This window comes from Nocardia sp. CY15 (assembly GCF_009829295.1).
In the GTDB taxonomy this organism is placed as follows: domain Bacteria; phylum Actinomycetota; class Actinomycetes; order Mycobacteriales; family Mycobacteriaceae; genus Nocardia; species Nocardia sputi.
In genome coordinates, this window is record NZ_VUOT01000045.1 from 1 (window position 1) to 43,103 (window position 43,103).

General features: G+C 67.8%; 44 protein-coding genes and 1 pseudogene. 23 read left to right on the forward strand and 22 right to left on the reverse strand.

All coding sequences use genetic code 11. The features are described from left to right. Positions 1 to 295: 295 nt before the first annotated feature. Positions 296 to 871, reverse strand: coding sequence for an EF-hand domain-containing protein (locus GVY39_RS30630; protein WP_201295411.1), 576 nt, complete (start codon positions 869 to 871; stop codon positions 296 to 298). 370 nt (positions 872 to 1,241) lie between these two features. Beyond that, positions 1,242 to 1,649 (reverse strand): RidA family protein, encoded by a 408-nt coding sequence (locus tag GVY39_RS30635; protein ID WP_159930482.1) that lies wholly within the window; start codon positions 1,647 to 1,649, stop codon positions 1,242 to 1,244. A gap of 65 nt (positions 1,650 to 1,714) precedes the next feature. On the opposite strand from GVY39_RS30635, the gene GVY39_RS30640 reads away from it, so the two are divergent. Further along, positions 1,715 to 2,344 (forward strand): TetR/AcrR family transcriptional regulator, encoded by a 630-nt coding sequence (locus GVY39_RS30640; RefSeq protein ID WP_159930481.1) that lies wholly within the window; start codon positions 1,715 to 1,717, stop codon positions 2,342 to 2,344. A gap of 145 nt (positions 2,345 to 2,489) precedes the next feature. Then, the gene (locus GVY39_RS30645) at positions 2,490 to 3,065 is read left to right on the forward strand and encodes a dihydrofolate reductase family protein (RefSeq protein WP_159930480.1); all 576 of its coding nucleotides are present in this window, start codon (positions 2,490 to 2,492) and stop codon (positions 3,063 to 3,065) included. Here the strand turns inward: GVY39_RS30645 and GVY39_RS30650 are convergent. Then, the gene (locus GVY39_RS30650; RefSeq protein ID WP_159930479.1) at positions 2,997 to 3,758 is read right to left on the reverse strand and encodes a helix-turn-helix domain-containing protein; all 762 of its coding nucleotides are present in this window, start codon (positions 3,756 to 3,758) and stop codon (positions 2,997 to 2,999) included. The two genes, GVY39_RS30645 and GVY39_RS30650, sit on opposite strands and share 69 nt — an antisense overlap. A gap of 164 nt (positions 3,759 to 3,922) precedes the next feature. Here GVY39_RS30650 and GVY39_RS30655 point away from each other — a divergent pair, with 164 nt between their 5' ends. Next, the gene (locus GVY39_RS30655; protein ID WP_159930478.1) at positions 3,923 to 4,342 is read left to right on the forward strand and encodes an ATP-binding protein; all 420 of its coding nucleotides are present in this window, start codon (positions 3,923 to 3,925) and stop codon (positions 4,340 to 4,342) included. A 176-nt stretch (positions 4,343 to 4,518) separates the two neighbouring features. On the opposite strand, the gene GVY39_RS30660 is transcribed toward GVY39_RS30655, so the two are convergent. The 3 genes from GVY39_RS30660 to GVY39_RS30675 form a co-directional block, all read right to left on the reverse strand. Next, complete coding sequence (locus GVY39_RS30660) at positions 4,519 to 5,688, reverse strand: FAD-dependent monooxygenase (protein WP_201295409.1); 1,170 nt, start codon at positions 5,686 to 5,688, stop codon at positions 4,519 to 4,521. Between the two features lie 1,111 nt (positions 5,689 to 6,799). Further along, positions 6,800 to 8,050, reverse strand: a complete 1,251-nt coding sequence (locus tag GVY39_RS30670; protein ID WP_159930475.1) for an MFS transporter — start codon at positions 8,048 to 8,050, stop codon at positions 6,800 to 6,802. 338 nt (positions 8,051 to 8,388) lie between these two features. After that, on the reverse strand, positions 8,389 to 9,798 hold the full coding sequence (locus GVY39_RS30675) for a PLP-dependent aminotransferase family protein (RefSeq protein ID WP_159930474.1): 1,410 nt from the start codon (positions 9,796 to 9,798) through the stop codon (positions 8,389 to 8,391). Between GVY39_RS30675 and GVY39_RS30680 the strand changes: the two genes are divergently transcribed. Both GVY39_RS30680 and GVY39_RS30685 read left to right on the forward strand, forming a co-directional pair. Further along, the gene (locus GVY39_RS30680; RefSeq protein ID WP_159930473.1) at positions 9,797 to 10,735 is read left to right on the forward strand and encodes a DMT family transporter; all 939 of its coding nucleotides are present in this window, start codon (positions 9,797 to 9,799) and stop codon (positions 10,733 to 10,735) included. The two genes, GVY39_RS30675 and GVY39_RS30680, sit on opposite strands and share 2 nt — an antisense overlap. A gap of 211 nt (positions 10,736 to 10,946) precedes the next feature. Then, a complete protein-coding gene (locus tag GVY39_RS30685) occupies positions 10,947 to 11,114 on the forward strand; it encodes a hypothetical protein (protein ID WP_159930472.1) in 168 nt (55 codons plus the stop codon). A 144-nt stretch (positions 11,115 to 11,258) separates the two neighbouring features. Here the strand turns inward: GVY39_RS30685 and GVY39_RS30690 are convergent, their stop codons facing one another. Next, complete coding sequence (locus GVY39_RS30690; protein ID WP_159930471.1) at positions 11,259 to 12,494, reverse strand: glycosyltransferase; 1,236 nt, start codon at positions 12,492 to 12,494, stop codon at positions 11,259 to 11,261. An 87-nt stretch (positions 12,495 to 12,581) separates the two neighbouring features. Continuing rightward, the gene (locus GVY39_RS30695) at positions 12,582 to 12,890 is read right to left on the reverse strand and encodes a hypothetical protein (RefSeq protein ID WP_159930470.1); all 309 of its coding nucleotides are present in this window, start codon (positions 12,888 to 12,890) and stop codon (positions 12,582 to 12,584) included. Positions 12,891 to 13,731: 841 nt separating this feature from the next. On the opposite strand from GVY39_RS30695, the gene GVY39_RS34820 reads away from it, so the two are divergent. Then, on the forward strand, positions 13,732 to 14,034 hold the full coding sequence (locus GVY39_RS34820) for a hypothetical protein (protein ID WP_159930469.1): 303 nt from the start codon (positions 13,732 to 13,734) through the stop codon (positions 14,032 to 14,034). A gap of 33 nt (positions 14,035 to 14,067) precedes the next feature. Here GVY39_RS34820 and GVY39_RS30705 read toward each other — a convergent pair whose 3' ends face one another. Continuing rightward, on the reverse strand, positions 14,068 to 14,232 hold the full coding sequence (locus GVY39_RS30705; protein ID WP_159930468.1) for a hypothetical protein: 165 nt from the start codon (positions 14,230 to 14,232) through the stop codon (positions 14,068 to 14,070). Between the two features lie 218 nt (positions 14,233 to 14,450). On the opposite strand from GVY39_RS30705, the gene GVY39_RS30710 reads away from it, so the two are divergent. Together GVY39_RS30710 and GVY39_RS34830 are read left to right on the forward strand one after the other, a co-directional pair. Then, a complete protein-coding gene (locus GVY39_RS30710; RefSeq protein WP_159930467.1) occupies positions 14,451 to 14,591 on the forward strand; it encodes a hypothetical protein in 141 nt (46 codons plus the stop codon). Between the two features lie 894 nt (positions 14,592 to 15,485). Further along, complete coding sequence (locus GVY39_RS34830) at positions 15,486 to 15,734, forward strand: SCO4226 family nickel-binding protein (protein WP_159930466.1); 249 nt, start codon at positions 15,486 to 15,488, stop codon at positions 15,732 to 15,734. Between the two features lie 70 nt (positions 15,735 to 15,804). Here GVY39_RS34830 and GVY39_RS30725 read toward each other — a convergent pair whose 3' ends face one another. After that, positions 15,805 to 16,233: a substrate-binding domain-containing protein gene (locus tag GVY39_RS30725; protein WP_236565768.1), complete on the reverse strand. Its 429-nt coding sequence runs from the start codon at positions 16,231 to 16,233 to the stop codon at positions 15,805 to 15,807. Next, positions 16,230 to 16,490: a hypothetical protein gene (locus GVY39_RS34835; protein ID WP_236565767.1), complete on the reverse strand. Its 261-nt coding sequence runs from the start codon at positions 16,488 to 16,490 to the stop codon at positions 16,230 to 16,232. The genes GVY39_RS30725 and GVY39_RS34835 overlap by 4 nt, the downstream gene beginning before the upstream one ends. A 535-nt stretch (positions 16,491 to 17,025) precedes the next feature. Here GVY39_RS34835 and GVY39_RS30730 point away from each other — a divergent pair. Then, entirely contained in the window at positions 17,026 to 18,021 is a 996-nt protein-coding gene (locus GVY39_RS30730; RefSeq protein ID WP_195071504.1) for an alpha/beta hydrolase family protein, read from the forward strand. Positions 18,022 to 18,217: 196 nt separating this feature from the next. Here the strand turns inward: GVY39_RS30730 and GVY39_RS30735 are convergent, their stop codons facing one another. After that, complete coding sequence (locus GVY39_RS30735) at positions 18,218 to 19,033, reverse strand: SDR family oxidoreductase (RefSeq protein ID WP_159930465.1); 816 nt, start codon at positions 19,031 to 19,033, stop codon at positions 18,218 to 18,220. 420 nt (positions 19,034 to 19,453) lie between these two features. Here GVY39_RS30735 and GVY39_RS34130 point away from each other — a divergent pair, with 420 nt between their 5' ends. The 10 genes from GVY39_RS34130 (at position 19,454) to GVY39_RS30780 (ending at position 28,740) form a co-directional block, all read left to right on the forward strand. Continuing rightward, positions 19,454 to 19,621 (forward strand): hypothetical protein, encoded by a 168-nt coding sequence (locus tag GVY39_RS34130; protein WP_195071480.1) that lies wholly within the window; start codon positions 19,454 to 19,456, stop codon positions 19,619 to 19,621. 374 nt (positions 19,622 to 19,995) lie between these two features. Then, on the forward strand, positions 19,996 to 21,276 hold the full coding sequence (locus GVY39_RS30740) for a CdaR family transcriptional regulator (protein ID WP_159930464.1): 1,281 nt from the start codon (positions 19,996 to 19,998) through the stop codon (positions 21,274 to 21,276). A 163-nt stretch (positions 21,277 to 21,439) separates the two neighbouring features. Further along, a complete protein-coding gene (locus GVY39_RS30745; protein WP_201295406.1) occupies positions 21,440 to 22,243 on the forward strand; it encodes an aminoglycoside adenylyltransferase domain-containing protein in 804 nt (267 codons plus the stop codon). 150 nt (positions 22,244 to 22,393) lie between these two features. Then, positions 22,394 to 23,128 (forward strand): CoA pyrophosphatase, encoded by a 735-nt coding sequence (locus GVY39_RS30750; RefSeq protein ID WP_304654143.1) that lies wholly within the window; start codon positions 22,394 to 22,396, stop codon positions 23,126 to 23,128. 174 nt (positions 23,129 to 23,302) lie between these two features. Further along, positions 23,303 to 23,833, forward strand: coding sequence for a biotin transporter BioY (locus tag GVY39_RS30755; protein WP_159930483.1), 531 nt, complete (start codon positions 23,303 to 23,305; stop codon positions 23,831 to 23,833). Continuing rightward, entirely contained in the window at positions 23,826 to 24,947 is a 1,122-nt protein-coding gene (locus GVY39_RS30760) for a class I adenylate-forming enzyme family protein (protein WP_159930463.1), read from the forward strand. The genes GVY39_RS30755 and GVY39_RS30760 overlap by 8 nt, the downstream gene beginning before the upstream one ends. Beyond that, the gene (locus tag GVY39_RS30765; protein ID WP_159930462.1) at positions 24,944 to 26,071 is read left to right on the forward strand and encodes a thiolase family protein; all 1,128 of its coding nucleotides are present in this window, start codon (positions 24,944 to 24,946) and stop codon (positions 26,069 to 26,071) included. Before GVY39_RS30760 ends, GVY39_RS30765 begins: the two co-directional genes overlap by 4 nt. Further along, entirely contained in the window at positions 26,068 to 26,748 is a 681-nt protein-coding gene (locus GVY39_RS30770; protein ID WP_159930461.1) for an energy-coupling factor ABC transporter ATP-binding protein, read from the forward strand. The genes GVY39_RS30765 and GVY39_RS30770 overlap by 4 nt, the downstream gene beginning before the upstream one ends. Next, a complete protein-coding gene (locus tag GVY39_RS30775) occupies positions 26,745 to 27,347 on the forward strand; it encodes an energy-coupling factor transporter transmembrane protein EcfT (protein ID WP_159930460.1) in 603 nt (200 codons plus the stop codon). Before GVY39_RS30770 ends, GVY39_RS30775 begins: the two co-directional genes overlap by 4 nt. Beyond that, complete coding sequence (locus GVY39_RS30780; protein WP_159930459.1) at positions 27,340 to 28,740, forward strand: AMP-binding protein; 1,401 nt, start codon at positions 27,340 to 27,342, stop codon at positions 28,738 to 28,740. Before GVY39_RS30775 ends, GVY39_RS30780 begins: the two co-directional genes overlap by 8 nt. A gap of 62 nt (positions 28,741 to 28,802) precedes the next feature. Here GVY39_RS30780 and GVY39_RS30785 read toward each other — a convergent pair whose 3' ends face one another. Both GVY39_RS30785 and GVY39_RS30790 read right to left on the reverse strand, forming a co-directional pair. Then, entirely contained in the window at positions 28,803 to 30,155 is a 1,353-nt protein-coding gene (locus GVY39_RS30785) for a DUF5933 domain-containing protein (RefSeq protein ID WP_159930458.1), read from the reverse strand. A gap of 116 nt (positions 30,156 to 30,271) precedes the next feature. Further along, a complete protein-coding gene (locus GVY39_RS30790) occupies positions 30,272 to 31,492 on the reverse strand; it encodes a CdaR family transcriptional regulator (protein WP_159930457.1) in 1,221 nt (406 codons plus the stop codon). Between the two features lie 279 nt (positions 31,493 to 31,771). On the opposite strand from GVY39_RS30790, the gene GVY39_RS30795 reads away from it, so the two are divergent. Next, entirely contained in the window at positions 31,772 to 32,755 is a 984-nt protein-coding gene (locus tag GVY39_RS30795; protein WP_159930456.1) for an AraC family transcriptional regulator, read from the forward strand. Between the two features lie 125 nt (positions 32,756 to 32,880). Here GVY39_RS30795 and GVY39_RS30800 read toward each other — a convergent pair whose 3' ends face one another. Next, positions 32,881 to 33,759: a sigma-70 family RNA polymerase sigma factor gene (locus GVY39_RS30800; protein ID WP_159930455.1), complete on the reverse strand. Its 879-nt coding sequence runs from the start codon at positions 33,757 to 33,759 to the stop codon at positions 32,881 to 32,883. Positions 33,760 to 33,859: 100 nt separating this feature from the next. Here GVY39_RS30800 and GVY39_RS30805 point away from each other — a divergent pair, with 100 nt between their 5' ends. After that, positions 33,860 to 34,207, forward strand: coding sequence for a DoxX family protein (locus GVY39_RS30805; protein ID WP_159930454.1), 348 nt, complete (start codon positions 33,860 to 33,862; stop codon positions 34,205 to 34,207). Between the two features lie 19 nt (positions 34,208 to 34,226). Here GVY39_RS30805 and GVY39_RS30810 read toward each other — a convergent pair whose 3' ends face one another. Beyond that, the gene (locus GVY39_RS30810) at positions 34,227 to 35,813 is read right to left on the reverse strand and encodes a GMC family oxidoreductase (protein WP_159930453.1); all 1,587 of its coding nucleotides are present in this window, start codon (positions 35,811 to 35,813) and stop codon (positions 34,227 to 34,229) included. 112 nt (positions 35,814 to 35,925) lie between these two features. Here GVY39_RS30810 and GVY39_RS30815 point away from each other — a divergent pair, with 112 nt between their 5' ends. Next, positions 35,926 to 36,675, forward strand: coding sequence for an SDR family oxidoreductase (locus GVY39_RS30815; protein WP_159930452.1), 750 nt, complete (start codon positions 35,926 to 35,928; stop codon positions 36,673 to 36,675). A gap of 5 nt (positions 36,676 to 36,680) precedes the next feature. On the opposite strand, the gene GVY39_RS30820 is transcribed toward GVY39_RS30815, so the two are convergent. From GVY39_RS30820 to GVY39_RS30845, 6 genes are read right to left on the reverse strand one after another with little or no spacing between them, the layout of a single operon-like run. Further along, on the reverse strand, positions 36,681 to 37,259 hold the full coding sequence (locus GVY39_RS30820; RefSeq protein WP_159930451.1) for a TetR/AcrR family transcriptional regulator: 579 nt from the start codon (positions 37,257 to 37,259) through the stop codon (positions 36,681 to 36,683). Positions 37,260 to 37,291: 32 nt separating this feature from the next. Further along, the gene (locus GVY39_RS30825) at positions 37,292 to 38,761 is read right to left on the reverse strand and encodes an FAD-dependent oxidoreductase (RefSeq protein WP_159930450.1); all 1,470 of its coding nucleotides are present in this window, start codon (positions 38,759 to 38,761) and stop codon (positions 37,292 to 37,294) included. A 14-nt stretch (positions 38,762 to 38,775) separates the two neighbouring features. Then, the gene (locus GVY39_RS30830; protein WP_159930449.1) at positions 38,776 to 39,180 is read right to left on the reverse strand and encodes a carboxymuconolactone decarboxylase family protein; all 405 of its coding nucleotides are present in this window, start codon (positions 39,178 to 39,180) and stop codon (positions 38,776 to 38,778) included. Further along, positions 39,177 to 40,055 (reverse strand): NAD(P)-dependent oxidoreductase, encoded by an 879-nt coding sequence (locus tag GVY39_RS30835; RefSeq protein WP_159930448.1) that lies wholly within the window; start codon positions 40,053 to 40,055, stop codon positions 39,177 to 39,179. Before GVY39_RS30835 ends, GVY39_RS30830 begins: the two co-directional genes overlap by 4 nt. Next, a complete protein-coding gene (locus GVY39_RS30840; RefSeq protein WP_159930447.1) occupies positions 40,052 to 40,804 on the reverse strand; it encodes an SDR family oxidoreductase in 753 nt (250 codons plus the stop codon). Before GVY39_RS30840 ends, GVY39_RS30835 begins: the two co-directional genes overlap by 4 nt. A gap of 39 nt (positions 40,805 to 40,843) precedes the next feature. Next, a complete protein-coding gene (locus GVY39_RS30845; RefSeq protein WP_159930446.1) occupies positions 40,844 to 42,313 on the reverse strand; it encodes an aldehyde dehydrogenase in 1,470 nt (489 codons plus the stop codon). A 298-nt stretch (positions 42,314 to 42,611) separates the two neighbouring features. Here GVY39_RS30845 and GVY39_RS30850 point away from each other — a divergent pair. Further along, positions 42,612 to 43,103: pseudogene (locus GVY39_RS30850) on the forward strand (cytochrome P450); the annotation flags it as partial.

The following is a 43,103-nucleotide window of genomic DNA, read 5'->3' on the forward strand; positions in this document are numbered from 1 at the left end:
CCGGCGCCTGGTCGACGTGCTGTGGGCACTGCTGCGCGACAACCGCCCCTTCGACACCCAGCCCCCGAGCATCAACGGAATCCGAGCTGCGGCTTGACATGGTCATTGAGATTCCTTCTCAGGCCGCGAACGCGGTACCGAACTGGAGACGAGACGGGCCGTCGGGGTGTGATGGGGCCTCGCGTGTGATCTGGGCAACATACCCGCGTCCGGAGGCGGCGAACGCGGATGAAGCCGCGCGATCGGTCGGTCCGATCGACGACTTGAAGGCGACGGCGATCGGCGAGAATTGCCGTCAGCCGCGAAGTTTGCCGAGCAACCAGCTGCCGACACCTTCCGGATTCTCGTCGAAGTAATAGTCGTGGATGGCTTGCAGCAGATCCTCGGTGGTGACGAAGCCGTCGCCGTCGGTGTCGAGCCTGCGGTGGATTTCGCGGGCATCGCCGGCAGGCAGGTGCATGAGCGCCCCCGTCCAGCGGGCGTAGTCCTCGGCATTCAGTTTGCCGTCGCCGTCGCCGTCGGCGATCGCCATGATCGCCGAGAGGAACGGTCGATAGCCCTGGTCGAATGATTCCTCGGTCACCAGCAGGCCTTCCGCGAAAGCCTGCTTGTACTCGGCGAGATCGACCGATCCGTCGATGTCCACATCGCCCACCGATGCCAGGCGGCCCCACAGCTGCAAGCTCAGTTGCAGCAACTGGTGCGCGGCAGGCGAATCCGGTTCGTGGCCGAACTCCGCGGCCACCGCGCGCGCCGAACTCTCGAAATCGCTGCGCTCGATCCGGCCGTCTCCGTCGAAATCGAACGTCTCGAACCGCCGCTCCAACTTGCGCGTCAAGAACTCGCTGATCTCCATGCCTGTCCCGTCCACTCGAGTCCATCATCGCCACCGTGGCCGGTCGGCCACCAGCGGAATTCTCCGCTGATTCCGACCGCGCCACGCCACGAAACCGTTTTCCCGGTGGACATTTCGTGATCAACTCTCGCCGGTGGGACCGTGGTCTACGGACGGACATCATTGAATCAGGCGCGCCTGGCCGCCCTGTCGTGGTCTCCCGCCGCGCGGGAACCGGGTACCTGTAAGGCGAAGTGGCAACTGCCGCAGACGGTAATGGCCGCAGCGGCAAGCGATCTCGGCATCCGATCCTCGGGCTGGTCTGCTCCGGCTTCGGAGGGAGCCTCGAACTCCGCACGGCGAGCAGACTCACCGCCGCCGAGGTCGCCCTGCGGTGCGTGGCATGTCAGTCGATAACAGCGGTGGCCTCGACCTCCACCAGCAGGTCGGGCTCACCCAGCGCAGCGACCCCCAGCAGGGTGATCGGTTTGACTGGATCGACACCCAACTTCGCGGCCGCCCTGGCCACGCCTTCGCCGAGCAACGGCATCTTGTCGGGGGACCAGTCGACTACATAGATGGTCAGTTTCGCCACATCATCGAACGATCCGCCGATCCCGGCCATGGCCGTACCGACATTGAGATAGGCCTGCTCGACCTGTGCGGCCAGATCTCCCTCGCCGACGGGCTTTCCGGTAGCGTCGCGGGCCACCTGCCCGGCCAGGAACACCAGCCTCGAGCCGGTGGCGATCGATAACTGCCGGTACACCTCGGGTTTCGGCAATCCGTCCGGGTTGACCATTTCCACGGCCATAACGCACTCCTCACTCACGCAAGATCGACGATTCTGAACATAGCATCGCTATGTAATGTGGTGCCGTGGTCAGAACGAAAGATCCGGCGGTCCGCACCCAGCTGATCGAGCGGGCGGCGCGCATGCTTCGAGCCCGGGAACCGATCACTCTGCGATCGGTCGTCGCGGGAACCGGTTTGTCGACCATGGCCGTCTACACCTACTTCGGGGGGATGGAGGGCCTGTGGCAGGCGATGCGCCAGGAAGGGTTCACTCGCCTGGCGGCCGAGCTCAACGCGGTCACCCTGACGGCGGACCCGGTCCGAGACCTCGCCGCCCTCGGGGCCGCGTACCTCTCCAACGCCCTTGCCGGTCCGGACCTCTACCGGGTCATGTTCGACGCCGACTTCGCACTCGAAGACCCCGCCGCCGCCGACGAAACCCTGCACTGCCTGGTGCGCGCCGTCGAACGGGCGAAAACCATCGGACGGTTCCGCTCCGACGTCGACCCCCAGGCTCTCGCTACCCAGAGTTGGGCCATCGGCCATGGACTGGTGTCCCTCGTGGCAACCGGCCCCTTACCGCGCGAAGCGCTCGATTACGGCGCACCCATGCTCACCGCTCTTTTCACCAGCTGCGGCGACGACCCCGACACCTGCCACCGATCAGTCGAACTCGGCTGGACCCCGAGCCACCCCCGGAATGACTCCCGCTGACGGGAGGAAGGCGGCGATGCGGTCGATGCCGCGAGTGGCGTGGGTGTCGGTTTCGTCCAAGACGGCAGAGCTCTCCGCCCGTAGGCTCCGAGCCGGTATCAACTGACCACCGGCGATCTCCGCCGTCCGTTCTCTGGAGGATTTTGTGACACGCGAACTGGTCTACACGGGCTTCATGTCGCTCGACGGAGTAGTCGACTCGCCAGGCGGCGCGGTCGAGGGACATCGCAGCGGCGGCTGGGTGATGGACACCGAGTTCGTGCCCGAGGCCTACTCGCTCAAGGGGGAGGAACTCGCCGAGACCACGGCGCTGATGTTCGGCCGACGCAGCTACGAGGCGTTCGCCCCGATGTGGCCCGCTTCGGAAGATCATGTCGCGTACAAGGAACTCCCCAAGTACATCGTCTCGACCAGTCTCACCGACGACGCCCTGATCGACGGATGGGGTCCGATCACGATCCTGCGGTCGATCGAGGATGTCGCCGAACTGAAGCAGGGCGACGGCGGCGCGATCTTCATCCACGGCAGCGCCGAACTGGCCAGGCGCCTGTCGGACGCCGATCTGATCGACCGGTACAACCTGCTCGTGTTCCCGGTGCTACTGGGCGCGGGCAAAAGCCTGTTCAGCACAGCGGACCGGGACAAGCAGCAGTTACGCCTCGAGGAGTCGGCGACCTATTCGAACGGAGTGGCCAAACTCGTCTACGAAGTCGTTCGCTGAGGCGGGATCGAGCGCGATCGCACCGCCGACGCCCCCGCGCAGCTGCCGTGCCGTGCGCCCGACGTACCGTCGCAGCGCGCGGGCAAGATGGGGTTCGTCGTAATACCCGAGCAGTCCGACGACATCGCTGTCGGCCTCACCCGAGCTCAGCAGTGCCGCGGCGGTGCGGGCGCGCGCGATTTGCCGCACCGCGCCTCGGGTGAGGCCCGTCGCCGCTCGGAAGCGGCGCTCGAGCGTCCGATCGGAAACCGCTGGACGGTGGCCTCGCAAAGCCTCCGTGACCAAGCGATCGTGGATCACGACTCCGCCTCGGACGAGTCGGTCGACGAGCGCCTCGGCATCGTCCGGGTGCGGCGTCTCCCAGCGAGCACCGTCGAGCCAGAAGGTCCGGGCGGTCACCTCGGGCAAGACGATCCCCCTGTCGAGCAGGGAAGGAGCGGCCACCGCGCGAAGGGACGTGCCGACCGCGAACTGGATACCGACAAAGCTCGCGCCTTCAGGCACAGGGGCAGTGCCGGTGCCGCTCTCGGGACCTGTGACGCACGCGTACGCCGTGCCCTCCTGTTCCCAGAACACCAAACCCCAGGTCTCGGTCGCCACAGCAGTCATCTCCGCCACCTGCTCGCTGCGGCAGGTCCACACCGACGCGATCCACGGCGAATCCGACGCGCGTGTCTCGAACAGCAATCCCACCACGGCATCCTAATCCGAGGGCAGGGCCGCACCCGAAGCGATTCGTGACGGTCCCGATGTGTGGTTCCTCGGCGGTTTTCGGGGGTCCAGCGGGGGTATGTCGCCGAAGTAATGGCTGTCCCCGCGGAGGTCGGGGCACTGGGCGAGTGAGAGGAGGGTGCAGGGTGGGCGTTTCGATATTGAATCCGGCACGCGCCGGTCGATCCGTGGGCCGCGGTGTTGTCGAGTTGGACCTCGAGGCCGTGCCGTTGAGGCAGGTCCGGGCGGAGGTACGGCGTCTGCTCGCGCCGCTCGCCGGTGTCGGGGTGGAGGACGCGGTACAGGTGTGTGACGAGTTGGCAGGCAATGCTGTCGTGCATGCGCGGGCACCGCGTGACTGCCGGTTGATCGTGGCCGGCCGCGACCGGTTCCGCGTGGAGGTCGATGACGGCTCGCCCGCGCCGGCGCGGATCCGTCGGCCCGATCACACCGGCGGGCGCGGGTTGCTCCTGGTCGACCAGCTCGCAACCTGCTGGGGTGTCGACTACCACGACGGCGGCAAAACGGTGTGGGCCGAACTCGGCCCGCGCCGCGGGGGCTGGTGAGGTTCTGCGGCGTGGGTGGACTTGTCGGGACAGTTCGGCGTCGAAGACCTCCGCCGGGCTGGACTTCCGGATTGATGAGCGCAGTCGACCTATCTGGAACAACGTGGTTACCGGCGCAATCGCCGTGCTGCTCGGTCTGGGCGCGATGTTCCTCGAAATGAGCCGGACCGGACGAGTCACCGGCCAGGCACCCCCGGCGGCTGTGCCATCGCGAGTTCCCCCCGTCGGGCAGCGCGCCACCACCGCTGTCCGGAGTCGATGCCACGCCGGATCTTGCGCACAGCGGATACCTGCGTGAGCAGGTGTAGCTGATATCGCCACGGCATTTGCAGCCCGTGTCGAGCCGCCATCGCATAGGCGAACTGCACGGCGCTGCGGTCGAGGTACCGGTCGGCGTGTTCGAACCAGGCCATGCTGGAACGGGCGGCGGCCTGTATCGGGCGCAGTGCAGCGCGCCGCTGCGCATCGTAGTTCTCCAGCGCGTCGGCTACCTCGGCATGCTCGTACAGGTTCTGTGCGAGGACGACGGCGTCGATGATCGCCAACCGGGTGCCCGAACCGATGGTGAAGTGCGTGGTGTGCGCTGCGTCGCCGAGCAGCACCACGTTGTCGTGATACCAGGTCTTGTTGGTTACCTCGGAAAATCGGCTCCACCTAGCGAACTCGCCTCGTGTCTTGCTGAGCAACGAGTGACCGTCGAGAAGGCGCGTGAATATGTTCTCCAAGACACGCAGGTTCTCCAGGTTGTCCAACGAATCGAATCCCAGTCCATGCCAAGTCTGCGGTTGGCACTCGACGATGCAGGTGCTGATCTTTCCGGCGACCGACGGGTAGGCATGGAACCAGATCCAACCGGCCGCGGTGTGTTCGAAGGCGAAGGTGAATCGGGTGAAGACCTTGTCCGTACCGAGCCAGAGATACCGGTTCTCGCCGAGTGTGACCGACGTGCCGAAACGATGATCACCCAGCTGCCGTACCCGGCTGTTCGCGCCGTCGGAGGCGACGATGAGATCGGTGTCGTCGAAGCCGGACAGATCGTGGACCTCTCGCCCGTGCTGAACATCGACGCCCAGGTCGCTCGCCCGTCGGGAAAGTACGTCGAGCAACGCCGCCCGCCCCATGCTGAATCCGTAGCCCCCGAAGTGCGCGGTCTGGTTGTCGCGCACGTGGATTGCCTGTTCACGCCAGATGACGGACCCGGCACGCACCGCCTGGGCGCTGTCGGGGTCATTCCGATACAGAATGTCGAGCAGGTCGTCCCAATACACGACGCCCCAGCCATAGGTGGACCCGGGGGGATCGCGGTCGATCACCGTGATGTCATGGGCGGGGTCGCGCCGTTTCATCGAGATAGCGAAGTACAAGCCGGCCGGCCCACCACCGATACACACGATCTTCATCTCGTCACCAGCTGCAGCACGGTCGGTCGAACCTGGCTTCACATGATCGGTCCTCGATGCAACCGAGCCCGGCACGCTGTGCGTGTCCGGGCTCGGTCACCGGCGCTAGAAGCTGCCCCAGCCGCCCCAGCCACCCCAGCCGGGTGGGTTCCACCAATTCCCCCAGCCGGGATTCCATCCCCAACCAGGGCCATTACCCCAACCGCGCCCGTCACCCCAACCGGGGCCGCGACCCCAGCCTTGGCCTCGACCCCAACCCCAACCTGGGCTGTTACCCCAGCCGGGGCTGTCGACGAGTTGGGTTGCGGACGTGGGCGTCGTTGCTTGCGCGGTAGGCGCTTGCGCCGCGGCTGCGACGACCGGAATCGCAGCAACTGCGGCCATACCGGCGGCGGCCGCCAACCGGGCTAACTTCGTGTGTGAATTCTTTTTCTCGAACATGATAGGGCTCCAGAGACAGTCCCGACCTGCCCGAAGTCTACGCGTTTTCGGCGGACTCCAGAAGCCGCCGCGTTGACAAATATATATTGCTCGCCACATTTCCCACGCGGCCTAATCCGAGGATGCCCGTGTACTCCGTGGCGACGGTAGCCGGCGGTGAGGGGAGCCCGCGACGGCGGCCGTCCGACTCGGATGAGCCGCGGACGGCGGCAGGGAAGATCACATAATCGGCAACTGGATCCGGAAAACCGGGAAACGAAAACATCGTCCAGATTTCGGATCGCAGGCCAACGAATTCACCAACCGCAACGTGCAGTGGAACGGACACCCGTCTTTCATGGACGCGCTCGTCAGGGCATACCCCGGCTCGGCTTTTTGCCAAGTCCTTTGTACATCACTGTTCCAGTGGCCAGGCGAAGCGCAAGTCGGGGTATGCAGCGACGGAGTTGATAGCGGGGCTGGGCCAGAACGGACTGTCTCCAATACGCTCGACGAAAATTGACTGAGGGGCAGCCGGTCCGCTGCCTCTCAGCGAGTTCCTACACAACCGACCAGGTCAAGCGCTTGGTCCGCCGCTGACCACGTTCCAGCCGGCGATGGCATGGACTGATCAGGATCAGGACGCCGGACGCTGCGTGGTCCGCGAGTCACCCCCGCGCGTGGGCGTGGCTCGGGCCTGCCGCGCTCGGTCGAGGAGGATGAGCGGGACGGCGAGCGTGGCGAGTGCGGCTCCGAACCAGTACACCGACGTGAGAGCGGCACCGTGGGTGAGTGTCGCCGCCGCCAGCACGGGGGTGATGCTGATGCCCAATTGGAAGGCCGACACCGTTGTGGCACCCGCGATCGTGGGCGCATCGGCTGCGATCGTGAAGACGCGACCGTATATCGCGGGATTGAGCACGAACGCCGCGATACCGGTCAGGAACACCGCGGCCACCATTGCCCAGATCCGCTCGACCACGACGACACTGACCACAGACAGCGTGACTACGCCGACCACTCCCATGATCAGCGCGAAGTGCGGGCGCTGATCGGAGATCCGGCCGCCGATGGAAAGCCCGATGAAGGCGCCTGCCCCGAAGAGCGCGAGGATCGCCGGAATCCAGACCTCGGGGACTCCGGTGATGTCGGCGAGTATGGCGGCAAGGTAGTTGAACGAGATCATGTATGCCGCGGTAGTAAGGATGGTGATCCCGTATAGGCCCCACAAGGAGGGTTCCCGCATCGTGGCGATTTCCCGCGACAGGCTGGTCCCCGACGCCGGGCCGGCGCCCGACTTGCCGGCGGGGAGACCGAGCACGCAGGTGATGGCTCCGACGAGGGTCAGCACCGCGACAGCCCAGAATCCGCCACGCCAGTCGGTGAAGTGACTGAGCAGAGTACCCGCGGGGCCCCCGGCGATCATGGCGATGGTGAGACCGCTGACCACGACGCCGGATGCGCGGGCATTGCGGTCGGTGGTCACCAAGCTGATCGCGGTCACCGACGCCACAGCGAAGAAGCCGGCATAGGCCAGGCCGGAAACAAGCCTGGACAGCAACATCACCGGGAAGTTGCCCAGCAAACCGACGACAACGCTGACAGCGAAGACCACCTGAGTGACCACCAAGGCGGTGCGTCGCGGCCAGCGCAGGCTGATCACGGCGAAAAGCGGCCCGCCGACGACGACACCCGATGCGAACGCGGTGATGAGCATTCCGGCCGAGGAGAGCGCGACATCGAGGTCGGTGGCGACCGCGGGCAGGACCCCAGCCATCAGGAACTCAGCGCTACCCATCGCGAACAGGCTGAAAGCCAGCAGATACACCCCGGCGGGCAAGCGTTCGAGACGACCGCCCCGCGGCGACTCCGAAATGACGGTAACCATCAGCGGGCACCTCCGACATCGAGCGGGTTCCGGGTGATACGAGCGGACAGATCTCTTCCGACAACGATCGCGTCCCAAAGGCCTTCTGGCAGAGATATATTCGTTTCATGCGTGCTTGTGTTCAATGCGATCACCTCCGATACGAGCATCGGAGATGGCACCCGAAACCCACAAACACTGTTGCCGAATCCGGGACGCATTGGTCAATGGACCTGAAGGAGCATCAGCCCCAGCGGCTGGCTCGGACTTCTCCTACCGATCACCGCCGCCCTCGGCATCGTTCGGCCACGCGCAGTCGGCGGCTCTGACGGAGCGATAGGCCAGATGGTGGATTTCCTTCACCATTGGGAGGCGAGCGCCGCGCTGATGGTCCGGGCTGCTGCTGGGAAGCCATTCGGGTTGGGGCCGGTGAAGTTCAGGCGCAGGAAAGGGCCCGAAGGCTCAGCCGGGAACCACTCGTGACCGGATGCGACGTACACCCCTCGGGTCTCGCAATCGCGCACGAGTCGGTCGGTATCCGTGCCGTCGGGCAGCCGTGCCCAGAGGTGGAGTCCCCCCTCGGGAACGTGGTCGACATGGAGCCGAGGGGCGTGCTCGCGCAGACTGGCGACGAGCAGGTCCCTGCGTTCCCGGAGTTGGACACGAAGCCTGCGCAGGTGAGTCTTCCAGCCGGGATCGGCGACGACCTCGAGAGCCGCTTGTTGCAGAAGCCCGCTCACGTACATGGACTCCGCGGATCGGTCGGCGAGGAGTCGATCGCGCACGGGCCCGCGGGCAACGAGCGCGCCGATCCGGATAGCGGGTGACATGCTCTTGGTCAGCGAACGGAGGTAGACGACATGGCCGGCGGTGTCGTGGGCAGCGACCGGCCTCGGCTCTGTGTCGATCCCGAAGTCGTGTGCCCAGTCGTCCTCGACGAGGAACGCACCGTGCGCACGGACCAGGTCCAGCACAGCCTCGGCGCGGTCCGGCGACCACTGAGCCCCGGTAGGGTTCGCGTAGTTCGGTTGGACGTACAAGGCTCTCGCCCGACTCTCACGGAAGAACCGGTCGAGTTCGTCCGGGTCGGGCCCATCGGCGTCGCTCGGAACGGGGACCAGGCGCGCACCCGCCTGATGCGCGGCGAGGATCGCGCCCCAGTACGTCGGGGACTCGATCAACAGCGGTTGTCCCGGCGCGACCAGTGCACGGAATATCGACGTGAGCCCGCTCTGGCTTCCCGGGACGATGACGACATCGTTGGCCGTGGGCACGGCGAGACCGGCGGGCGTCAGGCCGGCCAACTCGGCCGCGAACCAGGTCCGGAGATCGTGCAGCCCGGCAGGGGCCGTGCGTGACGTCGCCGAAGCGCCTCTCGCCGCGCGGATGAGGGCCGCGCGGACCAGCCGCCCAGGCAGCAGGTCGGCCTCGGGATAGCCGGAGTGGAGTTCCTGGGCATCGGGCGCAGCGCCGCGCAGGGCGCCTGCCACGCTCGGCAGGGTGCTGCGCGGGGAGCCCAGTGCGGCTGTCTGCCAGCCGTAGTCCTGCGGACGGGTGGAACGCGGAGCCCGGACGAAGTTGCCGACGCCCGGGCGGCACTCGATGAGGCCTTCCGCGGCGAGTGACCGGATGGCCTTCTGCACTGTGACCGGACTGGCTGCGTAGTCGGTCGCCAACTGTCGTGTGGACGGTAGGCGCGCACCCGGGGCAGCCGTCGCCATCCAGGCGCGAATCCCGTCAGCCAAGCGGCTACTGCTATCGTTGGACATGTCAGTTCAGAGTAGCGCTACTGTCAAATCCAGAACTCCGCTATCTCCCGAATCGACCGGATTGACCTGGGGGCTCGTGGGTGTCGCGGCCTTCTCGTTGACGATGCCGTTCACCCGTGTCGCAGTGGGCGGACTCTCACCCCTGTTCATCGGATCCGGTCGCGCGGTGGTCGCAGCTGTGCTGGCGGGAGTGACCCTGGCGGCCACGCGGCAGACGGTCCCGGGGAGCAGGCAGTGGCTGCGGATCGCTGTCGTCGCGGCGGGGGTCGTCGTCGGCTTCCCGATTCTCACGTCGTACGCCCTCAGCGTGACACCAGCGAGTCACGGTGCCATCGTCGTCGCCCTGCTGCCCGCCGCCACTGCGGTGACGGCGGTGCTGCGTACCGGCGAGCAGCCGACACGCGCGTTCTGGCTCTTCTCACTCGCGGGCGCGATCGCCACTGTCGTGTTCGCTCTGCTGCAGAGCGGGGGCATCGGCCGGGTCCACTGGGCCGACCTGCTTCTCTTCGGTGCTGTGCTGGCGGCCGCGGTGGGGTATTCCGAAGGTGCCCTACTCGCGCGCGAAATCGGGTCCTGGCAGACCGTGTCGTGGGCCCTGATTCTCTCCTCGCCGCTGATGCTCACACTGACCGTCGTCGCGTTCGGGCGTCAGGCACCGTCGGGGTCGGCTGTCGAATGGGCTTGTTTCGCCTACCTTTCGGCCGTCAGCATGTACCTCGGCTTCTTCGCCTGGTACCGAGGGCTCGCCATCGGTCCGATGTCCCGGGTCAGTCAGGTCCAGCTCGTGCAGCCCATCATGAGCCTCTGCTGGGCGGCCCTGCTGCTCGGGGAACGCATCGGCTGGCTCACGTTCGTGGGCGGACTCGTGGTCATCGCCTGCGCGGGCGGTGCGGTTCGAAATCGGCTCGGCGGTGTCGACACCACCCCGAAGGAGTGACCGAAGTGGACACCGCGCTGCTGCGTGACGACGGCACGAGATCCGGTTGATCAGACACGGCCGGTGCGGCTGATTCGATCACCGTGGGTGAGCTGACCGTAGCTTCGTCGGCGGTGAGCCATCGCGCTACCGGCTGAACCGTGTCGATTGGCTGAACTGGACCCACAAGCTAGAACATGTATTTTCAGTGAGTAAATGCGCGGACGGCGAGGTGGATCCCGCCTTCCTGCCGGTGCGCGATGTGTTCGAGGCAAGCTTCGCCGGCGGCCGGAACGCCGGAGGGGCGGCGATCGCGTTTCGTTCCGAACCTGCGCGCGACTGGCTGTCCGGCGACCGCCGCGCCTACGACCTCGTGGCCGCGACATACAACGCGTTGTGACCGCCGATATCCTTCCGGCGATCATTGCCACATGACTGATCGGCCCGGAATCGGACCCGCGGCAGAGCTGCCGTGCATTCATCAAGCGGCAGCTCGCAGTCCGCTCGTTCCGCCGTCACGCCCCGAGTCCGACACCGACCGGGCTCACACGGTTACGGGTGGCTTCGGCCGGCTCGCTGCCTCGAGGAGCAGTTTCGCGGCCACCGTCGCCCCGTCGGCCCGGATCGCACCGGCCACGGTCCTGGCTCGTGTTCGGGTCTCGGGGGCCAGGGCCGTGGCGAGCGCGGCGGGCAGGGAGTCGACGGTCGGCGTCGAGCCCTCGTGTGCCACACCGATGCCCAGCTCGGCCACTCGTGTGGCCCAGTACGGTTGGTCGGCGATCTGGGGCACGATCACCTGGGGCGCGCCGGCTCGGGCTGCCGTGGTGGTGGTGCCCGCGCCGCCGTGGTGCACGACCGCGGCCACCCTACCGAACAGTGCCTGCTGGTTGATCTCGCCGACGACGAAGCAGTCGTCCACGTCGTCGATCGGGGCCAGCTCCGCCCAGCCGCGGGCGAGGAGCACTCGGCGGCCCTGCGCGCGGACCGCCTCGATGGCCACCCGGGCGATGTCCTTCGGTGCGTGTGCGGCCATGCTGCCGAAGCCCACATATACCGGTGGCGCGCCGGCGTCCAGGAACGCCTCCGTGCCGTTCGGGAGCGGGCGGTCGTCGGGCAGGATCCACGCCCCGGTCTGTACGACGTCGAGGTCCGTCATGCCCTGCGACGGACACAGCGTCGCGTCCGCCGCCAGCCACGGCCTGCCGGTCAAGACGTGGTCGCGGACGTTGTCCACCGGCGGCAGGCCGATCGCCGCCCGATGGCTGTTGAGCGCCTCGCCGTACAAGGCGTTCACCCGCTGGGCGTCCTGCTGCCACAGCACCCGGTTGTCGGTCTCATCCGGCGGGGACGGTGTGCCCGGCCGTCTCCCCGGAGGGAGATGTCGCGACGGCAGCCCGAGCAGGTGAAAGCACGCGAACACGTAGTGCATGCCCAGCTTCTCGGCCACGTCTCGTGCGCCGGCCGGCATCAGGCCGGTCGCCAACAGCGCGTCACATCCCTCGGCCACCGCGGTGAGCGTGTCGAACCGCGCGGCGACCAGCGCGGGAGCGAGCGCGAACGCGTCTCGCGCCGTCGGTGGCTTCGGGTTGGCGACGACCGAGTGCACCGTCGGGCCGAGCGGCACCAGCGGCACGCCGACACGCTCGAGCAGCTTCGCGAACTCCTCGTCGGGCGGCGCGCACACCCGCGCCTCGGCGCCCAGTTCCCGCAACGCCTCCGCGAGCGCCGCCAGCGGTTCGACATCCCCGCGTGACCCCCACGTCGTCAACAACACACGCACTTCGCAACTCCCCATCTCCGCAGGTTCTGGCTCTCGGCCGGTGATTCTGCGCTGCGACCCGGGTCTTGCCGCAAGCCCCCCCGTCCGCTATATGTTGAAAGTGGCGGGAAGTGTTGTCTTCTCGCCTTCGGTACTTCTCCTTTGCATGAGCGCCGCACTGGGCACGACACCGAGTAACAGCCCTCCAACGATGGTGCCAGCGATCGACCCGGCGGCCATCTCGTCATGTGCCCGCTGTTCAGCCTCCTTCATCGCTGCCGCCTCTAGCTTGGCGAGGTCGTTACGCCGTTTGAGAGCTTTCTCCCGTGCGGACTTTTCCTCCGAGGTCTGGCGCGGTGTCTGCCATCTCTCGCGGGCGGCTAGGTAACGCCGTCGAAGTTCGTCGCGGTCGCTCATCCCTCCTACTCATCCCTTCACTACTCACGCCGACACGAAAGTCATCGCTTCGCCCTGGCCAGCCAGTCTGTTGTCCTACTCCGCCGCCACTCGAGTGGTAGAAGTACTGTGCCGCAGCGGTACTCGACATCGAAATCCCAGGCATGGGGACTGGCCGTGGGCGGGATCTCGATGCCCTCGGGGACGCGAAGACCGTGTTGCTGGGCGCCTCGAGGTTCATGAAGCCGCCGAATGTGCCGGGATCCCTACCGATCCCCACGAACGGATCTACACCCGATCGGAGATCGAAGGCTTTCATGACCGTGCGGACAACCGCCACTGGACCCGCATGGAGCGGCCATACCCAGCAGCGGGCGGGGTCAGCAGACGCTGGAGGACAGTCACGTTCGCTTTTCCGTACCATCACGCGTACAGGTCTCGGCGAGCCCCGCCAGTGCTGCCGCGTGGCTGTGGGCGCCGGTATCCGAGCTGGTCACACGGTGTCCCGGGTAGGGCGGTGGGTGGTCACGGTGTCCATGTGCGGCTCCTTCGTGAACGCGATCCAATGTCACTGAGCCGGCTACGGCCCATGTCGGTGCCCTGCGCCCCTGTTCAGCGTCACTGGTGTCGCCGTGAAACTGTCCGCTGAGTTCCGCTTTGAATTCCCCTGACCATGACGTTACCGACCACCGCCGAGAACCCCCATGGTCGAATGCATGTTCGCTATCGGCGGTACCCTGTGCCGCCCTTCCCTGCTGCCCATTTCGCTCGGCTAACAATCAGCACCTGAACACGATAAGATATGCGAATTCGACAATATGTGCTGCCCGAAAGTGGGCACGCCGGAATCGAGGAGGATCGCATGACCGCTGCGCTGCATCAGGAACACACCGGCCACGACCACGTTCACGGTGAGGGGTGTGGGCATGTGGCGGTCCCGCACGCAGATCACGTCGACTATGTGCACGACGGGCACCTTCATCGTGCCCACGAGGGGCACTTCGACGAGTGCGAGCCTGCCACCGGTCACGCCACCCACGCCGGCCACGACCATACCCACGGCGCGGGCTGCGGACATGTGGCGGTGCCGCACGGTGATCACATCGATTACGTTCACGATGGCTGCCGTCACGCCGCTCATGAAGGCCACTACGACGAACACTGACCCATCGGAGGCGAACCTTGCGGCGAGTGTCTTTCAGGCGGGGGCGTGGGCGATGACGAGATCGTCATCAATGGTGACGATGTCGGCCCCGGATTGATGGAGTTCGTCGGCGAGCTCGGAGGCCGACGGCGTCCACCAGTCGTATTCCGTGGTCGCGCGGGCGATCTCGGCGCCGTCGAGCATGGTGCGGTATGTCATCGTCCAGCGCAACCGGTCCGCGGCAACCGGCTGGGCATGCCCGCGGCCTTCGTAGTCCAGACCGACCGGCGGCGCGCACGATGTAGGGGTCGACCTGTACCGGCTCGGTCGCGGCGGCCGGCGGCTGGACGTTGAACACTACCGGCGCGCCCGGCGCCAGTCGCGGGAGCAGCGCGACGAACAAGCCTCGCCGCCGGGCCGGATCGAGGTGGCCGATCATGTGCATCCCCACGGCGGCGGCGGCGGCGATCCGGTCCGGCAGAACGAGTTCGGTGGCTGCGCACGGAACGCAGGGTGACTCGGTCGCCGTCGGGGCGGTCGTGCAGCCGCGCCAGCAGCACTGCCCGCAGGTGCGGTGAAGGCTCCGCCACCAGGATCGGTGCGGGTGTCAGAGCGTCGAGCAGCACGTCGGTGCCCAGGCCCACCCCGGCGAGACTCGACTACGAGCCAACCATTGCTGGACCCTATTTTCAATAGCATCCCGGCCGCGATCCGCGACGAGATCGAATCCCGCGTCGGGAATCTGATCGCCGAACTGCTGCCCGCCCGGGCCTGAGCTGCCGGGCCTTCTGCTTGATCGCAGCGGGCTGTTCTCGCGGTAGCGGCGGTGCGCTCCAGGCTCACCGCACACCCGCTCGGTGGTGGGGATTGATGGGTGGGATCTCACCGCTTCCCGGGATAGCTTGTGGGTCAAGCAGATTCGTGAGTAGACGTCAGCCGACTGGTCGCAGGTCCGGCCGATCGTCCGCGACATCGTGCGCTCCGGCGAGACGTTTACCTACGACCTGGCGATGACCGAGGAGCAGGCGCGCGACATCTGGGTGATGGGCCGCCCGCGATGACCGTCGTCGCCGTGACCGGGGGCCGGGTGGCCGGCACCGCGAACGCGTATGCCAATCGGCCGGGCGCGCGCGCACATATCGACCGCAAGCTTCATGGTCGACGCCACGGCGCGCGGTCAGGGCATTGGTACAGCTTTGTGCCGGCATGTGATGGAGTGGGCGAAGGAAAAGGCTTCGCCGCTATGCAATTCAACGCGGTGGCCGATCCCAATCGCAGGGCTGTTGATGTCTACCAGCGGTTGGGCTTGGAGATCTGGGTACCGTGCCCGGAGCGCTTCACCATCCCGCGCTCGGCCGGGTCGGCGTGCACGTCATGTACTGCGGATTCTGAACCGTCCCGAATCTGATCCGCCATGGCGGCGCGGCGGACAAGGGAGGATAGTGGGAAGTCTCAGAGAAAGGGGACGTGTCATGCCTGAGTTCATGGATGTGCACACGACGATGAAGGGAGTTACTCCCGAAGCCCTCACTGAAGCCCACAACGCCGACCTCGCGATCCAGGACGACGAGCAAGTGAACTTCAAGCACGCCTGGGCGGACCCCGAGTCGGGGATGGTTTTCTGCCTGTCCGAGGCACCCGATGCCGGAGCGGTGCAGAGGATTCACGAGCGCGCGGGACATCCCGCCGACAACATTTACCAGGTGCCGGTCCAGGTTTGACCGCACCGGCCGCCTCTCCGCGCCATGGCCCGGAGAGGGCATCACTCCGCATAGGGCCCCGGCTTCCTTGTCAGGCGGAGGCGCGGTCGATGAGGTAAGCGATCGAGGTGCCGAGGGTGTGCGCTGGGGGCGGGGCGAAGCCGAGTTCGGCCATCATCGCCGAGACCGACAGCTCGATGATTGTTCCGGCGTCGAAGCCGATGGAGGTCAGGGGTGGGGTGCTCACTGCGCCGAGGGGGATGGCGTCGACGCCGATGGCCGCCATGTCCTGGGGGCAGTGCAAGCCGGCCTCGCGCACGCCGTGCAGGACGCTGAACGCGGTCTCGTCGTTTTGGGTGCATACGGCGGTCACGCCGTCGCGGGCCCAACCGGTGATGATGTCGGCGGCGTGTCCGTCGGAGGCGAGCGTGTCGAGCGGGATCGGAGGCACGCCTCGGCGTCGCGCCGCGGTGTGTAAGCCGGCCGGCCAGTAGTCGCCGATCATGTGCAGCTTCTTCATCGGGGATCGTGCGAAGGCCAAACGTTGGTGGCGTTGGCGGTCAGCCGGTCGGCCCCATTTCGCCTACGGTCAGGTTCAGTTCGTCCAAAACACCCAATTGCACTGCCCCGATGGATTTGGGCGATTCCGGCGGCGGCCACCGCGTCCAGCGCCGCTCCTTCGAGCGGTAAGACGCTGGCAACCGCCATCGGATTCAGGTTTTCGATCGCGTCGACGGTATCGGCGCCGTCTTCGGTTTCGAATTGCAGCGACAGCACGAGGCCACGTCGGACCCGGGATCGCGAGTCCGGGCGGCCTCGAGGCGGCCTCCCGAGTGGGTTGGCCGGGTTCAGTCAGATCATGGGATGTCGGGGGCGCTTGTGTCGGGCGCCGTCTGGCCGTTGGGTCCTGGCTCGGGAAGGGCGGCGAGTGCCGCGACGGTCGCGAACTCGCTGTCGGTGTTGTGACAGTCGGCCTGGAAGGTCAGGGTGTGCGGGTCGCCGGCTGGAGTCGTGACGGTGGCAGCGGTGGCGAGGTCGGCGGGTCTGCTTGTGTCGCGCCCTCAGGGGATCAGCGCCGATTCGTGAGGTATCCAGACCCGTCGAACCGAGAAAGTGCCCCGCCTTCTCCGGCTTTAGCGTTGGCGGAACGTGTGAGTCGTCAAGCAGTTGCATCAGTGGCCGGCAGGCGAACGCGACGGTTGGAGGAAAGCAAGCGATGAAACGAAGTTCCGACGTCGACGCCGGACGTGCCGCCACGCCTGTTGCCGATTCGGCAGGAGTACGCGCGGGAATCGGAATGGCCTGCCGTTCGATGTTGTACGTGCTCGTCGTCCTGGCGGCAGTATTCGCCGTGCTGACGGGCACGGTCGCGGCGTCACCGATCGCGAGTGCCGACGCGCCGTCGATCACCGGGTCCTGGGCGGAGGACGACCGGACCGTCCAGCTGCGGGTGCATTCCGCGGCGATGGGCCAGGACATCATGGTGAAGGTGCTGCGCCCGGCCGACCGTTCGGTGCCACGGCCGACGCTGTATCTGCTGAACGGTGGCGGTGGCGGGCAGGACAGCGCCACCTGGCAGAAGAACACCGACGTGCTGCGCTTCCTCGCCGACAAGGACGTCAATGTCGTGCAGCCGGTCGGTGGGCGCTGGAGTTACTACACCGACTGGCGGGCACCTGATCCGAAACTCGGTGTGTACAAGTGGAAGACGTTCCTCACCGAGGAGCTGCCGCCGCTGATCGATGCGGAGTTCGCCACCACGGGGGTGAACGCGATCGCGGGTCTGTCCACCTCTGGCACCTCGGTGCTGCAACTGCCGATCGCCAAACCGGGCCTGTATCAGGCGGTCGCGGCCTACAGCGGGTGTGCGCAGGTCAGTGACCCGATCGGCCGTGAGTTCGTGAAACTCGCCGTCGAGAGCTGGGGCGGCGGCGACACCGAGAACATGTACGGCCCACCCGAGGATCCGATGTGGGCCGCCAACGACCCGTACCTGCACGCCGACCAACTCCGCGGCATCCGCCTGTTCCTGTCGACCGGAACCGGCGTCCCGGGCATGTTCGACACGTACAACGGCGAGTATGCCCAGCCAGGGCCGCGTGGCTATCTGAACCAGCTGGTGTTGGGCGGGTTGATCGAGGCTGCGGTGAACTGGTGCACCCACAACATGCGCGAGCGGCTCAACACTCTCGGGATCCCCGCCACCTACGACTTCCAGCCCACCGGGACCCACTCGTGGGGATATTGGCAAGGGGCTCTGAAGAATTCGTGGCCGGTCTTGGCCGACGGCCTCGGGTTGTCGTATTGAGCGTTCGGTGACGAGCGAGTTCTCGTCATGACGGAAAGAGTCGGACCAGCTGAACAACGCAGGCCCCGTTTGTCCTGACCGTGGGCTGTACCTCCACGGTCCGCTGAGGCTGACGCCGGCCTGCGCCGCCACCCCCAGCGACTTCCTGACCTCGCCGATGAACCGGTCTCGGCACTCCCGCTGACCGGCCGAAGTTTCAGTCGGCGGCGAAGCGCGCGGCGTTGGCGGTGGCCCACCGGGCGAAGGTCGTCGCGGATCGGCCGGTGATGTCTTGGACGCTGGTGACGGGCAGGGTCGCGGGGTCCGGGTCGAAACCGCACAGAACGTTGTCGACATACCAGGTCGCGGTGTCGCCCATAGTGGGGGTCAGCGCGGTGACGGTGTCCTCGCGCGAGGACCGGTGCACGACGATGTCGCGGCCGAGTGCGTCGGCGAGGTGCCGGACCAGGTCGGTGCGCGTGAGGATCTCCGGCCCCGCCAACGGGAAGGCCCGGCCGAGATGGCTGTCGCTGAGCAGGGCGGTGGCGGCGACGGCGGCGATGTCGTCCATGGCGATCGGCGCGCTCGCGGCTTCGGGCCGCGGATCCCGGACGGCGCCGGACGCACGGATCTGGTGTGACCAGACCAGGGTGTTCTCCATGAAATCGCCGGGCCACAAGTGGGTCCAGGCCAAGCCACTGTCCTCGACAGCCGTGCAGACGCTGCCCCACCAACTCTCCGGTTCGCCGGACAGATCGACGATATGCCGCACACCGGCCGCGCGGGCCAGCGCGAGCACCTCGGTGACACTGTCCGGTGTCGGCGCCAGGTACATCCGCTCCACTTCCGCGAACGCCGCGGGCAGCGTGTCCGGTCGACGCAGGTGGCCCTCGGCCACCTCGACTCCGGCGGGCAGCGCTGCCTTCCGCGGATTGCTGGTCAGCGCGCGAATCTCGGTGACTCCCTGGGCGAGTAGGTGGTCTACGACCTTGCGGCCGATGTTCGCGGTGGCTCCGGTTACCAAGATGGTCATCTGTCCCCCTCCGGCGTGATGTTGAACAACCCATCCTGCCAGTTGATTCCAGATCATGGTGCCGGCCAAGGCCGGATGATCTTGCGTCGCCGCCGGTCTTCACCGTGCGCCGCTGGATGGTGCGTCCGATCCGATAACGGCTGTTCGATCCCGCTCGATGTCTTGTCACCGAGAATGTCTCGTCGGCAGGGCGACACAGTACGCACTGGTATCGAATGCCGAAACGGAAGACGCAATCAATCGACAGAATAACTGTTCTTATTCAAGTCGATATTTTTGTGAATATCCACGACAAGGTGACAAACAATCATCCGAAAGCCTCCAAATCGGCGTGAACAGTGAGCTGGAGCCCACGGTCCGTGATCTGATCGACTCGTCCCGAACCCGGGACGCGTCAAAATGCACAACCGAGGAATACGTATGAACCGCAGAATTATTCGTCCGCTCACCGTCGCCGCGTTCGCGCTGTCCGCCGTCGCCCTCGGCACCACCTCCGCGGCTGCCACCACGGCCACACCCGTGTCGGGCTCGGTGGAAGTGTGCACTGGCATCCCGGTCGGCCCGGTCGAGATCAGCTTCTGCCTGTAAGCGGCCTGCCCAGTTGGACACGGCGGTGGCGAGGCCGTTCGGAATCGTCACCGCCGCGCGGCAGGTCGATCGTCGGCAACCCATCCGTGCCCTGGTCGTCGGCGATGTGGTCCTCCGGCGCAAGATCACATGTCAGGTCGACGGCTCACAGCTGTTTGGACGCAAAAGGATCCGGGTGCACGCAGTGTCAGCGGCGCTGAGTTGGGACAGCTGCTCGGCCGACTACCCGAATCCCGTCCGGCGTTCGTTGTCGGAATCCCTAAACCATGCCGAAATCCGTTCCTCTTTGTCACAAGCGAAGGTCGAACGGCGAGATCGGCGGTCGAGGTAGCGTATGTCCCTGCCCAGTGGCCTTTGGGTGGTAAGGAGTCACAATGTCTGTCGCTACCTCTGCTGAGCCGTTTCTGACCTCCTCGGGTCAGCCGGTTTCGACTCCGCTGAAGGATGTGCGGACCATCTCCCGCCAGATGGTGGGCCATTTCATCGAGAACGTCGTGCCGTGCGCGACGTTGCCCGGCGAAGCTCTCGATGGCGATATCACCACCGTCACCCGGGTGTGCTTGGAATTGACGAAGAGCATGCTCGATGGTCGGGACCTTCCGGGGCGGACCGAGCGAGTGCGGGATGCCGCCGGCGACTGGGCACGGGAGGGCATCCCTATCGACACCATCCATCACGCTATCCACGAAGGCTTCAAACTCGGATTCGACCTCCTGCTGGCCGATGCCACCACCCATGACTACGCCACGGTCGCCGGGATCGCCCGACGTCTGATGGATGCCCTGGGCATGATCACCTCAGCGGTATCGGTGGCCTACGTTCGTGAACTACGTTCGGCGGTCAGCGAGCATCACACCGCCGTCCACACATTGACCTCGGCGCTACTGGGCGGACAGAACCCCTCGACCATGGCCCGGGAGTGCGGCATCGAGGTAGCCGACCGCTATCACGTTATGGCATTGGAACTGCCACCACATCCCGAGGAACTCGATTCCTCGCTCGACGCGAAAGTGGTCGCCCGCCGCAAGTTGCGGCGGGTTCAGGCGGAATTGGCCAACCGGTGCGGCGGTAAAGTGTTGTCTTTGTTGAGCGTCGACGGCGGTACGCTGCTGTTACCCTTCTCGGAATTCGCCGACCCAGATCTGGACCAGTTGATCGTTCATTTGTCCGCCGCAGCTCAGGTGCCGGTCAAAGCGGTTGTCATGGCAGCGGCGCCCGCGGAGATCCCGCGCGCCGCCGAGCAAGTTCATGAACTCGTCGATATCGTGCACCGGCTCGGTGGCGAAAGCAAACTGTATCGCCCGCACGAATTGGCATTCGAGTACCAGTTGACCCGGCCCGGCCCGGCCCGCGACTACCTGAGTGCTGTTCTCGATTCCCTCGAAGAGCACCCGGAGCTGCTGCAAACGCTCGAAGTGCATTTGGCGACGAACATGCAGCGCTCACGGACCGCTCGCAGACTGTACGTGCACACGAATACGGTGGATTACCGGTTGAAACGGATCGAGCAGATCACCGGATTCGGCACGAGCGACGTCACCGGCCTGTGCTATCTGAGGGCGGCGCTGCTGATCCGGGCGCATCGCGGACCGAGCGCGGCCGCCACAGCTGCCGTGGCCCGGGGCGCAGGTGGGACTCCTTCCTACGCAGTGTGATACGCGGGCCTCGCGGCGGGATCGTGCGCGTCGGCGCTGGAGTGAACGCCACTTCCATACCTACTCGGGGCCCGGTTCGCCGGCTTCAGGCGAATGTCGCTGTCGAGCTGTGGGAAGCAAGCGTGTAATCGGCCGCATGGCCGACGTGTCGGATACTGGCCGCATGACCCACGCCTGGATGGATATGCGATCCTTGCCGATCGAGTTGCGTTCCTACCTGGAAGATCTCGTGCGACGCGCTCACACCGTCTGTGGCCGTCACCTGGTCAGCGTCATCGCGGTGGGGTCGGTCGCCCTCGACGACTATCGACACGGACGCAGCGACGTCGATGTGGTGATCGTCGCCGCCCCGTTACTCCCCGCGCGGGCTCTGGGTGAACTGGCCGAGTCACTCGCTCACCCCGCGCTGTCCTGCCCGGCGGCCGGGCTGGAGCTGGTGGTCTACGATGCGGACTTCGTCGCCGTTCCGTCCGGCGAGGCCGGTTATCTCATGGACCTCAATACCGGCCCGATGCTGCCGGACCGCGTGAGTTTCGATCCGACGGAATCATCGGCCTTCTGGTATGTCATCGATCGTTCCATCGCCTGCCAGGCGGGGCGTGTGCTGTACGGGCCCCCGGTGCGCCAGGTGATCGCGGCACCCTCGCGGCGCGACCTGCTCGCGGCGATCCTGGCCTCCGTCCGGGAGCATGCTGGGGGAGAGGGGCACCTCGCCGACAATCAGGTGCTGAACGGCTGCCGGTCGGTGGCATTCTGCCGCACGGGTCGCTGGATACCCAAACGTCGAGCGGCGCAGATGATCTCGATATCCGAGCCGGAATTCCGGTTCCTTATCGAATCGGCTCTGCTCAGCTTCCAGCGTCCACGCTCGGAAGCGTTCCCGCTGCCTGGCAATGATGTTCGCGACTTCCTGGCGTGGGTGGGGGAGTGCGTCGGTGAAGCCCGCGACACGGGCGGCGATCGGTGATCGACGGGTAGGTACGTGCGACGGCGACAGCTTCTCGTCGAAGCCTCCGACCGCAGCTGAGAAATACCCGGCTCGCCGGGCGCAGTCTCAGCCACGGATGTAAAAAATGCGCTTACATAGATATGCGCATCAAACCATAGAATTCATCGCGTGTGCCGTTCACAGCGCTCGGGCAAGATCGAAGCCATGGACCCGACCCCGAGTGCGCCTCTGCCCAGGAGTATCGATGAATTCCGCGTGCTCGCGCACTCTCGCCTGGCCGGGTTCCCGCGTATCGAGGTCCCGGATGCGCCCGGTATACGTCGCGCGGCGGTCGTTCTGTGCGTGGTCGAGGAGCCCGATGAGTCGCTGTCGGTGATCGTCATCAAGCGGGCCTATCGAGGCCGCAACGCCGGGCAGTGGGGGCTGCCCGGCGGACGGCTGGACGAAGGCGAGACCGTCGAACAAGCCGCCTTACGGGAACTGCACGAAGAACTGGGCTTGTGCGCGCGTCCGGATGACTTGCTCGGCGCGCTCGACGACTTCCCCGCCGCGTCCGGATTCACGATCACTCCTCTGGTCCTGGCGCTGGCCGACGCCACGCAGCTGCGGCCCAATCCGGACGAGGTCTACTCGGTCCACCTGGTCGACCTGGCCCGGCTCGCCGCCGAGGACACCCCGCGCTGGGTTCGGGCCGAAGACGCGGTGCGGCAAGCGGAACTGCGCGATGACGCCGCGCCGGCCGGTGCGGCGGGCCTCCTGCAGATGCGGCTCGGCCCGAAGATGACCATCCACGCACCCACCGGCGCGATGCTCTGGCAGTTCCGCGAAGTCGTCCTGCTCGGCACAGACTCTGCGGCGGCCAGGGTGGCTCACTTCACCCAGCCCGATTGGACTCACCGCTAGGCACGGTCGACGGACTCACGTCCGGGGGCGGGGACCGGCGTCACCAGGCGGCCCGACCCGTGCGGCATCGCAATTGTCCTGCTACCTTGAACACCGTTCAAGTTCGATGCGGAGGTCGTCGTGGAGGATGTCGAGAACTCGCGGGAGCCGAGGTTGGGCGTTCCCGCGCGGGACATGGCGCAGATCGCCGTCTTCGCTGCCCTCATCGCGGCGCTCGGCCTGCCCGGCGCCATCACGGTCGGGTTCAGCGGCGTGCCGATCACGGTGCAGACTCTCGGCGTGATCCTGGCCGGTGCGGTGCTCGGGGCGCGCAAGGGGACGGCCGCGGTGCTGGTCTTCTTGACACTCACGATGATCGGCCTGCCGCTGCTGTCCGGAGGCCGCACCGGTTTGACGGCGCTGGCGGGCCCCAGCGCCGGGTACCTCGTCGGGTGGATTCCCGCGGCGCTGTTCATCGGACTGTGCACTGCCCGAATCCTGCCGAAATACCCGCTCGCGCTCGGCCTGCTGATCAACGCCGTCGGCGGCCTGCTGATCATCTACGCCTTCGGCACCGCGGGCCTGCTGCTGCGCACTGATCTCGGCGTCGCGGCCGCGGTCACCACCAACTGGGCGTTCATTCCCGGTGACCTGCTCAAAGTCGTTGTCGCGACCGTGGTGGCCAAGGGAGTGCACCGCGCGTATCCCGGTGTGATCGGTGCCTAGTCCAGAACTCGGCGGCGCGGACGACGAACCTGCCCTCGACTTCGGCGGCCGCACTCACACCTACGGCGAACTCGACGGCGCGATCGAGCGATGGAACGACCGGCATTCGAGCGCCTCCGCCTACGACGCGTCGGCCCTCCCGGTGCCGGACGCGCTGATCTGCGCCTGCGCGGCGGCGCGGCGCGGTATCCCGGTACTGGTGGAGAATCCCGCGGCCCGGCCGCACCGTACGGAACTCCCGCCGACGGCGTTCCTTCTGGTGGCGACCTCGGGCTCCACCGGTCGTCCCCGGCCGCTCGCGCGGACGGCCGCTTCCTGGTACGACAGCTTTCCCGCGTTCACCGCGATCACCGGCGTCGTGCCCGCCGACCGCGTACTGATCACCGGGCCGCTGCACGCGACGATGCACCTGTTCGGTGCGCTGCACGCGTTGTGGCGCGGCGCGTGCGTCACCGACGACCCGGCGCGAGCCACCGTGGTGCACGCGGTTCCCGCGGTACTGCGTGAGGTGGTGCGCGCCTGTCCGCGCTTGCGCACCGCGATCGTCGCGGGCATCGCGCTGGACGAGGGTGCGCTGGCGGCAGCCGGGCACGTCGAGGTCGTCGAGTACTACGGGTCCTCGGAAGTCTCGCTCGTCGCGGCGCGGCGCGTACCCGAGCCCTTGCGGCTGCTCGACGGCGTCGAGGCCGAAGTGCGCGGCGGGTTGCTCTACGTTCGTTCGCCTTATCGCGTGCTCGGCGCGCCCGAATGGTTCGGAGTCGGCGATCTCGCCGAACTCGGCCCCGACCGCGAGCTGACGGTACTGGGCAGAGGCGACTGCGCGATCAATGTCGGCGGCACCATGGTGGTGGCCGAGGACGTCGAGCGCGTCCTCGAGTCGTTCGACGGTATCGCCGCGGTAGCGGTGATCGGCTCGCCGCACGCTGTGTTCGGTGAAACTGTCACGGCGGCAGTGCAGTTGGACGGTGGCGCCCGGCTCGACGAGATCCGGTCGCGCGCCCGTCGCGTGCTGGCGAAGGAGGCGATGCCGCGCCGATGGGTGCCCCTGCCCGCCCTGCCCCGCACCGCCGCGGGGAAAGTCGCGAGGCCTCAGCTGAAAGACTTGCTGACATGAGCCCGGTCCCCGTTCTGATAGCGCCCCGTCGTACGCCGATCGGCAACGCGGGGCACGGATTGGCGAACGTGACCACCACCGACCTGGCCGCTCCCGTGCTGGGTGCCGTGCTGGCGTCGCTGCGCGGCGCTGGTATCGACGCCGAAGTGGACGACGTGGTCCTGGGGAACTGCCTGGGCCCGGGCGGCGACCCGGCCCGGGTCGCCGCGCTACGGGCGGGGCTGGGCGTGCACGTCCCGGGAGTCACCGTCGACCGGCAGTGCGGCTCGGGCCTGGACGCGGTGATGCAGGCGGCGTTGCGGGTGCGCAGCGGCGCGGACGAACTCGTCCTCGCAGGCGGAGTCGAATCGGCGAGCACCGCCCCGTGGCGCTTCTGGCCACCGGTCGCGGACGCCCAGCCCGTGCGATACACCCGCGCTCCCTTCACACCACAGGGTTTTCCCGATCCGGACATGGGCGTAGCGGCCGACGATCTCGCGCGAGCGCGGGGCATCAGCCGGGAGCGGCAGGACGCCTACGCTGCCCGCTCACACACCCTCGCCGCGGCCACCGATTTCTCCGCGGAGATCGTGCCGATCGGCGACGTGCGGCGCGACGAGCGCATCCGGCCGGGCATGACCGCGGCGCGGCTCGCGCGGCTGCGCCCCAGCTTCGGCGCCGACGGCACGGCCACCGCGGGAAATTCCTGCGGGATCTCCGACGGAGCCGCGGTCATGGCGGTCACGACCGAGTCGATGGCCGCCGGGCTGCCCGCGTTGCGGGTCCTGGGCTGCGCCGTCGCCGGATCCGACCCGGCGTTTCCCGGCCTCGGCCCCGTGCCCGCGATCCGGAAAGTGCTGCGGCGAACGGGTTTCGGAGTGGCAGACGTCGGCGTCATCGAGATCACCGAGGCGTTCGCGTCGGTGGTGCTGGCGGTGGCGGACGAGTTGGACCTCGACGAGTCGACGATCTGCCCGCAGGGCGGCGCCATCGCGATGGGGCATCCCTGGGGAGCGTCCGGAGCCATCCTGCTGGTGCGCCTGGCGAGTCAGATGCTGCGCGCGGACGGTCCCGCGCTCGGTCTCGCGGCCTGCGCCATCGGCGGTGGGCAGGGGATCGCCGTGCTCGTGGAGCGGGTGTCGTGAGCGAGATAGTCTTCGACTCGGTCAGCCACCGTTTCGGCGAACGAAAGGTGCTGCGCGACATCGATTTGCGGATCGCCGAACGGCGCGTCGGCATCATCGGATCCAACGGTTCCGGCAAATCGACTGTGGCGCGCATGATCAACGGCCTGCTGACGCCGACCTCCGGCACCGTGACGGTGGACGGCGTGGACGCCTCCCGCAAGGGCGCACAGGTGCGGCGGAAGGTGGGGTTCGTCTTCACCGACCCCGACACCCAGATCGTGATGCCCACGGTCGCCGAGGATCTCGCCTTCTCCCTGCGGCGGACGGGACTGAGCAAACAGGAGGTCGCGGCGCGCGTCGACGAAGTCCTGGAACGATTCGGCCTAGCGGGTCACGCCGAGCACCCCTCGCACTTGCTGTCCGGCGGCCAGAAACAGCTGCTCGCCCTGGGCGCCGTCCTGATTCGCAGGCCGGAGGTGATCGTGGCCGACGAGCCGACCACCTTGCTGGACCTGCGCAACGCCAAGGTCGTCGCCGACGCGCTGGACGCCGTGGACCAGCAGGTGATCGTCGTGACGCATCAGCTGACGTTGCTGGAGAGTTTCGAACGGGTCATCGTGATCGATGACGGCGCGGTCGTGTTCGACGGAACGCCCGCCGCCGCCGTCGCGGCGTATCGGGCGGCGGTCGAATGATCGGCGTGTACCGTCCGGGCGATTCGCTGCTGCACCGGATTCCGGCCGGGGCGAAGCTGGTGCTGCTGCTCGTGGCCATCGTGGCGACCACGCTGTTCGTGCGCACCCCCCTGCACGTGCTGTTCGCCGCCGCGGTGGCGGCGGGACTGTTCGCGGTGGCGAAGGTGCCGTGGCGAGTCGCGTTGGCTCAGTTGCGGCCGTTGGTGTGGATGGTGCTGCTCATCGGCGCGTTCCAGGTGCTGATCACCTCCCCGGCGCGGGCCGCGGTGGTGTGCGGCGTACTGGTGGTGTCGGTGGCGCTGGCGGCGCTGTTCACCCTCACCACCCGGGTGACCGACATGCTCGACGCCGTGACCCGTCGGCTCGGGCCGCTGCGGAGGGTCGGTATCGATCCCGAGCGGATCGGTCTGCTGCTGGCGCTGGCCATCCGTTGTGTGCCGTTGCTGGCCGGGATCGTGCACGATGTCGCCGAGGCGCGGCGTGCCCGTGGCTTGCAGTGGTCGATGACGGCGCTGGTCACGCCGGTGCTGGTGCGCGCGCTGCGGACGGCCGACGCCATGGGCGACGCCCTCGCTGCAAGGGGGGTCGACGATGAGTGAACTGCTCGCCGAGCGGATCGCTCGACAGGCCGCGGCCCATCCACAGTCGGCGGCTGTGGTGGCGGGACGCGAGCGGATCGGCTACGAGGAGTTCTGGTCGAAGGTCGTCCGCACCGCCTGCGGGCTCGATGGCATGCGCCGACTGGCCGTGCTTCCCACCTCCGAGGTCGAATCGCTGGTAGCCGTGACGGCGGCGATGCACGCCGGGGTGAGTGTCGTGCTGCTGCACCGCCATCTGCTGCCCGCCCAGCTGAGCCGGGTCCTCGCGCTCGCGGCACCGGGAGCCGTAGTCGCCGCGCCGCACCAGCACCGGCGACTGCGGCGGCTGGGATTCGAGGAAACCGTGCTGACCGCCGGCGCACTCGAATCCGGGGGTTCGGTGGGCCGCGCGGATCCGGGCACCGAACTGCTGGTCGGCATCACTTCCGGTACTACCGGAGAGCCGAAACTCTTCGTGCGTGACCAGCTGTCGTGGGCCACCACGCTGGACCGCTCCGACCGTACCTTCGACATCGGTGTCGGAGACCGGGTGTCGGTACCCGGCGTGCTGGACCATACGCATTTCCTGTACGGCGCGTTGCACGCCCTGACGCGCGGTGCGACGGTCGATCTGCGACCGGTGGCCGACGCGCTGAAAGCCGGTGCGACGCATCTGTATTCGGTGCCCACGATCGCGTGGGACGTCGTGCGAGCGGGCATCGGTCCGGTCGGCGGCGTCCGGGAAGTGCTGTCCTCGGCGGCCCGGTGGCCCCGAGCGGGACGGCGAGCGTTGCGAGAGGCCTTGCCGAACGCCTCGCTCGTGCACTTCTACGGTGCCTCCGAACTGAGCTTCGTATCGTTCGATCGCGGGCTCGGAGCCGCCGACGAGAACTCCGCGGGCGAACTGTTCTACGGCGTCGAGGCACGGATTCGCGACGGCCTGGTCTTCGTGCGCAGCGACATGCTGTTCGACGGCTACCTCACCGCCGACGGTGTGAGCGGCGGTCCCGTCGACGGATGGATGACGGTCGGCGACCGGGGTGAGGTGATCGGCAACCACCTGCGGCTGTTCGGCCGGCAGAGCGACATGCTGATCCGGGGCGGACTGAACGTGGAACCCGCCGCGATCGAAGCGGCGCTCACCGCGATACCCGGTGTCGCCGAGGCAGCCTGCGTCGGCGTGCCCGACGCACGCATGGGGGAGGCGCCCGCCGCCGCGATCGTGGTGGGCGGCGCCGCGCCGGACGCCGCCGAGATCTGGCGGCGTCTGCGAGCGAGCTTGCCGAGTCCGAGTATGCCGGTGCAGGTTCTGGTCGTCGGCAGTCTGCCGCGCACGCCGCGCGGCAAGCTCGACCGGACAGCGCTGGCCGCGACGCTGGCCGCTCATCGCCGTGGCGACCAGGCCGATCGCTGACGTCGGAGTGAAATTCGGTGTGACCAACCGGTGTGGCCGACACCGATGATCGGTGCGGCGGCTCAGAGTTTCACCGGCGGACTGGCCGAGGGGGCCGGTTCGGTCGATGACGCGCCGAACCACGTGGCGTAGAACATGATCGCCAGCGCGCCGAGCGAGCCGAGGATCACGGTGCCGAACGGGACCGGGTGCGCTGCCATCTGCACGGCGAAGAAGCGGATGCACAACAGTACGCCCGTGAAGACGGCTACCCCCACGGCCACGATCCGGACACGATGGTGATCCCACCCCCGATCGGGATCGCGCAGCGCGGATTCGACGGTCAGGCACAGCGCCGCGCCCACGACCAGGTCGACGCCGTAATGGGCGCCGAGGCCCAGCGTGGCGATGAGCGTGCACACCAGCCAGAACGTGCCGCCCCAGCGCAACCACAGCGGTCCGCGCCGGGAGTGGATGTACAGCGCCAGCGCCCAGGCGGTGTGCAGGGACGGCATGCAGTTACGCGGGGTGATGCCGTCGAAGTGCAGCGCCTCGATCGAGGACGGCACTTCCGGAACGACTTTCGGCCAGACGTCGGCGATCTCGAAGCCCAGTCCCTGCGGCCCGTACGCGAGCACCGGCCCCACCACAGGGAAGACCACATACCAGATCGGCCCGACGAGGCCGAGCGTCAAGAACGTTCGCACCAGGTAGTGCCGGGGCCACACACCGGCGGTCACGCCGCGCAACTGCCAGGCCGCGACGAGCACGGCCGCCAGCGGAAGCTCGAAGTACACCCAGCGCACCACGCCCGACGCCACCGGTCCCGCTGCGTCGAGCGCACGCCCGGCCAGCCACGACGGGCTGCCGAGGGCGCGATCGGCGACTTGCACATACGAATCGAGAACCATCGGGCAGGCCCAGGCGGTGATGTCCAGCCAGATTTCGCTGATCTTCGTCGCCGAGATCAGCAGTGCGCCGAAGGCGATGGTGCGCAACGCCGTGCGGCGTCGCTGCTCGTCCCACCACACGAACGCGATCACCGCCAGCGCGGTGAGCACGATCGTCGGCCCGTTGCCGACGGTGAACGGCCGCCCCTCGGCCGCCCTGATCACCACGAACAGCAGGTCGATCGCGATCGCCGCGGCGACGGCGCCGATGCGCCCGCGAACCGTGATCCCGGCCAAGGCCAGTAGAAACCCTGCCCAGGGCGTGGTCGCGGACTTCGGTGTGCCCGCGTAGTCCCGGAAGAGACTGGTCAGCGGCCCGAGCGCCCCGATGTGCGCGGCCATGAGCTCTCCGCCGATCAATGCGAGCGCGATGGCCGCGACACCGCACCACACGACCACCGGTCGGAACCGACGCTCTCGGAGTTCCTCGATACCCACTCGCTCGCCCGGTGGGGTCAAGCTCCTTCGCACGTCGTTCACAACCACCGAGACATCGTAAACAGGACATTAACGACGCATGTCGGGGGAGAGGCCGAGCGGTGCCCCCTCCGTCGGTGCTGACCCGAACCGATCCGCGGGTGCGGTCGGGGTCGGCGGAGCGATCAGGTGGTGCGGTAGGTGCGGGCAACCAGCGCCGAGCGCAGGTACCACAGGCCCGAGGGCTGGGACGGGTCGAATCCGGTGAGCTGCCCGATCCGCTTGAGCCGGTAGTCCACCGTGTTGGTATGCACGTGCAGTACGCGTGCCGTGCGCTGCCGGTTGAGATTGTTGGCGATATGCCGCTGCAGCGTCTCCAGCAGTTCGGGGTGCGCGTCCAGGGGGTCCAGCAGCGAGCCGAGGTATTCGCGGCCCGGCCCCGGTCTGGTCAGCTGGTATTCCAGCGCCAGCTCGTCGAAGCGGTAGAGCCCGGCCACCGCCTGTAACCGCTGCACCATGTCGAGTAGCTCGTGGGCCTGGTCGGCGGCGGTGGGGATCTTCTCCGGGGTGGCCTCGACCATGGTCGCGGTGACGCCCACCTGCGCGGCGTGGGACAGCTGGGTGACCAGGGCGTCGAGCTGCTCGTTGTCCAGATGGCCGGATGGGATGAGCACCGTGCCGCCGTCCACGCTCAGCAGAGACAGGGCCGCCTCACCACACCTGGTGGCCAGTTCGGCTTGGACCCGGCGCAACTTCCGGCGGGCGACGACCTTGGCATCCACCATCGGGTTGTGTTCTTCGCGATGCGGCGGAATCGCCACGGCCAGAACAGCGTACGAGGACGCGATGGCGATGCCGCATTCGCGCGCCATGGTGGAGGTGCTGTGCCCGCCGAGCAGCGCCGAAGTCAGGGTGTGCACGGCGGTGTGGTGCTCGCTGACCACCGCGCGCAACTCACGGACGTAGGCCATGGAGACCGCCGAGTTGATCATGTCGAGCATCTCGACGACCATCTTTGCGCCGTCGACGAGGTCGTCGTAGTCCTTCATCGTCGCGCCGGACACCACCAGGTCCAGGCCCATTTTGAAGCCTTCGTGGATGGAGTGGTGAATGGTGTCGATCGGCACTCCCTCCCGCGCCCACCCGGCGGCGGCGTCACCGAGGCGCTGGAGTTTCTCCGGCAGGTCCTCTCCGTCGAGCATGCTCACCGCCAGTTCCAGGCAGACCCGGGTGATGGTGGTGACGTCACCGGCGATCGCGTCACCCGGTAGGGTCCCGCAGGGGATGACGTTCTCGACGAAGTGCCCGACCATCTGACGCGATAGCCCGCGAACGTCCTTGAGTGGGGACGACATCGGCTTCCCCGACAGGGTGAGGCTCGGCCGGGCCGAACTGTCGACGGACATTGGCGACTCCCTTCCGTCCACGATTGCTGTGCGGCGCATTCACACTAATCGGTCGGTCTCTTTCGCGGACCCGATCGGCGGGTTCTGTGAGAGCAGGTGAAGCGGACGAGGTGGTGTTGTGACGCGTCACGGCAGAAGCAGTGATGGAGAGCACGCGCGGCAATCGGCGAGACGAGCTGTACGGGCCAGGCCGCTTGTGCCGCCCTCGCTGAGGGTGGCGGCCGAGTTGTGATGGTGGACAATAGGCTACCGGCGAACCAGCGGCGATAGGTTGTCACCATGCAGTGCTACGGCGTGACCGCGAGTGATTCGGACTCGTGGACGATGATCGCCAACAGCTTCGTCCCGATGGACTACCGTTACGGCGACCCCGAACGGTGGTATTCGGGCCTGACTGTCCAGGAATCCCCCGTGTACCGGCTGCTGCGCTGGGAACAGCGCGGAATCAGCACGTCCTACCGCACGCGGACGAACATCCGGCACGGTCCGTGCGACGACTTCTACTGGGTGGTCGTCCCCGAAGCGGGCGTGTATTCGGTGCGGTATCGCGAGGAGGAAGCACGAGCACGGCCCGGGCAGGCCGCGGTGACCATCCTCGACGATCTGTGCCAGATCCACATTCCGCTGTTGTCCGCGTACGCGTTTCAGGTGCCCAGACCGGAGCTCGACCATCGAGTGGGTCCGTTCTCCGATCGCGGCACGACGATCGACCTGAACTCCGGTCTGGGCCGAATCCTGCAGGACATGATCCGCAGCACCCATGCCGAACAGGCGAATCTCTCTGATCGCGAGTTCAACGCGGTCTGCGACCGGATCGCGGAGCTGCTGAGCATGCTCTCACTCGGGGACACTCGTCCACAGCGGGCGCATCACGCCCGGATCGCCGCGCAGATCCGGCAGTACGTGCGCGCCAACGTCGGCCGTGGCGACGTGCGGCTGCCCGCGGTGGCGCACGCATTGGGCTGGTCGCCCCGGCAGCTGCGCTCGGTACTGCAGCAGCTGGGCACGACCTACCGCGACCTGCGGCAGGACGAGGCACTGCGCGCCGCCCGCGATCTGCTCCAGGATCCGGCGCGCGAAGAAGTCTCCATCGGAGAACTCGCCACCCGCGCGGGATTCACCCCCGCGTGGTTCTCGGCGGCGTTCAAGGCGCGCTTCGGCGAGACACCGAGAGATTTCCGGCGGCGCCGGTTGGCGGAGAGCGAAGCGCCGGGTAGCGGGCGGGAGCCGGACGGGGCCACGCGCGTCCGGAATGGTCGGTGATCCGGCGCAATCGCGGCGCACCGGAAGCGGATGCGCCGCTCGTGTAGGTCTGGCGTACTCGGGGGCAAGGGCATCGAGGTCCGCAAGCCGCCGTCTACGCCGCTGCGGCGGCCGCGCGATCGAGATCAGTCGAGCGGCACGGTGATCGAAAGTTGCCGCAGCTGTGCCGGGTCGGCGATCACCCGATATCCGGCGACTCGGTCGGCGCGCACCGTGACGGTGAGCGCCAGCAGCAGCCGGCCGTGCGGCGCGACCACGATTCCCGGGCGACCGTCCACCAGCGCGAGGGCCGCCAGCTGCGAACGCCTGCGCAGCAGCACGGTTTCCTTCGCCACCGACGCCGCGCCGCGCACGGTCGTGGCCACCCCGGCGGGCAGCGCGGCGGCGTCGGCCGTCCGGATCACATCGGGCGCCAGCACGGCCAGGAGATCGTCGAGGTCGCCGCTGCGGGCCGCGCGGAGAAACGCGTCGACGACCGGCCGCTGCGCGGCGAGTTCGGGGGCGGCCGTGGCATGGTCACCGCGGACGCGGTGACGAGCGCGGCTGGCCAGCTTCTTGGTGGTCGGTGTGGTGCGTCCGACGATCGGTCCGATCTCCTCGAACGGCACCGCGAACAGATCGTGCAGGACGAATGCGACCCGCTCGTCGGGGCCGAGCCGGTCCAGCACCACCAGTAGTGCCCGGCCCACCGACTCGATCAAGACCGCCTCGTGCTCCGGTTCGTTGTCGTCGGCGACGCCATCGAGCCGGGTCAGGTGGTCGAGCGGTTCTTCGCGCCGCACCGCCCGGCCGCGCAGCATGTCCAGGCAGATTCTGGAGACGACTGTGGTGAGCCAGCCGGGCAGGTTCCGTACGTCCGCGACGTCGTGGCGGGCCAGCCGCAGCCATGTCTCCTGCACCGCGTCGTCGGCCTCGCTCGGTGAGCCGAGCATGCGATAGGCGACCGCGTGCAAGTGGTCGCGCTGGGACTCGAATTCCCGCGCCAACCCGTCCTCGGTGTCCATCGGTCACCTTTCCGGTTCGTACTCCGTCATCGGGATGACGGATCAGGCAGCGCCCGGGTGACGAGATTCGGCCCGAGCGCGACATCAGAAGGGTAGTGGTATGGACATCGCCTACGTGATCGCCACGGTTCTCGCGGCCGCGGCCGCATTGCTCGCGGCGGGGATCGACGTGGTCCGCGCCGAGTGGGTGCGCGAGAACATGCGCGCCTACGGGGTTCCGGAATCCTGGCTTACACCGCTGGCCCTCGTCAAAGCGCTCGGCGGGGCGGGGCTGCTGATCGGTCTGGCGGTTCCGCCGATCGGCGTGGCGGCGGCGGCCGGGCTGGTCGTCTACTTCGTCGGCGCGGTGGTGACCGTGGTCCGGGCGCGGCACTACGGGCACATCGGTTATCCGATGCCCTATCTCGTGCTGGCAGCCGCTTCGCTGGGGCTTTCCGTGGTGTCGTAGCCGCAGGAGGCGATACCTCTTATCCGGCGAGGATGAACTTGGCCGCCTGCTCGCCGATGAACACCGCGGGCGCGTGCGTATGGCCGCGGATGATGAGCGGCATCACCGAGGCGTCGGCCACCCGGAGTCCCTGCACGCCGCGCACTTCCAACCGGGGTGTGACGACGCTGGCCGCGTCGGCGCCCATGCGGCAGGTGCCGACCGGATGGTAGAGCGTGTGTGAGTAGGAGTTGAGGGTCAGTTCGAGGGCGGCTTCGATCTCCTCGGGCGCCTGCGGCGGGTAGATCAGCGGGCCCAGCACCGCTTTCATCGAGGGCTGCGCGGCGATCTCCGCGCACACGCGCAGTCCGGCCATGATGGCGGAGCGGTCGGCGCCCGCGCTGTCGGACAGGTAGCGCGGATCGATGACGGGTTTGGCGGACGGGTCCGCGCCGGACAGGGCGATCCGTCCTCGGCTCTGCGGGCGCAGCAGCACCGTCGCCAGGATCACGCCGTGCTCGGTGGGATCCTGCAGTCCCTCGTAGTAGAACGGCGCGGGCGCGAAGATCAGCTCCAGGTCGGGGAACTCCAGTTCCGCCTTGCTGCGCACGAACCCGTACGCCTCACCGACGTTCGAGGTGAGCATGCCGCGCCGGCGCAGCAGGTAGGCCAGCAGCTGACGCGGCTTCTCGGCGCCGAACAGCGAGTCTTCCGTGACGCCGTAGCCGATGCCCGCGACCAGATGATCCTGCAGGTTCGCGCCCACCTCCGGCGCGTGGTGGCGCACCTCGATGCCGTGGCGGGCCAGCTCGTCACGATCGCCGATACCCGAGAGCATCAGCAGTTGCGGGCTGTTGATCGAGCCGCCGCACAGGACGACCTCGCGCCGCGCGGTCACCGTGTGCGTGCTGCCGCCTCGGCGGTACTCCACGCCGACGGCGCGCGTGCCGTCGAACAGCACCCGGGTGGCCAGCGCCTCGCTGCGCACCGTGAGGTTCGGACGACGCAAGGCGGGCCGCAGGTAGGCGTCGGCGGTGCTCCATCGACGGCCCCCGCGCTGGGTCACCATGGTCTCGCTGAATCCGTCCGGCTGCGGACGGTTCGGCGGCTCGACCTGGTAGCCGGCCTCCTCGACGGCGGCCAGATAGGCGGCGGTGAGGCCGCGCGGACTGCGCTGGCGGGAGACGTGCAGCAAACCGTCGGTGCCTTCGTCGGGGTACTGGGCGTTCTCTACGCGCTCGATGCGGCGGAACTGCTCGACGGCGGCGGCGAAGCCCCACTCCTCACCCGCCAGCAGCGCCCACTCGTCGTAGTCCGCCCGGAAGCCGCGCACCCACATCATGGCGTTCATCGAGGAGGAGCCGCCGAACATCTTGCCGCGCGGCCAGTAGATCTCGCGGTTCTTCAGCTCCGGCTGCGGTTGCGTGAGGTAGTCCCAATCCACCTCCGAGCGGAAGAGTTTGGCGAAACCGGCGGGTATGTGCGCGAATTTGTTCTTGTCCGGCGGGCCCGCCTCCAGCAGCGCCACCGTGGTGCCCGCATCGGCGCTGAGCCGATTGGCCACCACCGCGCCCGCCGATCCCGAGCCGACGACGACGTAGTCCGCGGAGAACTCACCAGGTTGCACTTTTCCCACTCCGATCTGCACCGACTACGGCAAAGATACGAGCAACCGCGCGCCGCGTGGCCCGGTTTCGGGTAACCGGCACGAAGTCGTGGGCAACGAGAGGAGTTCGTCAGTGCGATCGAGAGCTGTCCTGGTCACCGGGGGTAGCCGAGGGATCGGCGCGGCGACGGCGCGTCGCCTGGCCCGCGACGGTCATCGGGTCTGCCTGACCTATCGGACGGAGGCAGCGGCGGCCGACGCTGTCGTCGCCGATATCCGCGCGGCGGGTGGCGTGGCCCGCGCGGTATGCGCCGACCTTGCCGACCCCGCCGCGATCGAGGCACTGTTCGCCACCGTGGACGCCGAATTCGGAATCCTCACCGGCCTGGTGAACAACGCGGGAGCTCTCGAAAAACAGTGCCGCGTCGATGAGTTGGACGCCGACCGGCTGCATCGCACCATGGCGGTGAACGTGATCGCCCCGATCCTGTGCGCGAAGCACGCCGTATTGCGGATGTCCACGGCGCACGGTGGCGCCGGTGGTGCGATCGTGAACGTCTCCTCGGTGGCCGCACGGCTCGGTGCGCCCGGCGAGTACGTCGACTACGCCGCCGGTAAGGGCGCGCTGGACACCTTCACCCGTGGGCTCGCGCTCGAGGTGGCGGCCGAAGGCATCCGGGTCAACGCGGTCCGTCCCGGCTACATCCACACCGGCATCCATGCCGACGGCGGCGAACCGGGCCGGGTCGATCGCCTGGCACCGACGCTGCCGATGCGCAGAGGCGGCGACCCCGAAGAGGTCGCCGCTGCGATCGCCTGGTTGCTCTCCGACGAGGCGTCCTATGTGACCGGGTCCTTCACGGATCTGGCCGGCGGCCGGTAGCCGCGCTAGCGCAGGATGAGCAGCGCGGAGGTCTCGATGCGGTCGGCGATCTCGGAGTAGGACCCGTACCCCATGCCCGCGCGTACCAGCGCGCCCGCGTAGAGCAACTCCAGCGATTCGACGACGTCCGGGTCCGGATCCGGACCGAGTGCGCGGATGATGCGCTTGCGGATCTCGGCGCCGATACGTCCGCGCAGATGCTCCACGTCGGGGTCGCGGCCGAGCAGGGCGCTGGTGACCGCGCCGGACAGCTCCTGCTCGTCGGCCACCAGCATCGCGATGTTGCGCAGCTCGGCGACGACCCGGACGGTGGAGTCCGGGTCGTCGCTGACCGGTGAGGGCGACGCGACCAGCCGCCGCCAGAAGATCTCGGCGACCAGATGCTCCTTGGACGAGAAGTAGGTGTACGCCGTGGCCGTTCCGACTCCGGCCGCCGCGGCGACCATCCGGATGGTCATGCCCGCGAAGCCTTCGCGCGCGAGCACTTCCACCGCCGAACGGGTCAGCTTGTCGACGGTGTCGGCCTGCTTGCCGGAGAGCCTGCGGCGGGTTGCCTCGAGAATGACGGAATCGGGTTCGGACATGTGTCTGGATCCTACTAGGCGGGTCGGCGGGTTCAGTTCTTGGCGGCGGCGATGCCGGCCCGGCGCCCGTAGAAGCTGCCGTCACCCAGCGACGCACCGCTGACGTAACCGCCCGCGCACAGACCCGAGGTGCAGCGGCCGGCCGCGAACAGTCCCGCGATCGGCTCTCCGGAGACGTGCAGCACCCGGGAATCGAGGTCGGTGCGCAGTCCGCCGAGGGTGAAACCGGCCGTGAATCCGCGCATGTCGAACGCCGCCACCGGGCCGCGTAGCGGGCGCACCCATTCCGGTTTCTTGCCCAGCAGCGGGTCCTGGCCGTTGGCGGCGTGCAGGTTGTAGCACTCCACCGTCGACTGCAACACCTGGCCGGGCAGGCCCATCTCGGCCTCCAGCTCGGCGATCGTCTCCGCCGCCCAGGTCGGGGGCTGGCGGAAGAACGGCGTCGAGGTCTCGGTCGTCAGCGCTTCCTCGTACGACGCCTCATCGATCACCAGATACGCCTGGTTGTCCTGCTGGATCAGCGTCGCCTGCCCGATCCGGCCGGGGTAGGTGTCCTCCGGGACGTAGCGCTGGCCGCGCCCGTTGACCAGGATGCCGCGCGCCAGCAGCTGCGGGTCCCCGAAGAACGCCACCTCGGTCGCGTCCATGTGCGCCAGCTCCGCGCCGAGTGCCTGCGCCAGTCGGATGCCGATGCCGTCGTGTTCCTCGATCGCGGCGCCGGGTCGGCCGATCAGTCGCGGCGCGTATCGTTCGATCATCTCCTTGTGATAGGCGAAGCTGCCGGTAGCCAGTACGACCCCGCGCTCGGCGCGAATGGTGACCGTTTCGCCGTAGCGGCGAGCCAGCACCCCGACCACGCGATCGTCGTCGTCGAGGATCAGCCGCGCGATCCGCATGTCGTACTCGGCGCGGACGCCCAGCGTTTGCGCGGTGTCGGCCAGCGGCTTCATCAGCATGTAGCCGCCGCCCTTCTCCCCGGTGCGCTTGTCGGCCATCTGCGGAACATGGCCGCGGGGCGCGGGGATCGCGATGGTGTTGAAGGGCGCGGCGTTCTCGCCCCCGGAGTACATCAGTCCCTCGTCGTGCGGCGGCTCCCAGCCCGGCTCGCCCCAGAATGCCTCCCGGAACGGCACACCGCAGGCCGCCAGCCAGTTGAAGTGTTCGACACTGCCGCGGCAGTAGTCGGCGATCTTCGCCTTGTCCACGCCGGGACCCAGCGCCGCGAGCAGGAAGGTCTCCATGTTCTCCGGGGTGTCCTCGAAACCGAGGGCCTGTTGCAGCGGCGTGCCGCCGCCCAGATAGATGAACCCGCCGGCGAGGGCGGCGGCGCCACCCCAGCCGCCGGTGCGTTCCAGGACGAGCACGTCCGCACCCGCGCGGGCGGCCTCGATGGCGGCGCAGACCCCGGCGATGCCGTATCCGGCGACGACGACGTCGGCCCGGTGGTCCCAGGTCTGGACTCGGCTGGCGCGCATGGGGCGAATGGTGGTGGCCTCGGACATGGTCGATGGATCCTTCACTGCTCGGTGGACGCGGTCTGCGCGCGGGCGGCCTTCTTCTGCTGCGCCACAATCGTGCCCACCAGCAGGTCGAGTTTGGTGCCGTTCGGCCAACCCACGTAGTAGCACAGGAACACCGCGATCTCATGCAGCTGTTCTTCGGTGAGCTCGCCGTTGCGCAGTGCGGCCCCGATCTGGATGCCCGCGGTGTCGATGGCCCCCTGCGCCGCCAGCGCGCCGAGCAGCAGCAGCCTGCGGTCGCGGATGGTGAGGCCGGGGCGCGACCAGATCTCGGCGAAGAGGTGGTCGGAGGTGAGGGCGAAGTGGGGGCCGGGGTAGTCCTGGAATTCCGTGCCGTACACCTCGGCCATCTTGGCCAGGCCGCGTTGCCGCACGGAGTCCGCGGAACCGTTGTCGCTCATGATGAATGCCTTTCCGATGCGGAGGTGCTCGTCCCGACGCCGAGTCCGGGGCCGAGCCGGTCGAGGGCCAGTCGGGCCAGTGGCAGCGCGGTGTCGAGCCGTTCACCCAGTTCCAGGGCAAGGCTCAGGTCCTTCTCCCCGAGGTCGCGCACGTGCCGCAGGATCGGCAACCAGAAGTCGCCGTCTTGGATCGGGGCGGCGGTGTCGCGCAGCATGATGGCGCCGGGGCCACCGGTGACCGCGTCGGAGTGTCGTACCACCTTGCCGAGCGCGGTGAGATCCAGACCCGCCGCCTCGGCCAAGCGCTGCGCCTCGGTGGCCGCGGTGAAGGAGACGAAGTGCAACAGGTTGCGCGCCAGTTTCATCCGTGTGCCCGCGCCGACCGGCCCGGCGTGCACGATCAGATCGGCGAAGCAGCCGAACGGTTCGCGCACCTGCTCGAACGCAGCCTCGCTGCCACCGACCATGACCGCGAGCGCGCCGCGGGTCGCACCGGCTGCGCCGCCGCTGATCGGCGCGTCCACCAACTCGACGCCGCGGTCGCCGCAGACTGCGGCGAGTTCTTCGGCGGTGCGATCGCTGATCGTGGAGTGCACGGCGACCACGGTGCCCGGCGCGGCGGTGCGCAGCAGGCCCTCCGGACCGGTGATCACCTCGCGGACCTGGGCGTCGTTGACCACCGTGATCGAGATGATCGCGGCTTGCCTGGCCAGCTCGGCGGCGGAGACGACCGCGTCGGCCCCGGCCGCGAGGAACGGCTCGACCGCCTCGGGCCGCATGTCGCAGACCGCGAGCCCGCCCGGCCATTCCAGCAGGCGCTCGGCCATCGGCGCGCCCATGTTGCCGAGACCGAGGAATCCGATGCGCGCGCTCATGACCGCACGATGTGTCCGCCGTCGACGTTGAAGATCTGACCGGTGACCCAGCTCGCCTCGTCCGACAGCAGGTACAGACATGCCCCTACCAGGTCCTGCGGTGTGCCGATCCGCTTGAGCGGCAGGCGCTTGACGATGTCGTCGACGATCACGTCGGGGGTGACCGACTTGGTCGCGTCGGTATCGATCGGGCCCGGCGCGATGGCGTTGACGCGGATGTTCGACCCCCCCAGCTCGAAGGCCAGCTGCTGGGTCAGTCCGTTGACACCGACCTTCGCCAAGCCGTAGAAGCTGGAGTACAGCCACGCCGCGGTGGACGACTGGTTGACGATCGAGCCGCTGCCGCGTTTGGACATGTGCGGGTAGACGGCGCGGGTCATGATGAGCGCGCCGTCCATGTTCACGCTCATGAACTTCTTGTAGTAGTCCCACGGCACCGTCAGCAGCAGGTTCAGCTTCATCTCGCCGTAGATGGCGGCGTTGTTGACGAGGTGGTCGATGCCACCGAATTCGGCGACGGTGAAATCGGCCAGGGCGGTGGCGGATTCGGGATCGGACACGTCGAGGAGTCCGAATACGGCGGTGCCGCCGTCGGCGACGATCTTCTCGACGACCGCCGCACCGCCCTCGGCGTTCTTGTCGGCGACGACGACGTTGGCGCCTTCGGCGGCCAGCGCCCGCGCGTAGGCGGCGCCGATGCCCTGAGCAGCACCGGTGACGATGGCGGATCTTCCCGTGAAACGGGCCATGGAGTTCAGCTCCTCTGTGTTGTCGTTGTCCCGCGCTGATCAGACAGCGGTGGCGATGACTTTGGTCTCGAGGTACTCCTCGAAACCGGCGATGCCCATCTCGCGGCCGAGGCCGGATTGCTTGTAGCCGCCGAAGGGGACGTCGGCGGAGTACCAGATACCGCCGTTGACGCTCAACGTCCCCGTGCGCACGCCTGCGGTGACGCGCCGGATGCGCTCGGGATCGGTTCCCCACACCGAACCGGAGAGGCCGTAGGGGGAGTCGTTGGCGATGCGGACGGCGTCCTCGTCGCCGTCGTGCGGGATGATCACCAGCACGGGGCCGAAGATCTCCTCGCGGGAGACCGTCGCGGTGTTGGGGACGTCCGCGATCAGCGTCGGTTCGACGAAGAACCCGCGCTCGCGCCCGGCAGGCCTGCCGCCGCCGACCACGATCCGCCCACCTTCGGCCCGCGCGATGTCGAGGTAGCGTTCGACCCTGGCGCGCTGACGTTCGGAGATCAGCGGCCCGCACACCGTGCGCGGATCGGCGGGATCGCCCGGCCTGATTCCCCCGAGCGTGGCCGCGGCCGCCTGTACCGCTTGGTCGTAGGCCGCGCGCGGCACCAGCAGCCGGGTGGAGAGCGCGCAGCCCTGTCCGGCGTGCACGCACACCGAGAACGCCGCCACCGAGCATGCCGCCGCGATGTCGGCGTCGTCGAGCACGACGAACGCCGACTTGCCGCCCAGTTCCAGGAACGCCTTCTTCAGCGTCGTAGCCGCGCCCGTCATGACGGCGCGTCCGGTCGCCGTGGATCCGGTGAAACTGACCATGTCGACGCGTGGGTCCTCGGTGAGCCGGGCGCCGAGGGTGTGGTCGGCGGAGGTCACAATGTTCACGACTCCGGCCGGGATATCGGTCTCCTCGGCGATGATCGCCCCGACCGCCGCCGCGCACCACGGGGTATCCGGGGCCGGTTTGAGCACGACGGTGTTCCCGGCGGCCAGCGCGGGGCCCAGCTTCGCGAAGTTGATCTGATGCGGGAAGTTCCATGGTGTGATCGCCCCGACCACGCCGATCGGCTCCCGGCGCAGGACCCGGCGCGTCTTGATGCCCATCGGCTCGGCCACGCCCAAATCGGTTTCCCACTCGTAGGTTTCGGCGAGGTCTGCGGCGTACCCGAGGTCGGCGACCGGGCCTTCCAGCTGCGGGCCGCCGGTCAGCATCCTCGGCGCGCCGACCTCGGCGATCGTGATCTCGCGCAGGTCCTCGACGTGGGCTTGCAACGCGGTGCGCAACTGCTCGAGACAGCGAGCGCGGAAGGCGTGATCGCGCGACCAGTCCGTCTCGTCGAACGCGGTGCGCGCGGCGTCGACGGCCGCGTCGAGATCGGCCGCGTTCGCGTCGGCGGCGAGGCCGAGGACCTCCTCGGTCGCGGGGTTCACCGTCGCGAAGACCCCGTCGGCGCCCTCGACCAGCTTGCCGCCGATCAGCAGGCGGGACCCGTCGGCGGGCAGAAGGCTGCTCATGGATAACTCCGATCCTGTCTGGACACGTGTACGGAATATAGTCTCGGATCGCGATCGGTGGCAATAACAGGTTCTAACTGTCTCATCTTTGCCGAGATTGCTCACCGGGTCGGGTGCCCCCCTTGTGGAGCTCTCGGAGATACCGGTTCCTCGCGCGAAGTGGCTGCGGTCCTGTAGGGATTGTCCGGGTCGGACGAAGGATGGTAGCGTCCAGACACATGTCCAGCTATCTGTCTCTGTCGATGTCTCGCCGTCGCGCCGTACGGCAGAACGTGTTATCGGATTGGGAGTGTGTGTGATGACGGTTGTGGTGGGGCCGCTGGTGTTCGATCCGTATGACTATGGGTTTCATGAGGATCCGTATCCGGTGTATCGGCGGTTGCGGGAGGAGGCGCCGTTGTATCACAACGCGGATGTGGGGTTTTGGGCGTTGTCGCGGTATGTGGATGTGGTGGGGGGTTTTCGGGACTGTGTGGGGTTGTCGAGTGCGAATGGGGTGTCGTTGGATCCGGCGGCGTGGGGGCCGGATGCGCATCGGGTGATGTCGTTTTTGGCGATGGATGATCCGCGGCATATGCGGATGCGGCGGTTGGTGTTCAAGGGGTTCACGCCGAAGCGGGTGGCGGGGATGGAGGCGCGGGTTCGGGAGTTGACGTTGTCGTATCTGGTGTCGGCGTTGGGGGGTGGTGGTTTCGATTGGATCGATGAGGTGGCGGGGAAGTTGCCGATGGATGTGATTTCGGAGTTGATGGGGGTTCCGGTGGTGGATCGGGGGGAGATTCGGCGGTTG

Excerpts from the sequence above, each read along its gene's own strand:
- GVY39_RS30635 (WP_159930482.1), bottom strand. The coding sequence starts at position 1,649 with ATGGCCGTGGAAATGGTCAACCCGGACGGATTGCCGAAACCCGAGGTG.
- GVY39_RS30660 (WP_201295409.1), bottom strand. The coding sequence starts at position 5,688 with ATGAAACGGCGCGACCCCGCCCATGACATCACGGTGATCGACCGCGAT.
- GVY39_RS30670 (WP_159930475.1), bottom strand. The coding sequence starts at position 8,050 with ATGGTTACCGTCATTTCGGAGTCGCCGCGGGGCGGTCGTCTCGAACGC.
- GVY39_RS30680 (WP_159930473.1), top strand. The coding sequence starts at position 9,797 with ATGTCAGTTCAGAGTAGCGCTACTGTCAAATCCAGAACTCCGCTATCT.
- GVY39_RS30675 (WP_159930474.1), bottom strand. The coding sequence starts at position 9,798 with ATGTCCAACGATAGCAGTAGCCGCTTGGCTGACGGGATTCGCGCCTGG.
- GVY39_RS30695 (WP_159930470.1), bottom strand. The coding sequence starts at position 12,890 with ATGAGCGACCGCGACGAACTTCGACGGCGTTACCTAGCCGCCCGCGAG.
- GVY39_RS34820 (WP_159930469.1), top strand. The coding sequence starts at position 13,732 with ATGACCGCTGCGCTGCATCAGGAACACACCGGCCACGACCACGTTCAC.
- GVY39_RS30705 (WP_159930468.1), bottom strand. The coding sequence starts at position 14,232 with ATGACATACCGCACCATGCTCGACGGCGCCGAGATCGCCCGCGCGACC.
- GVY39_RS30710 (WP_159930467.1), top strand. The coding sequence starts at position 14,451 with ATGTGCATCCCCACGGCGGCGGCGGCGGCGATCCGGTCCGGCAGAACG.
- GVY39_RS34830 (WP_159930466.1), top strand. The coding sequence starts at position 15,486 with ATGCCTGAGTTCATGGATGTGCACACGACGATGAAGGGAGTTACTCCC.
- GVY39_RS30725 (WP_236565768.1), bottom strand. The coding sequence starts at position 16,233 with ATGAAGAAGCTGCACATGATCGGCGACTACTGGCCGGCCGGCTTACAC.
- GVY39_RS30730 (WP_195071504.1), top strand. The coding sequence starts at position 17,026 with ATGTTGTACGTGCTCGTCGTCCTGGCGGCAGTATTCGCCGTGCTGACG.
- GVY39_RS30735 (WP_159930465.1), bottom strand. The coding sequence starts at position 19,033 with ATGACCATCTTGGTAACCGGAGCCACCGCGAACATCGGCCGCAAGGTC.
- GVY39_RS34130 (WP_195071480.1), top strand. The coding sequence starts at position 19,454 with ATGAACCGCAGAATTATTCGTCCGCTCACCGTCGCCGCGTTCGCGCTG.
- GVY39_RS30740 (WP_159930464.1), top strand. The coding sequence starts at position 19,996 with ATGTCTGTCGCTACCTCTGCTGAGCCGTTTCTGACCTCCTCGGGTCAG.
- GVY39_RS30745 (WP_201295406.1), top strand. The coding sequence starts at position 21,440 with ATGACCCACGCCTGGATGGATATGCGATCCTTGCCGATCGAGTTGCGT.
- GVY39_RS30755 (WP_159930483.1), top strand. The coding sequence starts at position 23,303 with ATGGCGCAGATCGCCGTCTTCGCTGCCCTCATCGCGGCGCTCGGCCTG.
- GVY39_RS30765 (WP_159930462.1), top strand. The coding sequence starts at position 24,944 with ATGAGCCCGGTCCCCGTTCTGATAGCGCCCCGTCGTACGCCGATCGGC.
- GVY39_RS30775 (WP_159930460.1), top strand. The coding sequence starts at position 26,745 with ATGATCGGCGTGTACCGTCCGGGCGATTCGCTGCTGCACCGGATTCCG.
- GVY39_RS30780 (WP_159930459.1), top strand. The coding sequence starts at position 27,340 with ATGAGTGAACTGCTCGCCGAGCGGATCGCTCGACAGGCCGCGGCCCAT.
- GVY39_RS30790 (WP_159930457.1), bottom strand. The coding sequence starts at position 31,492 with ATGTCCGTCGACAGTTCGGCCCGGCCGAGCCTCACCCTGTCGGGGAAG.
- GVY39_RS30795 (WP_159930456.1), top strand. The coding sequence starts at position 31,772 with ATGCAGTGCTACGGCGTGACCGCGAGTGATTCGGACTCGTGGACGATG.
- GVY39_RS30800 (WP_159930455.1), bottom strand. The coding sequence starts at position 33,759 with ATGGACACCGAGGACGGGTTGGCGCGGGAATTCGAGTCCCAGCGCGAC.
- GVY39_RS30805 (WP_159930454.1), top strand. The coding sequence starts at position 33,860 with ATGGACATCGCCTACGTGATCGCCACGGTTCTCGCGGCCGCGGCCGCA.
- GVY39_RS30820 (WP_159930451.1), bottom strand. The coding sequence starts at position 37,259 with ATGTCCGAACCCGATTCCGTCATTCTCGAGGCAACCCGCCGCAGGCTC.
- GVY39_RS30825 (WP_159930450.1), bottom strand. The coding sequence starts at position 38,761 with ATGTCCGAGGCCACCACCATTCGCCCCATGCGCGCCAGCCGAGTCCAG.
- GVY39_RS30830 (WP_159930449.1), bottom strand. The coding sequence starts at position 39,180 with ATGAGCGACAACGGTTCCGCGGACTCCGTGCGGCAACGCGGCCTGGCC.
- GVY39_RS30835 (WP_159930448.1), bottom strand. The coding sequence starts at position 40,055 with ATGAGCGCGCGCATCGGATTCCTCGGTCTCGGCAACATGGGCGCGCCG.
- GVY39_RS30840 (WP_159930447.1), bottom strand. The coding sequence starts at position 40,804 with ATGGCCCGTTTCACGGGAAGATCCGCCATCGTCACCGGTGCTGCTCAG.
- GVY39_RS30845 (WP_159930446.1), bottom strand. The coding sequence starts at position 42,313 with ATGAGCAGCCTTCTGCCCGCCGACGGGTCCCGCCTGCTGATCGGCGGC.